At 73.0% G+C, this 56,626-nt stretch carries 55 protein-coding genes and 1 pseudogene (2 of these 56 only partly in view); 42 read left to right on the forward strand and 14 right to left on the reverse strand.

Annotation, left to right across the window (positions count from 1 at the left end; all coding sequences use genetic code 11):
* From ACFY0P_RS06870 to ACFY0P_RS06885, 4 genes are all read right to left on the reverse strand, one after another.
* Positions 1–236 carry the 5' end (the start) of an oleate hydratase gene (locus ACFY0P_RS06870; RefSeq protein WP_388908150.1) on the reverse strand. The gene continues 1,387 nt to the left of window position 1, outside the view, so 236 of the gene's 1,623 nt are visible here — the first part of the coding sequence; it begins with the start codon at positions 234–236; its stop codon lies beyond the left edge, outside the window.
* 811 nt (positions 237–1,047) lie between these two features.
* Complete coding sequence (locus ACFY0P_RS06875) at positions 1,048–1,749, reverse strand: response regulator (RefSeq protein WP_388908152.1); 702 nt, start codon at positions 1,747–1,749, stop codon at positions 1,048–1,050.
* Between the two features lie 80 nt (positions 1,750–1,829).
* A complete protein-coding gene (locus ACFY0P_RS06880) occupies positions 1,830–2,510 on the reverse strand; it encodes a CBS domain-containing protein (RefSeq protein ID WP_388908154.1) in 681 nt (226 codons plus the stop codon).
* A gap of 60 nt (positions 2,511–2,570) precedes the next feature.
* Positions 2,571–3,014, reverse strand: coding sequence for a cyclic nucleotide-binding domain-containing protein (locus ACFY0P_RS06885; protein WP_388908156.1), 444 nt, complete (start codon positions 3,012–3,014; stop codon positions 2,571–2,573).
* Between the two features lie 206 nt (positions 3,015–3,220).
* Here ACFY0P_RS06885 and ACFY0P_RS06890 point away from each other — a divergent pair, with 206 nt between their 5' ends.
* The 14 genes from ACFY0P_RS06890 to ACFY0P_RS06955 all read left to right on the forward strand — a co-directional run bounded on the left by ACFY0P_RS06890 (position 3,221) and on the right by ACFY0P_RS06955 (position 20,132).
* Positions 3,221–4,690 (forward strand): APC family permease, encoded by a 1,470-nt coding sequence (locus ACFY0P_RS06890; RefSeq protein ID WP_388908158.1) that lies wholly within the window; start codon positions 3,221–3,223, stop codon positions 4,688–4,690.
* Between the two features lie 24 nt (positions 4,691–4,714).
* A complete protein-coding gene (locus ACFY0P_RS06895) occupies positions 4,715–5,920 on the forward strand; it encodes an arginine deiminase (protein WP_388908160.1) in 1,206 nt (401 codons plus the stop codon).
* 13 nt (positions 5,921–5,933) lie between these two features.
* On the forward strand, positions 5,934–6,935 hold the full coding sequence (gene argF, locus ACFY0P_RS06900) for an ornithine carbamoyltransferase (RefSeq protein ID WP_388908162.1): 1,002 nt from the start codon (positions 5,934–5,936) through the stop codon (positions 6,933–6,935).
* Between the two features lie 3 nt (positions 6,936–6,938).
* A complete protein-coding gene (locus tag ACFY0P_RS06905) occupies positions 6,939–7,862 on the forward strand; it encodes a carbamate kinase (protein WP_388908164.1) in 924 nt (307 codons plus the stop codon).
* A 107-nt stretch (positions 7,863–7,969) separates the two neighbouring features.
* Positions 7,970–10,231, forward strand: coding sequence for a formate C-acetyltransferase (pflB, locus tag ACFY0P_RS06910; RefSeq protein WP_388908166.1), 2,262 nt, complete (start codon positions 7,970–7,972; stop codon positions 10,229–10,231).
* Positions 10,222–10,965 carry a pyruvate formate-lyase-activating protein gene (gene pflA, locus ACFY0P_RS06915; protein ID WP_388908838.1) on the forward strand — a complete coding sequence of 248 codons (744 nt, stop codon included), beginning with the start codon at positions 10,222–10,224 and terminating at the stop codon, positions 10,963–10,965. The genes pflB and pflA overlap by 10 nt, the downstream gene beginning before the upstream one ends.
* Before the next feature lie 318 nt (positions 10,966–11,283).
* Entirely contained in the window at positions 11,284–11,910 is a 627-nt protein-coding gene (locus tag ACFY0P_RS06920) for a hypothetical protein (RefSeq protein ID WP_388908168.1), read from the forward strand.
* A 175-nt stretch (positions 11,911–12,085) separates the two neighbouring features.
* Positions 12,086–12,991 carry a universal stress protein gene (locus ACFY0P_RS06925; protein WP_388908170.1) on the forward strand — a complete coding sequence of 302 codons (906 nt, stop codon included), beginning with the start codon at positions 12,086–12,088 and terminating at the stop codon, positions 12,989–12,991.
* A 22-nt stretch (positions 12,992–13,013) separates the two neighbouring features.
* On the forward strand, positions 13,014–14,036 hold the full coding sequence (locus ACFY0P_RS06930) for a zinc-dependent alcohol dehydrogenase (RefSeq protein ID WP_388908172.1): 1,023 nt from the start codon (positions 13,014–13,016) through the stop codon (positions 14,034–14,036).
* A gap of 5 nt (positions 14,037–14,041) precedes the next feature.
* Complete coding sequence (locus tag ACFY0P_RS06935) at positions 14,042–14,905, forward strand: universal stress protein (RefSeq protein WP_388908840.1); 864 nt, start codon at positions 14,042–14,044, stop codon at positions 14,903–14,905.
* Positions 14,906–14,954: 49 nt separating this feature from the next.
* The gene (gap, locus tag ACFY0P_RS06940) at positions 14,955–15,968 is read left to right on the forward strand and encodes a type I glyceraldehyde-3-phosphate dehydrogenase (protein WP_388908174.1); all 1,014 of its coding nucleotides are present in this window, start codon (positions 14,955–14,957) and stop codon (positions 15,966–15,968) included.
* Between the two features lie 207 nt (positions 15,969–16,175).
* Positions 16,176–18,875: a GNAT family N-acetyltransferase gene (locus tag ACFY0P_RS06945; protein ID WP_388908176.1), complete on the forward strand. Its 2,700-nt coding sequence runs from the start codon at positions 16,176–16,178 to the stop codon at positions 18,873–18,875.
* 20 nt (positions 18,876–18,895) lie between these two features.
* The gene (locus ACFY0P_RS06950; protein WP_388908178.1) at positions 18,896–19,621 is read left to right on the forward strand and encodes a CBS domain-containing protein; all 726 of its coding nucleotides are present in this window, start codon (positions 18,896–18,898) and stop codon (positions 19,619–19,621) included.
* Positions 19,622–19,637: 16 nt separating this feature from the next.
* Positions 19,638–20,132, forward strand: coding sequence for a flavodoxin domain-containing protein (locus tag ACFY0P_RS06955; protein WP_388908180.1), 495 nt, complete (start codon positions 19,638–19,640; stop codon positions 20,130–20,132).
* A gap of 100 nt (positions 20,133–20,232) precedes the next feature.
* Here ACFY0P_RS06955 and ACFY0P_RS06960 read toward each other — a convergent pair whose 3' ends face one another.
* Positions 20,233–20,517: a hypothetical protein gene (locus ACFY0P_RS06960; RefSeq protein ID WP_388908182.1), complete on the reverse strand. Its 285-nt coding sequence runs from the start codon at positions 20,515–20,517 to the stop codon at positions 20,233–20,235.
* A 33-nt stretch (positions 20,518–20,550) separates the two neighbouring features.
* On the opposite strand from ACFY0P_RS06960, the gene ACFY0P_RS06965 reads away from it, so the two are divergent.
* Positions 20,551–21,456 carry a universal stress protein gene (locus ACFY0P_RS06965; protein ID WP_388908184.1) on the forward strand — a complete coding sequence of 302 codons (906 nt, stop codon included), beginning with the start codon at positions 20,551–20,553 and terminating at the stop codon, positions 21,454–21,456.
* 92 nt (positions 21,457–21,548) lie between these two features.
* On the opposite strand, the gene ACFY0P_RS06970 is transcribed toward ACFY0P_RS06965, so the two are convergent.
* From ACFY0P_RS06970 to ACFY0P_RS06980, 3 genes are all read right to left on the reverse strand, one after another.
* Positions 21,549–22,199 carry a CBS domain-containing protein gene (locus ACFY0P_RS06970; RefSeq protein ID WP_388908186.1) on the reverse strand — a complete coding sequence of 217 codons (651 nt, stop codon included), beginning with the start codon at positions 22,197–22,199 and terminating at the stop codon, positions 21,549–21,551.
* 121 nt (positions 22,200–22,320) lie between these two features.
* Positions 22,321–23,007 carry a universal stress protein gene (locus ACFY0P_RS06975; protein WP_388908188.1) on the reverse strand — a complete coding sequence of 229 codons (687 nt, stop codon included), beginning with the start codon at positions 23,005–23,007 and terminating at the stop codon, positions 22,321–22,323.
* Positions 23,008–23,052: 45 nt separating this feature from the next.
* Complete coding sequence (locus ACFY0P_RS06980) at positions 23,053–23,616, reverse strand: hypothetical protein (RefSeq protein WP_388908190.1); 564 nt, start codon at positions 23,614–23,616, stop codon at positions 23,053–23,055.
* A gap of 432 nt (positions 23,617–24,048) precedes the next feature.
* Between ACFY0P_RS06980 and ACFY0P_RS06985 the strand changes: the two genes are divergently transcribed.
* The 7 genes and pseudogenes from ACFY0P_RS06985 to ACFY0P_RS07015 all read left to right on the forward strand — a co-directional run bounded on the left by ACFY0P_RS06985 (position 24,049) and on the right by ACFY0P_RS07015 (position 28,543).
* Complete coding sequence (locus ACFY0P_RS06985) at positions 24,049–25,116, forward strand: zinc-dependent alcohol dehydrogenase family protein (protein WP_388908842.1); 1,068 nt, start codon at positions 24,049–24,051, stop codon at positions 25,114–25,116.
* Positions 25,117–25,139: 23 nt separating this feature from the next.
* A complete protein-coding gene (locus ACFY0P_RS06990; protein WP_388908192.1) occupies positions 25,140–25,841 on the forward strand; it encodes a helix-turn-helix domain-containing protein in 702 nt (233 codons plus the stop codon).
* Positions 25,842–26,024: 183 nt separating this feature from the next.
* On the forward strand, positions 26,025–26,222 hold the full coding sequence (locus tag ACFY0P_RS06995) for a universal stress protein (protein WP_388908194.1): 198 nt from the start codon (positions 26,025–26,027) through the stop codon (positions 26,220–26,222).
* Positions 26,173–26,379: pseudogene (locus ACFY0P_RS07000) on the forward strand (universal stress protein); the annotation flags it as partial. The gene ACFY0P_RS06995 and the pseudogene ACFY0P_RS07000, both read left to right, overlap by 50 nt.
* Before the next feature lie 340 nt (positions 26,380–26,719).
* Positions 26,720–27,466, forward strand: a complete 747-nt coding sequence (locus tag ACFY0P_RS07005) for a CBS domain-containing protein (protein ID WP_388908196.1) — start codon at positions 26,720–26,722, stop codon at positions 27,464–27,466.
* On the forward strand, positions 27,463–28,065 hold the full coding sequence (locus ACFY0P_RS07010; protein WP_388908198.1) for a hypothetical protein: 603 nt from the start codon (positions 27,463–27,465) through the stop codon (positions 28,063–28,065). Before ACFY0P_RS07005 ends, ACFY0P_RS07010 begins: the two co-directional genes overlap by 4 nt.
* Positions 28,066–28,294: 229 nt before the next feature.
* Positions 28,295–28,543 carry an Hsp20/alpha crystallin family protein gene (locus tag ACFY0P_RS07015; RefSeq protein WP_388908200.1) on the forward strand — a complete coding sequence of 83 codons (249 nt, stop codon included), beginning with the start codon at positions 28,295–28,297 and terminating at the stop codon, positions 28,541–28,543.
* 85 nt (positions 28,544–28,628) lie between these two features.
* Here the strand turns inward: ACFY0P_RS07015 and ACFY0P_RS07020 are convergent, their stop codons facing one another.
* Positions 28,629–29,294 (reverse strand): CBS domain-containing protein, encoded by a 666-nt coding sequence (locus ACFY0P_RS07020; RefSeq protein ID WP_388908202.1) that lies wholly within the window; start codon positions 29,292–29,294, stop codon positions 28,629–28,631.
* A gap of 373 nt (positions 29,295–29,667) precedes the next feature.
* Between ACFY0P_RS07020 and ACFY0P_RS07025 the strand changes: the two genes are divergently transcribed.
* The 6 genes from ACFY0P_RS07025 (at position 29,668) to ACFY0P_RS07050 (ending at position 37,347) form a co-directional block, all read left to right on the forward strand.
* Positions 29,668–30,540, forward strand: coding sequence for a universal stress protein (locus tag ACFY0P_RS07025; RefSeq protein WP_388908204.1), 873 nt, complete (start codon positions 29,668–29,670; stop codon positions 30,538–30,540).
* A gap of 146 nt (positions 30,541–30,686) precedes the next feature.
* A complete protein-coding gene (locus ACFY0P_RS07030; RefSeq protein WP_388908206.1) occupies positions 30,687–33,065 on the forward strand; it encodes a glycoside hydrolase family 65 protein in 2,379 nt (792 codons plus the stop codon).
* 122 nt (positions 33,066–33,187) lie between these two features.
* The gene (locus ACFY0P_RS07035) at positions 33,188–34,357 is read left to right on the forward strand and encodes a sensor histidine kinase (RefSeq protein WP_388908208.1); all 1,170 of its coding nucleotides are present in this window, start codon (positions 33,188–33,190) and stop codon (positions 34,355–34,357) included.
* Complete coding sequence (locus ACFY0P_RS07040) at positions 34,354–35,013, forward strand: response regulator (protein ID WP_388908210.1); 660 nt, start codon at positions 34,354–34,356, stop codon at positions 35,011–35,013. The genes ACFY0P_RS07035 and ACFY0P_RS07040 overlap by 4 nt, the downstream gene beginning before the upstream one ends.
* Before the next feature lie 122 nt (positions 35,014–35,135).
* Positions 35,136–35,774 (forward strand): GPP34 family phosphoprotein, encoded by a 639-nt coding sequence (locus tag ACFY0P_RS07045; protein WP_388908212.1) that lies wholly within the window; start codon positions 35,136–35,138, stop codon positions 35,772–35,774.
* 22 nt (positions 35,775–35,796) lie between these two features.
* Positions 35,797–37,347: a carboxylesterase/lipase family protein gene (locus ACFY0P_RS07050; protein ID WP_388908214.1), complete on the forward strand. Its 1,551-nt coding sequence runs from the start codon at positions 35,797–35,799 to the stop codon at positions 37,345–37,347.
* 116 nt (positions 37,348–37,463) lie between these two features.
* Here ACFY0P_RS07050 and ACFY0P_RS07055 read toward each other — a convergent pair whose 3' ends face one another.
* From ACFY0P_RS07055 to ACFY0P_RS07075, 5 genes are all read right to left on the reverse strand, one after another.
* Positions 37,464–38,672 (reverse strand): ABC transporter substrate-binding protein, encoded by a 1,209-nt coding sequence (locus tag ACFY0P_RS07055; RefSeq protein WP_388908216.1) that lies wholly within the window; start codon positions 38,670–38,672, stop codon positions 37,464–37,466.
* A gap of 79 nt (positions 38,673–38,751) precedes the next feature.
* Positions 38,752–41,286: an ATP-binding cassette domain-containing protein gene (locus tag ACFY0P_RS07060; RefSeq protein WP_388908218.1), complete on the reverse strand. Its 2,535-nt coding sequence runs from the start codon at positions 41,284–41,286 to the stop codon at positions 38,752–38,754.
* A 12-nt stretch (positions 41,287–41,298) separates the two neighbouring features.
* A complete protein-coding gene (locus ACFY0P_RS07065; protein WP_388908220.1) occupies positions 41,299–42,168 on the reverse strand; it encodes a branched-chain amino acid ABC transporter permease in 870 nt (289 codons plus the stop codon).
* 165 nt (positions 42,169–42,333) lie between these two features.
* Positions 42,334–43,704, reverse strand: a complete 1,371-nt coding sequence (locus tag ACFY0P_RS07070; protein ID WP_388908222.1) for an FAD-dependent oxidoreductase — start codon at positions 43,702–43,704, stop codon at positions 42,334–42,336.
* 129 nt (positions 43,705–43,833) lie between these two features.
* Entirely contained in the window at positions 43,834–44,904 is a 1,071-nt protein-coding gene (locus ACFY0P_RS07075) for an NAD(P)-dependent alcohol dehydrogenase (RefSeq protein ID WP_388908224.1), read from the reverse strand.
* Between the two features lie 58 nt (positions 44,905–44,962).
* Here ACFY0P_RS07075 and ACFY0P_RS07080 point away from each other — a divergent pair, with 58 nt between their 5' ends.
* From ACFY0P_RS07080 to ACFY0P_RS07145, 14 genes are all read left to right on the forward strand, one after another.
* Complete coding sequence (locus ACFY0P_RS07080; protein WP_388908226.1) at positions 44,963–45,769, forward strand: SDR family NAD(P)-dependent oxidoreductase; 807 nt, start codon at positions 44,963–44,965, stop codon at positions 45,767–45,769.
* An 11-nt stretch (positions 45,770–45,780) separates the two neighbouring features.
* Positions 45,781–46,914, forward strand: a complete 1,134-nt coding sequence (locus tag ACFY0P_RS07085) for an acyl-CoA dehydrogenase family protein (protein ID WP_388908228.1) — start codon at positions 45,781–45,783, stop codon at positions 46,912–46,914.
* Positions 46,915–47,005: 91 nt separating this feature from the next.
* Positions 47,006–47,794 carry an enoyl-CoA hydratase/isomerase family protein gene (locus tag ACFY0P_RS07090; protein WP_351492692.1) on the forward strand — a complete coding sequence of 263 codons (789 nt, stop codon included), beginning with the start codon at positions 47,006–47,008 and terminating at the stop codon, positions 47,792–47,794.
* Entirely contained in the window at positions 47,779–48,150 is a 372-nt protein-coding gene (locus ACFY0P_RS07095) for a Zn-ribbon domain-containing OB-fold protein (RefSeq protein WP_388908230.1), read from the forward strand. The genes ACFY0P_RS07090 and ACFY0P_RS07095 overlap by 16 nt, the downstream gene beginning before the upstream one ends.
* Positions 48,147–49,295, forward strand: coding sequence for a thiolase family protein (locus tag ACFY0P_RS07100; RefSeq protein ID WP_388908232.1), 1,149 nt, complete (start codon positions 48,147–48,149; stop codon positions 49,293–49,295). The genes ACFY0P_RS07095 and ACFY0P_RS07100 overlap by 4 nt, the downstream gene beginning before the upstream one ends.
* Before the next feature lie 34 nt (positions 49,296–49,329).
* The gene (locus ACFY0P_RS07105) at positions 49,330–50,541 is read left to right on the forward strand and encodes an acyl-CoA dehydrogenase family protein (RefSeq protein WP_388908234.1); all 1,212 of its coding nucleotides are present in this window, start codon (positions 49,330–49,332) and stop codon (positions 50,539–50,541) included.
* Positions 50,538–51,527, forward strand: coding sequence for a phosphotransferase family protein (locus ACFY0P_RS07110; protein ID WP_388908236.1), 990 nt, complete (start codon positions 50,538–50,540; stop codon positions 51,525–51,527). Before ACFY0P_RS07105 ends, ACFY0P_RS07110 begins: the two co-directional genes overlap by 4 nt.
* Before the next feature lie 12 nt (positions 51,528–51,539).
* Positions 51,540–52,754, forward strand: coding sequence for an acyl-CoA dehydrogenase family protein (locus tag ACFY0P_RS07115; RefSeq protein ID WP_388908238.1), 1,215 nt, complete (start codon positions 51,540–51,542; stop codon positions 52,752–52,754).
* On the forward strand, positions 52,751–53,527 hold the full coding sequence (locus tag ACFY0P_RS07120; RefSeq protein WP_388908240.1) for an SDR family oxidoreductase: 777 nt from the start codon (positions 52,751–52,753) through the stop codon (positions 53,525–53,527). Before ACFY0P_RS07115 ends, ACFY0P_RS07120 begins: the two co-directional genes overlap by 4 nt.
* Complete coding sequence (locus tag ACFY0P_RS07125; protein WP_388908242.1) at positions 53,524–54,294, forward strand: SDR family NAD(P)-dependent oxidoreductase; 771 nt, start codon at positions 53,524–53,526, stop codon at positions 54,292–54,294. Before ACFY0P_RS07120 ends, ACFY0P_RS07125 begins: the two co-directional genes overlap by 4 nt.
* Positions 54,291–55,079, forward strand: coding sequence for an enoyl-CoA hydratase-related protein (locus ACFY0P_RS07130; RefSeq protein ID WP_388908244.1), 789 nt, complete (start codon positions 54,291–54,293; stop codon positions 55,077–55,079). Before ACFY0P_RS07125 ends, ACFY0P_RS07130 begins: the two co-directional genes overlap by 4 nt.
* A 116-nt stretch (positions 55,080–55,195) precedes the next feature.
* Entirely contained in the window at positions 55,196–55,822 is a 627-nt protein-coding gene (locus tag ACFY0P_RS07135; protein ID WP_293990587.1) for a TetR/AcrR family transcriptional regulator, read from the forward strand.
* A gap of 100 nt (positions 55,823–55,922) precedes the next feature.
* On the forward strand, positions 55,923–56,273 hold the full coding sequence (locus ACFY0P_RS07140; protein WP_388908246.1) for a nuclear transport factor 2 family protein: 351 nt from the start codon (positions 55,923–55,925) through the stop codon (positions 56,271–56,273).
* Positions 56,270–56,626, forward strand: partial view of a nuclear transport factor 2 family protein gene (locus ACFY0P_RS07145; RefSeq protein ID WP_388908248.1) — the 5' portion only. Its footprint extends 27 nt past the window's final position; only the first 357 of its 384 coding nucleotides appear in the window; the start codon lies at positions 56,270–56,272; its stop codon lies beyond the right edge, outside the window. The genes ACFY0P_RS07140 and ACFY0P_RS07145 overlap by 4 nt, the downstream gene beginning before the upstream one ends.

Here is a 56,626-nt window from a genome sequence, read left to right on the forward strand (position 1 = left end):
AACATGCGGCCGCCGCGCATGGTGTAGCCGGCGTCCGCCGAGCCGCCCGCGTCCAGACTGCCCCCGATGCCCATCTGCTCCTCGAAGAGATGGATGTCCGCGCCGTCGAAGCCGCCGTCGCGGATCAGGAACGCCGCCGCGGCGAGCGCCGCGATCCCGCTGCCCACCAGATATGCCTTCGCCATCAGAACACTCCTCGTCGCTCGCGTCCGTGGATCGGGAACCGCACCTCCCACGTTTTCCTGCGCGAGCGGTGTCGTCAGTGGGCCATTGGTCACCCGCCGGGCCCGGACGGCCCCGGCGGACCGGTGGGCATCACCTCAGGAGCCGCGCCACGGTGTCGGCACCGGCGGACGTGGAGACGGAAGTCCCTCCGGGCCGTTTCCGGCACGTATCACCGTCTGCGCGTGGCGAGGCCGTCCGCTCGCCGACGGGATCGGCCGATCGCGCAGATCGGGTCATTCCGGTGCCTGGAGGAGCGGCGAGGCCCGCACACCGTGCGCGGTGGCCGCCCGCAGGCCGTGTTCGGTACCGGCTGTCGCCCGCCACAGCCGGATCGGCCGAGGAGGTCGGATCCGGTCACAGGTGACGTCCGGTGCGGCAGGCCGTGCGGAAGGCGGGGAGTGGGACGCCCGTCGTGCACTCGGAGACGCGTCTTCGCGGTGGGGCGGTCGCGAGTCGGGGTGGCGCGTCGACGTGTACGACGGGCCCAGCCAGAGCGGCCGGCACCGGACCACCGAGCAGAACGCGCGGCCCGCTACCGCAGGCGGACGCGGAACTCTGGCGGAGGCGGCAGCGGCGGGGACGGCCGATCGTGCTGACCCCGTGCCCTGCAGTGCCCCGCGCTGCACGGACCGTGGGCGCCGGCGCAGTGGGACCGGGCGACCGCCGTCGCAGTGTGACCGGGCGACCGCCGTCGCAGCAGGATTGGGCGACGGCGCCCACGGTCCGTCCGACGGAGCAGCGGCGGGCTGGTGGGACGGGCCCGGGTGCCCAGGCCACCCGGGTGTGGGAGCGCGGACCCGCGGGCCCGGCCCTCCGCACGGCTCACCTCGCCGGGCGGTCCCCGGTCTCGGGCTGTTCCAGGTGGGAGGCGAGGACGGCGGCCTGGACGCGGCGCTGGACGCCCAGTTTCGCGAGGAGGCGGGAGATGTGGTTCTTGACGGTTTTCTCGGAGAGGTAGAGCTTCTTGCCGATCTCGCGGTTGGTGAGGCCGTCGCCGATGAGGGCGAGGATGTCCCGCTCGCGGGGGGAGAGACTCGCCAGCTCGGGTGGGAGGGAGGGGGTCTCGGCGGGGTCGGCGCGCAGGGAGCGCATGAGGCGGGCGGTGGTGGCGGGGTCCAGCATCGACTGGCCGGAGGCGACCGTGCGGACGGCGGAGACCAGGTCGGAGCCCTTGATCTGCTTGAGGACGTAGCCGGACGCCCCGGCCATGATCGCGTCGAGGAGGGCGTCCTCGTCGTCGAAGGAGGTGAGCATGAGGCAGGCGAGGTCGGGCATCTGGTCGCGCAGTTCGCGGCAGACGGTGATGCCGTCGCCGTCGGGCAGGCGGACGTCGAGGACGGCGACGTGCGGGCGCAGGGCGGGGCCGCGGGCGAGGGCGTGCTGGACGGTGTCGGCGTCGCCGACGACCGTGATGTCGGGTTCGGCGTCGAGGAGGTCGGTGATGCCGCGCCGGACGACCTCGTGGTCGTCCAGCAGGAACACGCGGATCGGGTCCCGTTCCGAGAAGGTGCGTGGCTCTGTCATGGACGTCCCCTTGTGGCCCCGAGTGACGGGCGGACTGCGTACCGCCCGGGACGATCATCGCCCGCCGGGGGCCGGTCGTACTAGGGCCGACCGGCCCCACTTGCCTCCTCCGGACGGTCGGCGGTCAGCTCGAATTCCACGTCCACCACTCCTTCGACGGCCCGCACCAGTCGTGCCGCGGCGGGGACGAGGGCGGTGTCCCGGATCCGGCCGACGAGCTTCACCACTCCGTCCTGGACGTCGACGCGCAGCGCGGAGGCGGGCGGCGGGAAGAGGTAGGAGACGACCTCACGCCGGACCTCCTCGGCGATCTCCTCGTCGCCGCGCAGGAAGACCTTGAGCAGGTCGGCCCGGCTGACGACGCCCTGGAGCAGACCGAGCTCGTCCACCACGGGGAGCCGCTTGACCTTGGCGTGCGCCATGGTGCGGGCGGCCTCGGCGAGGGTGGCGTCCGGGCGGGTGGTGAGCGCGGGGGAGGTCATCAGGGCTTCCGCCGTCACCGCGCCGGCCTTCGTCAGGTCGGCGATCCGGCGCAGCCGGGACCGGGGGAGGTCCAGGTCGCCGTCCCGGGCCTCCTCCGTCTGCAGGAGGTCCGCCTCGGAGACGACGCCGACGACCCGGCCCTCCCCCTCGACGACCGGCAGGGCGCTGACCTGCCAGTCCCGCATGAGCTGCACGAGCTCCTTGAAGGACGCCTGCCGTCCGACGCTGACGACGGTCTGTGTCATGACGTCGCTCACGATGTGCGGTGTGCCGTGCATGGTCACTCCCAGGAGAGCCGAAGGTGCCGGGGCAGGGAGTCAGACGCCGGCGTCGGCGCCCTACGGGGCGAACAGGTCCAGCAGCCGGGTACGGGCCGCGCGCAGGCGGTGGGCGAGCACCTGACCGACCCACTGGCTGACGGCGTTGCCCAGCGCCGGGTCGTCCTGGCACATGGACCGGACGGCGACGGCGTCGAACTCGTAGGCCCGTACCGGCGTGGTGGCCTCGGCGCCCAGGTGCCACGCATGCGGTGCGAACAGCCAGGACCAGCCGATCAGTTCGTCGTGGCCGAGGTTCTCGATGACGGCCGCCCGGCGGCCCGGGACGTGCATGTCGAGTTCGACCCGCCCGGAGCGGATGATCCAGAACCGGTCGGCGCGGGCGCCTTCCTCGAAGAGCCGCGTCCCCTGCGGGAAGGAGACCTCCCGGGCGAGGCGCATCAGCCGTTCCCGATGTTCACGGGGAAGGGCGCGCAGCATGGTGGGGGTGGGTGCGGTGATCATGGCGTACCTCCCGGGCGCGGCGTACTGACTCCTACTGCCAGCGTGCGGCGGACGTCCCGCGCCCGGCATGGGCCGAACGGTCCCGGCCGCCCGGGACCTTCAGTACGTCCCTGAGCCCGTACGGCCGCTCCCCGCACCCCGGCGTGGCACAGAACGATCGGTTCCGCACCGACCCGTCCACAGCGTCACGCACAAGGAGCACAGTCATGTCCACGACCCCGATGAGCGGGAGACGAGCCGCTCCGGTGGCGGCGGCCCTCGGGCTCCCCGCCGCCTCCGCCCTCGTGATCGGCAGCATCATCGGCACCGGCGTCTTCGCCCTGCCCTCGGCGCTCGCGCCGTACGGGCCGATCGCGCTGGTCGCGTTCGGAGTCGTCACCCTGGGCGCGCTCGCCCTGGCGCTGACCTTCGGATCGCTCGCGGGGCGGACCACCGCGAGCGGCGGGCCCTACGTCTACGCCCGCGAGGCGTTCGGCGAGTTCGCGGGGTTCCTGAACGCCTGGTCGTACTGGATCACCGCCTGGGCCGGCAACGCGGCGATCGTGGTGGCATGGGTCGGCTATGTCGAGGTGTTCGTCAACACCGGCCACAAGACGTGGCTCTCGGTACTCCTCGCCCTGACCGGCCTCTGGATCCCGGCGGCGATCAACCTCACCGGCGTAAGGAACATCGGCGCCTTCCAGGTGATCACCACCGTGCTGAAGTTCGTCCCGCTGGTCTTCATGGCCACGGTCGGGCTGTTCTTCATGGACCCGGACAACTTCGGTTCCTTCAACGCCAGCGGCCGGTCCGCGCTGGGCGCGATCTCCGCCGCCGGTGCCATCGCCCTGTTCAGCTACCTCGGTCTGGAGGCGGCCTCGGTCGTCGCCGGCCGGGTGCGGGAGCCGGGACGCAACGTGCCGCGGGCCACCGTGTACGGCACGCTCGTCTGCGCCGTCATCTACATCCTGGGCACCCTCGCGGTCTTCGGGACCGTCTCGCACGCCGGTCTCGGTTCCTCCACCGCGCCCTTCACCGACGCCGCCGACAACATCTTCGGCGGCACCTGGGCCGGTGACGTGGTCGCCGTCGCCGCGATCGTGTCCGGCATCGGCGCGCTCAACGGCTGGACGATGCTGTGCGCGGAGATGCCCTACGCCGCCGCCCGCGACGGGCTGTTCCCCACCGCCTTCGCACGGCTGCGCGGCGCGAACGGCGTGCCGGCCTTCGGGATCGTCGCCTCGACCGTGCTGGCCTCTCTGATCACCGTGTTCAGCTACACCCGCTTCGAGGACGTCTTCACGAAGATCGTGCTGCTGAGCGTGCTGACCGCGGTCATCCCGTACCTGTTCTCCGCCGCCGCCCAGCTGTACTGGCTGCTGGTGAAGGGCCGGGAGTCGCTCAGCCCGAAGCGGCTGGCCCGCGACACGACCGTCACCGTGCTGGCGCTCGCCTTCTCCTACTGGTCCATCCAGGGCAGCGGCTACCAGACCGTCTACTACGGCCTGTTCGTCGTGCTGCTCGGCGTGCCGGTCTACGTCTGGCTCAAGCGCGACCAGAGCCTGGCCGCCGCCGGCACCGGGATCCCGCGGCGCGCCCCGGAGACGGCGGTCCCCAGCCCCCGACGCTCCCGCGGACTGCGCACCAACCGCGTCGGCGGCACCCGCAGGCCGCGCCCCCTGAACCACCAGGACTGACCCGGCGCCCCCGGAAAGGCCACCATGAACACCTTCCACGTCGACTCCGAGGTCGGCCCCCTGCGCCAGGTCGTCCTGCACCGCCCCGGCCTCGAACTCTCCCGCCTCACCCCGCGCAACGTCGACGCGCTCCTCTTCGACGACATCCTGTGGGCCAAGCGGGCCCGCGAGGAGCACGACGCCTTCGCCCAGGTCCTGCGTGACCACGGCACCCGCGTCTACTACTTCGCCGACCTGCTCGCCCAGGCCCTCGACGCCGCCGGCGCCCGCGACTGGCTGCTGGACCGGGTCGTCACGCCCGCCGACGTCGGCCCGGCGCTCATCGACCCCGTCCGCGCCCTGTGCGCCGAACTCGACGGTGAGACCCTCGCCGGCTACCTCATCGGCGGCATCCTCAAGAGCGACCTGCCCCTCGCCACCCCGCACAGCCTGGTCTGGAACGCCCTGGACGCCGACGACTTCGCGCTTCCGCCGCTGCCCAACCATCTCTTCCCGCGCGACAACTCCTGCTGGATCTACGACCGGTTGTCGGTCAACCCGATGGCCAAGCCGGCCCGCCGCCGCGAGAGCCTGCACGCCGAGGCCATCTACCGCTTCCACCCGCTGTTCGCCGGCACCCCGCTGCTGGACAGTGTGGGAGGCACCCTGGAGGGCGGTGACGTGCACGTCCTCGGCAACGGGGCCGTGATGGTCGGCATGGGGGAGCGCACCACCGCCCAGGCGGTGGAGAACCTGGCGGCCCGGCTGTTCGCCGACGGCACGGCCACCCGGCTGATCGCCGTCCAACTGCCGTCCGCCCGCGCCTACATGCACCTGGACACCGTCCTGACCATGGTCGACCGCGACGCCTTCGCCATCTACCCCGGACTCGCCGACACCCTGCGCTCCTGGACGCTCACCCCCAGCGCCGAACGCGACACCGGCTTCGAGGTGACACCCGACTCCGACCTGGCGACGGCGCTCGCCGAGGCCCTCGACCTCGACAAGGTCCGCATGCTCTCCGCCCCGCAGGACGTCCGGGGCGCCGAGCGCGAACAGTGGGACGACGGCAGCAACTTCCTCGCCGTCGCGCCAGGCGTGATCGTCGGCTACGAGCGGAACGTCACCACCAACACCTATCTGCGCAAGCAGGGCATCGAGATCGTCACCATCGCCGGTGCCGAACTCGGCCGCGGGCGGGGCGGACCGCGCTGCATGAGCTGCCCGATCCAACGCGACCCGGCCAACTGACAGGACGCCCACCATGACCGTCGACCTGCGAGGCCGCTCCTATCTGAGCGAACTCGACTTCACCGCCGCCGAGATCCACCACCTCCTCACCCTCGCCGCCCACCTCAAGGCCGAGAAGCGCACCCGCACCGAGCGGCCCCGGCTGTCCGGCCGGCACCTCGCGCTGATCTTCGAGAAGACCTCCACCCGCACCCGCTGCGCCTTCGAGGTCGCGGCCGCCGACCAGGGCGCCCGCACCACCTACCTCGGTCCCGGCGACACCCACATCGGCGGCAAGGAGTCCATCGCAGACACCGCCCACGTGCTCGGCCGCATGTTCGACGCCATCGAGTACCGGGGCAGCGCCCAGTCGATCGTCACCGAACTCGCCGACCGGTCCGGAGTCCCCGTCTACAACGGCCTCACCGACACCGCCCACCCGACCCAGAGCCTGTGCGACGTCCTGACCATGCACGAGCACAGCGCCAAGCCGCTGCAGGACATCGCCTACTGCTACCTCGGCGACGCCCGCAACAACATGGGCAACTCGCTGCTGTCCATGGGCGCCCTGCTCGGCATGGACGTCCGCGTCGCCGCCCCCCGCGCGCTGTGGCCGGACGGCGGACTGGTCGCCCGGTGCCGGAAGCTCGCCGAGCGCAGCGGAGCCCGCATCACCCTCACCGAGGACGTCGAGACCGCCGTGCGCGGCGCCGACTTCCTGCACACCGACGTCTGGGTGTCGATGGGCGAGCCCGCGGCCACCTGGCGGGAGCGCATCGAGCTGCTCCTGCCCTACCAGGTCAACGACAAGACGCTGGCCGCCACCGGAAACCCGGACGTCAAGTTCATGCACTGCCTGCCGGCCCTGCACGACCGCAGCACCCACCTGGGCCGGGACCTCTACGACACCCACGGCCTGGACGGCCTGGAGGTCACCGACGAGGTCTTCTCCTCCCCGGCGTCGATCGTCTTCGACCAGGCGGAGAACCGGCTGCACACCATCAAGGCCGTGCTCGTCGCCACTCTGGAGGACTGAGCCATGCGTATCGTCGTCGCCCTCGGCGGCAACGCCCTGCTGCGCCGGGGCGACCGCCCCGAAGCGGCCGTCCAGCAGGAGAACGTCGACCGGGTCGTCACCGCCCTGGCCGCGCTCGCCCACGACCACGAACTGGTCATCACCCACGGCAACGGCCCGCAGATCGGCCTGCTCGCCATGGAGAGCGCCGCCGACCCGGCGCTGACCGTCCCCTACCCGCTCCACATGCTGGGCGCCGAGACCCAGGGCATGATCGGCGCCCTGTTGGCCCGCGCCCTGCACAACGCCCTGCCCGGGCGCCGCATCGCCACCCTGGTCACCCACACCCTGGTCCGGGCCGACGACCCGGCCTTCGCGCGGCCCACCAAGTTCGTCGGCCAGGTCTACGGCCAGGACGTCGCCAAGGCCCTCGCGCGGCACCGCGGCTGGCGCATGGGGCTGGACGGCAAGGGCTGGCGCCGCGTCGTGCCCTCCCCGTCCCCGCAGGGCATCGTCGAGACCGAGACCGTCCACGAACTCCTCAACGGCGGCACGCTGGTGATCTGCGCGGGCGGCGGAGGCATCCCCGTCACCGCCGACCGGGACTCCGGGGCCCTCACCGGCGTCGAGGCGGTCGTCGACAAGGACCTCACGGCCGCCCTGCTGGCCGAGGAGCTGAAGGCCGACTTCCTGCTCATCCTCACCGACGTGCCGTGCGTGTACGCGGGTTACGGCACCCCGGACCAGCGCCCCGTGCTCGACGCCACCCCGGCCCAGCTGCGCGACGCGGGCTTCCCCGAGGGGTCCATGGGACCCAAGGCGGAGGCGGCGGCCCGCTTCGTGGAACGGACCGGGGGACTGGCCGCCATCGGCGCCCTGGACGCGGCGTACGAGATCGTCCACGCCCGCTCGGGCACGTTGGTCCGCCCTGACCTCGACGGCAGTTGACGGGCCGTGCAGGGCCGTCCGGCCCCGCCGCCGGGGACCGGACGGCACTCCCTGCCGGCCCGGCGAGCGGCGAGCATCCCAAGTGACAGAACCGGAGAGGACCGACGATGACCGTGACCATCACAGCCGCCGACCGTCACACGACAGACGCCTGGCGGGGCTTCGCAGGCACCCGCTGGCGCGGGCAGATCGACGTACGGGACTTCATCCAGGCCAACTACACACCGTACGAGGGCGGCCCGGAGTTCCTGAGCGGTCCCACCGACCGCACCCGCGCGGTCTGGGCGAAGGTCAGCTCGCTGTTCCCGGAGGAGCGCCGCCGGGGCATCCTCGACGTCGACACCGCCACCCCGTCCACGATCACCTCGCACGCGCCCGGCTACATCGACCGCGACCGCGAACTGATCGTCGGCCTCCAGACGGAGACCCCGCTCAAGCGCGCGATCATGCCCAACGGCGGCTTGCGGATGGTGGAGAACGGGCTGCGCGCGTACGGCTACGAGCCCGACCCGTTCGTGACCCGGGTCTTCGGGACCTACCGCAAGACACACAACGACGGGGTCTTCGACGCCTACACCCCGGAGATGCGTGCCGCCCGCAAGGCAGGCGTCATCACCGGGCTGCCCGACGCCTACGGGCGCGGCCGGATCATCGGCGACTACCGGCGCGTGGCGCTCTACGGCACGGACCGGCTGATCGAGGCCAAGAAGGCCGAGCGGGCCAAGCTCGACGCCTGCGGGTCCGGCACCGAGGTGATCCGTGACCGGGAGGAACTCGCCGAGCAGATCCGTGCGCTGGGTGAACTGACGCAGATGGCGGCGACCTACGGCTGTGACGTGTCCCGGCCCGCCGCCACCGCCCACGAGGCCGTCCAGTGGCTCTACCTCGGCTATCTGGCCGCCGTGAAGGAGCAGAACGGCGCCGCGATGTCACTCGGCCGCACCTCCACCTTCCTCGACGTCTACCTCCAGCGGGACCTGGCGGACGGCGTCCTCGACGAGACCCGCGCCCAGGAACTGATCGACGACTTCGTGATCAAGCTGCGGATCGTTCGGTTCCTGCGCACCCCCGAGTACGACGCGCTGTTCTCCGGCGACCCGACCTGGGTCACGGAGTCGATCGGCGGCATGGGCGCCGACGGCCGCACCCTGGTCACCCGCACCTCCTTCCGGTTCCTGCAGACCCTGTACAACCTCGGCCCCGCCCCCGAACCCAACCTGACCGTGCTGTGGTCGCCCCGACTGCCCGCCGGGTTCAAGGAGTTCTGCGCCCGGGTCTCCATCGACACCAGCGCCGTCCAGTACGAGTCCGACGAGCTGATCCGCCCGCGCACCGGCGACGACACCGCGATCGCCTGCTGCGTGTCGGCGATGCAGGTCGGCCGGCAGATGCAGTTCTTCGGCGCCCGGGTCAACCTCGCCAAGGCCCTGCTGTACGCGATCAACGGCGGCCGCGACGAGATGACCGGCGAACAGGTCGCTCCCGCCGCGCCTCCGCTGACCGGGGAGTACCTCGGCTACGAGGAACTGTCGGCGGCCTACGACCACGTCCTGGACTGGCTGGCCCGGACGTACGTCAACGCGCTCAACGTCATCCACTACATGCACGACAAGTACGCCTACGAACGCGTCGAGATGGCCCTGCACGACTACCCTGTGCACCGCTTCATGGCGTGCGGCATCGCCGGCCTCTCGGTCGCCGCCGACAGCCTGTCCGCCGTCAGGTACGCCCGGGTGAAGGTGTTCCGGGACGCCACCGGCCTGGCCGTCGACTTCCGTACCGAGGGTGACTTCCCCGCGTACGGCAACAACGACGACCGCGCCGACGACATCGCCGTCGGCCTGGTGGAGTCCTTCATGGCGAAGGTGCGCCAGTACCCCACCTACCGGAACGCCGAGCACACCCAGTCGGTCCTCACCATCACCTCGAACGTCGTCTACGGCAAGCACACCGGCAACACCCCCGACGGCCGCCACGCGGGACAGCCCTTCGCCCCCGGCGCCAACCCGATGAACGGGCGGGACCGCCACGGCGTCGCCGCCTCCGCGCTCTCGGTGGCCAAACTGCCCTACGAGCAGGCCCGGGACGGCATCTCCCTGACCACGACGATCACGCCCGAGGGCCTGGGGCACAACCCGGCCGAGCGCGCGGGCCACCTGGTCGGCATCCTCGACGCGTACACGGCGGCCGGCGGCTTCCACATGAACGTCAACGTCCTGGACCGCGCCACCCTCGAGGACGCCATGGAGCACCCGGAGAACCACCCGGACCTGACCATCCGGGTCTCCGGATACGCCGTCAACTTCGTCCGCCTGACCCGCGAGCAGCAACTCGACGTGATCAGCCGTACCTTCCACGGATCGCTGTGAGCCCCGTGCGGCACGGCCGGATCCACTCCTGGGACCTGTCCACCGGCGTGGACGGTCCCGGGACCCGGTTCGTCCTCTTCTTCAGCGGCTGCCCGCTGCGCTGCCTGTACTGCGCCAACCCGGACACCTGGCACATGCGCGACGGCAAGGAGACGACCGTCGACGAGGTGATGGCGCAGATCGAGAAGTACCGCGCCTTCGTGACCACGGCCGGGGGCGGCGTCACCCTCACCGGCGGCGAACCACTCCTCCAGCCGGCCTTCGCGGGCGCGGTGCTGCGCCGCTGCAAGGAGGCCGGCCTGCACACCGCCCTCGACACCTCCGGCTTCCTCGGCGCCCGCGCCACCGGCGAGCTCCTCGCCGACACCGACCTGGTCCTGCTGGACATCAAGTCCTTCGACGTCCCCGCCTACCGCGCCCTCACCGGCGGCGAACTCACCCCCACCCTGAACTTCGCCACCCGCCTCGACCGCCTCGGCGTCCCGATGTGGATCCGCTACGTCCTGGTCCCCGGCTGGACCGACGCCCCGGAGCCCGTCGACGGCCTGGCCCGGTTCGTCGCGGGACTCGACTCGGTCGACCGGGTGGACGTCCTGCCGTTCCACAGGCTCGGCGCCACGAAGTACGCGGACCTGGGGATTCCCTTCCCCCTGCGGGACACCCCGACTCCGACGCAGGATGCGGTCGACCGGGTACGGAAGCAGTTCCGCGCGTACGGCCTGATGGCCTACTGAACAGGAGTGAAGCGATCGATCAGGCGCACACACTCGCGCAGCGTCTAACAGGCCGTCAGGTCGGCGCCGGCCGCCCGGCGATGGGTGTCCAGATCCGTGCGGGTCCGATCGCGGGCGACGAAAGCATGGCGGGTTCCCTTCCGTCCGGTCCGATCAATCCGGCGGGGCCCGCACCCCAACGGCCCCCGGAGACAGGGCCGTTCAGCCCTGCCGGGACAGACCTTCGGCATCAGGCGGGTGTGGTCTCACGAGACGAGAGTGAGGGGTGTCGGACAACGAGCGAACCGTCTTCCCGCCCTCCCCGAAGGGACCATCACCATGGCTGTGCACGAGCACCCTCACCGGACTTCCGGATTCCGTGTTTCGTACCGCAGGAACCGGACCGGCTCCACGTCGGAGCTCGCCGTGTCGGCGGTCAGCGACACGACCACCGTGGGGGCTTACGTCCTCGCCTCCCTGCGTCTGCTCACCGGCTTCGTCTTCCTGTGGGCGTTCCTCGACAAGACCTTCGGCTTCGGCTACGCCACCCTCTCCGGCAAGGGCTGGATCGACGGCGGTTCACCGACCAAGGGTTTCCTCAGCTCCGTGGCGGCCGGCCCGCTGGAGTCCACCTTCCACTCCTGGGCCGGGGACGCCTGGGCCGACTGGCTGTTCATGCTCGGCCTCCTCGGCGTCGGCCTGGCCCTGACCGCGGGCGTCGCGCTGCGCCTCGCCGCCGTCGCCGGCACCGCGATGATGGCGCTGATGTGGATGGCCGAGTGGCCGCCCGCCCGGCACCTCTCGGACGGATCGCCGAGCATGTCCAGCAACCCGTTCGCCGACTACCACCTCGTCTACGCCGTGGTTCTGATCGCCCTCGCCGCCACGGCCGCCGGTGACGCCCTCGGTCTGGGGCGGCTGTGGGCCCGGCTGCCCTTCGTCCGCACGAACGGATGGCTGCGCTGAACGTCCGCCGGGTCGCGGGACCGACATCGGGCCCGCCGCCCGGAGCCGGGCAGGGGGTCGAACGTCCCCGGTCCGGGACCTGTGGCCCCTGCCCCCGGAAGTCCCCCGACACGACGCTGGAACCGGATCCGCCGACGGAACACGGCCGGATCCTTCGCGCCAGGAGGTGCACATCATGACCCGCACTGTCACCGCAGGTCTCGACGGCTCGGCCGAGAGCCGGGCGGCAGCAGAATGGGCGGCCCGCGAGGCTAAGCTGCGCGGTCTGCCGTTGAGGATCGTCCACGTCTGGGAGCCGGTCCCCGACCCCATGGCACAGGCCCCGCTGCTCGGCCCCGAGACCCACCAGCACTGGACCGAGAGAATTCCGCGGGAGGTCGCGGAGGGACTGCGGCTGCGGCACCCGGGTGTCGAGGTGCTCGGCGAGCAGGTGTCCGGCAGCCCCGGCGAGGTCCTTGCCGAGGCGTCGAAGAGTGCCGCTCTGCTCGCCCTCGGCTCCCGGGCCCTCGGCGGTGTCGGCGGCTTCCTCGTGGGCTCCGTCGGCCTGAGCGTCGTGGCGCACGCCGAGAACCCGGTGGTGCTGGTACGGGCGGGGGAGCAGGCCGCCGACGAGCACGAGGCCGACCCGGCGGGCATTCCGTCCGCCGCCACACCCTTCCGGCCCGTCGTCCTCGGCCTCGACACCGACCACCCGGACGCGACGCTGATCGAGTTCGCCTTCGACGCCGCCCTGCGCCGCGCCACCTCGCTGCGGGTCGTGCACGCCTGGTTCCCGCCCCCGTACTACGCGTACGGGATGCCCGTGAACCCGCCCCTGCACGAGGCCCTGGCCCTGGAACAGTCCCGGGGGCTCGCCGAGGTGCTGAGTCCCTGGCGGCAGAAGTACCCGGATGTGGAGACCGCCGAGGAGTCCCGCTACGGCAGCGCCGCCGAGCTCCTCGTCGAGGCATCCCGGGAGGCCTCACTGGTCGTCGTCGGGCGGCGGATCCGCCGCGGCGCCCTCGGCGCCCACATCGGCCATGTCACCCACGCCGTCCTGCACCACTCCACCGCCCCCGTCGCCGTCGTAGCCCACGGCTGACCCACTCAAGAGGAGAAGCACCATGAAGGCAGCGGTCGTACGAGCCTTCGGCGAGCCCCTGGTCATCGAGGAGCGCCCCGACCCCGAGCCCGGCCCCGGCCAGGTCCGGATCCGGGTCGAGGCCTCCGGGCTGTGCCACACCGACATCCACGCCGCGCACGGCGACTGGCCTGTCAAGCCGAACCCGCCGTTCGTGCCCGGACACGAGGGCGTCGGCGTCGTCGAGGAACTCGGCGCGGGCGTCACCCACCTGAGCCTCGGCCAGCGGGTCGCCGTGCCCTGGCTGGGCAAGGCGTGCGGGCGGTGCGAGCACTGCCTGTCCGGCTGGGAGACCCTGTGCGAGCAGCAGGTCAACACCGGCTACGGCTGCGACGGCGGGTACGCCGAGAAGATGCTGGCCTGGGCCGACTTCGCCCAGCCCGTGCCCGAGGGGGTCACCCCCTTCGACGCCGCCCCGCTGACCTGTGCCGGCGTCACCACGTACAAGGCGCTCAAGGTCGCGGGCGTACGGCCCACCCAGCTCGTCGCGGTCTCCGGAGTCGGCGGACTCGGGCACCTCGCCCTGCAGTACGCGAAGATCGCCGGCGCCCAGGTGGCCGCCATCGACGTCACCGACGACAAGCTCGAACTCGCCGCCGAACTCGGCGCCGACCTCGTCATCGACGCCCGCAAGGACGACGTCGGCGAGGTGCTCAAGCGGCACGGCGGAGCGCACGCGGCGATCGCGCTCGCCGTGAACGACGCCGCCTTCGAGGCCGTCAACTCCGGTCTGAGGCGCGGCGGCAAGCTGGTGATGGTGGCGCTGCCCGCGCACGGCACGGTCCGGGTCCCGATCTTCGACACCGTGCTGAACGGCACGAGCGTGATCGGCTCGATCGTCGGCACCCGGCAGGACCTCGCCGAGGTGTTCCGGCTGCACGCGGCAGGCCGGACCAGGGTGGTCCACGAGACCCGTCCGCTGGCCACCGTCAACGAGTCGATCGAGGACGTGCTGCGCGGCCAGGTCAAGGCCCGGATCGTGTTCGACATGGGTGCGGGGCGGTGAACACCGTGGACCTGCCGGTCGTGGTCGGGGTCGACGGCTCCGAGTCCAGCCTGCGGGCCGTCGACTGGGCGGCCGACGAGGCCGTCCTGCGCGGGGCGCCGCTCCGCCTGGTGTACGCCTCGCTGTGGGAGCGGTACGAGGGCGAGTCGCTCGCCGAGGACCTCGTCACCCGGCCGTCCGAACAGCTGATGGCCGAGGACGTCGTCGACATGGCCGCCCAGCGGGCGCACCGTCGGCAGCCCGGCCTGAAAGTCACCACCGACGTCCTGCCCGAGGAACCCGAGTACGCGCTGGTGCACGAGAGCCGCGAGGCCGCCGCACTGGTGCTGGGCTCCCGGGGACGCAGCGGCTTCGTCGAGACGCTGCTCGGCTCGGTCGGCCTGACCGCCGCCGCGCACGCCCACTGCCCGGTGATCGTGCTCCGTGGCAGCCACGACAACCAGGTCCGCACCGGGGCCGGCGCCCGGATCGTGCTCGGCGTCGGAGGGAGGGAGGCCGTGGACTTCGCCGTCCGGGAGGCCGAGTTGCGGGGCGCCGTGATCGACGCCGTACGGGCCTGGCGGGCCCCGGCGCACGAGACCACCGACCACCCGTTGCTCTCCGGGGAACCTGCCCGGCTGCACGAGCAGCAGGCCTCGGACACCTTGGAGGAGGCGCTGTGCGACGTACCCGAGAAGGTGCGCGTGCACCGGCAGACCGTCGAGGGCCCCGCCCGCCAGGTGCTGCTGGCCGCCTCCCGCACCGCCGACCTGCTGGTGGTCGGTGCCCGGCGCAACACCGGGCACCTCGGGCTCCAACTCGGCCGCGTGGCCCACGGAGTCCTGCACCACGCGGCGTGCCCGGTCGCCGTCGTACCCGAGCGGACGTGAGCGCGGAGACCGGCCCGAACCCACCTGCTCCCGAAAGGAGTTCGTCACCATGACCGTACGCGTGGGCATCAACGGATTCGGCCGGATCGGCCGAACCTACCTGCGGGCGGCCCTCGACCGCGCAGAGGCGGGCACGCAGGACGTCGAGGTCGTCGCGATCAACGACATCACCTCGCCCGCCACGCTCGCTCATCTGCTGGAGTACGACTCGACGTTCGGGCACATCGGACGCGAGGTCATCCATGACGACAGCTCGATCACCGTCGACGGCCGCCGTATCGCCGTCTCGGCGGAACGCGATCCGGCGGTCCTGCACTGGTCGGACTACGGCGCCGACATCGTCATCGAGTCCACCGGCCGCTTCCGGGACCGCGACGCGGCCGCCCTGCACCTGAAGGCGGGCGCGCACACGGTGCTGCTGTCGGCACCGGGCAAGAACGCGGACGCCACCATCGTCATGGGCGTCAACGACCAGACCTACGACCGGCACCGGCACCGGATCGTCTCGGCCGCCTCCTGCACCACCAACTGCGTCGCCCCGATGGTGAAGGTCCTCGACGAGGCCTTCGGCATCGAACGCGGGGTGATGACCACCATCCACGGCTACACCAACGACCAGTCCCTTCTGGACGGCCCGCACAAGGACCTGCGCCGGGCCCGCTCGGCCGCCCTGAGCATCATCCCGACCAGTACCGGTGCCGCCCGCGCGGTGGGCCTGGTGGTGCCGGAGCTGGCCGGGGCGCTGGACGGGATCGCGGTCCGCGTGCCGGTGGAGGACGGGTCGCTCACCGACCTCGCCGTGGTGCTCGGCCGCGAGGCGAGCCCGGACGACATCAACGCCGCGTTCGAGGCGGCGGCCGAGGGCGTGCTCCACGGCATCCTGCGGGTGTCGAAGGCCCCGATCGTCTCCCGGGACGTCATCGGCGACCCCTCCTCGTGCGTCTTCGACCCCGCCCTGACCCAGGCCAACGGCACCCTGGCCAAGGTCTTCGGCTGGTACGACAACGAGTGGGGCTACACCAACCGGCTCCTCGACCTCACCGCCCTGGTCGCCGAGGACTGACCCGAGCGCTCGCAACCGCCTCGCCCTGCCCTCGTCGGCCGACCGGACTCCGGTCACCGGCGAGGGCAGCGGCGTTCGTCGGCCACGGTCCCGACCGGTCGGGCTGATCAGGGCCGATCGGCCCCCACCTCGCCCCGGACAGCCCATGGGGCCCGAGCCCACCGCGCCAGATGCTCGTAGTGCCAACCGGTTTGGAGGAGAACCGCGATGACCGACTTCCTGCTCGAACGATCCCCCGCCCACGCGTTGCTCGCGGACGGGACCACCGTGTGCATCCGGTCCGTGACCCCCGGCGACCGCGACCGGCTGAAGGGGTTCTACGACGAGATGTCCGCGGAGAACCTCCGCCTGAGGTTCTTCTCGGTGAGCCGGCGCTCGGCCGCGATGGCCGCCGACCGGGCGTGTGCCCCGGCCCGCCCCGGTTACCGGGCGCTGCTGGCCGAGACGCGAGGCCGGGTGCTCGGCCTCGCCGAGTACGACACCGGGGAGGACGGCAGGGAATCGGCTGAGATCTCCATCGCCGTGGCCGACGGACTGCATCACCGCGGGGTCGGCACCCTCCTCGTCGAGCACCTGGTCTCGGCGGCCCGCGGCGACGGCGTCACCACCTTCACGGCCGACGCGCTCAGCGAGAACCGCGAGGTGCTCCGGCTCTTCGCCGACCTCGGCCTGCGCACGACCCGCCGCTTCGAGGGCACCGAGACGCGCTGCACCATCCACCTCGACGAGGACGACGCGTACCTCTCGGCCGTCGAGTCCCGGGGCCGCTCCGCCGACGTGGCGAGCCTGACGCCGCTGCTGTGCCCGGAGGCGGTCGCCGTCGTCGGGGCCGGACGCAAACCGGGCTCGGTCGGCCGGGCGATCCTCCACCACATCCACACCGGCGGCTACACCCGCCGCCTCTTCGCCGTGAACCCCAGCGTGACCTCGGTCCTCGGGGTGCCCTGCTACCCGTCCGTCGGCGCCCTGCCCAGGACCCCGGACCTGGTGGTCGTGGCGGTGCCCGCGGCGGCGGTCCCGGTGACCGCGGAGGAGTGCGGCAAGGCCGGCGTCAGCGCCCTCCTCGTCGTCACCTCGGGCCTCGACCCCGAGCAGGCACAGGCACTTCGCACCGCATGCCGCACCTACGGCATGCGACTCGTCGGCCCCAACTGCCTGGGCATCTCCCACACGGACCCCCGCCTGCGCCTCGACGCCACCTTCGCCGACGGCCACCCCCGCCCCGGCAGCGCGGGCGTCGCCGTCCAGTCCGGAGGCATCGGCATCGCCCTGCTGGACGGCCTGTCCCGGCTCGGCATCGGCGTGTCCTCCTTCGTCTCGCTCGGCGACAAGTACGACGTCAGCGGCAACGACATGCTCCAGTGGTGGGAGACCGACGGCCGCACCGACCTCGCCCTGCTCCACCTGGAGTCGTTCGGCAACCCCCGTGCGTTCTCCCGTACCGCGCGCCGGGTGGCCCGCCGGATGCCGGTGCTGACCGTCGACGCCGGCCGGTCCACGGCCGGCCGCCGGGCCGCCGCCTCGCACACCGCGGCCGCCGCCACCCCCACCATGACCCGCAGGGCCCTGTTCACCCAGGCCGGCATCACCGCCACCAGCTCGGTCGGCGAACTCCTCGAAACGGCAGCGCTGCTCTACTCCCAGACACTGCCGGAGGGCAACCGCGTCGCCGTCGTCACCAACGCGGGCGGCGCCGGGGTCCTGGCCGCCGACGCCTGCGCCGAGGCGGGATTGGACCTGCCGACGTTCACCCCGGCGATCACCGGCGCACTGCTCGCCGTGCTGCCCGACGGCGCGGCCGTCGGCAACCCGGTCGACGCCACCGCCGCCGTGACCGAGGAACAGCTCACGGACTGCGTCGACGCGCTCCTGGAGTACCCGGGCGTCGACGCCGTCCTGGTGGCCCTGGTCCCGACCGCCCTCGCCACCGCGACCGGCGACCACCTGATACACGCCCTGACCGGGGCGCCCGGCCGCAGGCCCAAGCCGGTCCTCGCCGTATGTCTGGAGCAGGACCTGCCGGTGAAGCTGCTCCCCGCCGCCGACGAGGGCGGCACCATTCCGTCCTACGCCGAACCGCAGGCGGCGGCACGCGCGTTGACCCACGCGGCCGACCGCGCGGCCTGGCTGGCCCGCCCGGCCGGCACCGTACCGGCCCTCGACGACGTCGACACCGGGCGCGCACACACCATCGCGGACGCCTACCTGGCCGCGCACCCGGACGGCGGCTGGCTCGACCCGCGCACCTGCGCCGACCTCCTCGCCTGCTACGGCATCCCGCAGATCCCGTGGGCCTGGGCCGAGACCGAGGACGACGCCGTCCGCGCCGCCGACCGGCTGCGGGGTGCCGACGGCCGGGTGGTCATGAAGGCCCACTGGCCGGGTCTCGTGCACAAGAGCGAGGAACGGGCGGTCCACCTCGACCTGCGCGGCGAGCCACAGGTCCGGGCCGCCTTCCGGGACCTGGAGACCCGATTCGGCGACCTGATGACCGGCGTGGTCGTCCAGTCGCTCGCCCGGCGCGGCACCGAGCTGTTCGCCGGGGTGGTCCAGGACGAGGTGTTCGGCCCGCTGGTGCTGTTCGGGCTCGGCGGCACGGCCACCGAGGTACTCGCCGACCACGCCGCCCGGCTCGCACCGCTCACCGACCACGACGTGCACGACCTGATCACGTCCCCGCGCTGCGCACCCCTGCTGTTCGGCACCCGCGGCAACGGACCCGTCGACCTGGAAGCCCTGGAGCAACTGCTCCAGCGGCTGTCCCGGATGGCGGCGGACCTGCCGCAGCTCGCCGAGGCCGACTTCAACCCCGTCCTGGCCACACCGGGCGGCGTCACCGTGCTCGACGCACGGGTACGACTGCTGCCGCGCCGGCCTCAGGACCCCTATCTGCGCCGGCTCCGCTGAGGGCCGGGGAGGGAACCGAGATGAGGCACAACAAGGTGGGCTCCGTGATGACCACCGACGTCGTCCACGCCGCCTACAGCACGCCGTTCAAGGAGGTCGCGCGGCTCCTGGCCGACCACCGGATCAGCGGGCTGCCGGTGATCGACGACGACGACAAGGTCATCGGGGTCATCTCCGAGACGGACCTGATGGCCCGCCAGGCCACCGCCCCGGGCCCCTACGGGAAGCACCGCGCACCGCTCGACCAGCTGACACGCGGCGCCAGGAAGCAGGCGGCCAAGGCGCAGGCGCGCACCGCCGGAGACCTGATGTCGGACCCGCCGGTCACCGTGCACGCCGAGAACACCATCGTCGAGGCGGCCCGCACCATGGCCGAACGCCGGGTGGAGCGACTCCCCGTCCTGGACGAGGAGGACCGGCTGGTCGGCATCGTCACCCGGCGCGACCTGCTCCAGGTGTTCCTGCGCCCCGACGACGAGATCCGCGCCGAGGTCATCGACGAGGTCCTCGTCCACGCCCTGTGGCTGCCGCCGCACAACGTCGAGGTGGCCGTGACGGAGGGCGTCGTCACGCTCACCGGCCACATGGAGCGCAAGGCCGAGACCGAGATCGCCGTCTCCATGACCCGCCAGATCGACGGGGTGGTCGACGTGGTCGACCACCTGACCTACCGCCTGGACGACGCCCGCATCCGCGAGGAGCAGGCGCTGCACGGCGCAGCCGACGACCGGCTGCGCGGACTGTGAGAGGAGGGCCGTCCCCATGACCGGCACTGTGTTGGTCACCTACGGCACCAAGAACGGATCGACGGCGCACATCGCCGAATCGATCGCCGACGCCCTGCGCGAGAAGGGACTGACCGTCGAGACGATGCGAGCCGCGTCCGTGCCCTTCGTGAGCCGGTACGACGCGGTCGTGGTCGGCGGCGGCCTGTACGCCGGCCGCTGGCACAAGGACGCCCGGACGTTCGTCCGCCGGCACCGCAGGGATCTCGCCGAGCGGCCCGTGTGGTTCTTCAGCAGCGGCCCGCTCGACACCTCGGCCTCCGAGCGGGAGCTCCCGCCCGTGCACGGGGTGCGCCGTGCGATGCGGGACCTGCACGCCCGGGGCCACGCCACCTTCGGGGGCTGCCTCGAAGAGGACGCCGACGGGTGGCCGGCCCGGAGGATCGTGCGCTCAGGGAAGGGCGGGGACTTCCGGGACTTCGATGCCGTGCAGGTGTGGGCTGCCGGGATCGCCGCGGAGCTGAAGACCTGACCGTGTTCGCCGCGCCCGGGCCCGGCCGTAGCCGGGGACCGCGCACTCCTCGGAAGCGGGTCTCACCGGGTTGTCCTGGCGGGACCCGCGCGGCGGTCGGCTACTGGTCCGCCGCTGTGATGCGACGGCCGGTGAGGCTGCGGGGCCGGATCGACACCCACATCGCGCGCTCGTCGCCCGCCCACGGTGTGGTGTGAGCGCGTTCCACGAGTCCGCGGACCACCTCGGGCCGGGTCACGATGCTCGCGTGCCCGACGGCGAGCACATGGTCCGGGTCGTCGTCGGCGGCAGGCGCGGCAGCCTTGGGCCCTGCCGACGCATGCGGGGGCCGGTCGGTCCCCCAGAGGGACGTGCGGCCCCTACCGGGCCAGGAGCGTGCCGCCACGCTGGAAGGGAACACTCCCCGGAGGTGGAGACCATGTTCCGAACCGTCACCGTAGGCCTCGACGGGTCGCCCGAGAGCCGGGCCGCCGCCGAGTGGGCGGCGCGCGAAGCCCAGCTGCGAGCCCTGCCGCTGAAGATCGTGCACGTCGCGGAGCCTGCCCCCGTACCCGTGGCACAGGCTCCGCTGGTGGGTCCCGAGACGCATCAGCACTGGACCCGGCAGATGCCGCGCGAGTCCGCGGAAGGCCTTCGTCTGCGGCATCCAGGCCTCGAGGTGCACACCGAGCAACTGACCGGGACCGTGGCCGAGGCCCTGTGCGAGGCCGCGGAGTTCGCCGATCTCCTCGTGCTGGGCTCCCGGGGTTTCGGCGCCATCGGCGGCTTCGTGGTCGGCTCGGTGAGCCTGTCCGTCGTGGCCCGCGTGGAACGCCCCGTGGTGCTGGTGCGCGGGGGCGAGCAGGCCGCGGACGAGCACAGGATGGATCCGGCGGGCGTGCCGTCCGCCGCCACACCGTTCCGGCCGGTCGTGCTCGGTCTCGATGTCGGTCACCCGGACCACACGCTGCTGGAGTTCGCCTTCGACGCCGCGGCCCGCCGTCGATCACCTCTGCGCGTGGTGCACGCCTGGCCGGAGACGGCCACGTCCCACTACCGCTTCCCCGGCGACGCGGAACTCCAGGACGACCTCGAGCGGAGCCACCGGACCGCCCTGGCCGAGGCGCTGCGCCCCTGGCGGCAGAAGTTCCCGGGCGTCGACGTGATCGAGGCGAGCCGCTGCGGCAGCGCCGCGCAGGTCGTCGTCAACGGGGCCCGCGACGCGTCCCTCGCCGTTGTCGGACGGCGCATCCGCACCGGTTCCCTCGGCACCCACATCGGCCACGTCACCCATGCCGTCCTGCACCACGTCGGTGCACCTGTCGCCGTAGTGGCGCACGGCTGAAACGGGGGCGCCGCGGAACAGCCCGCGTCCGCGCACGGCTCCGTGCGTGCTGTGCGGGGCAGGTGCCCGGTGTCCTCCCGGCGCGGTCACCGTCACGTGTCCGCCGCCGTGAGCCGGCAGTCCACGCCCACCACGCCCTCCACCCCTCGGACAAGGCGCACCGCCAGCGGGATCCGGGTGCCGTCGGTGACCCGCCCGGTCAGGGTGGCGACGCCCTCGGTGACCATGATGTGCACCGGCTCGACCGGAGCCGGGAACAGGGGGTCGACGACCTCGCGCCGGATCTCGTCGGCGAGGTCGTTGTCGGGGCGGAGAAACACCTTGAGCAGATCCCCGCGGCTGACGACCCCTTCCAGGACGCCCTCGGCATCGACGACGGGCAGCCGTTTCACGTGCCGCAGCGCCATGATCCGGGCGGCTTCCGGAAGCGTGGCGTCGGCATGGACGGTCACGGCCGGAGCACTCATCAGCTCCTCCGCGCGCACCGCCCCGGCCTTGGCCAGGTCGGACAGCCGGCGCAGCCGGGTGAACCCGTCCGGATCGCTGTCCCGGAACTCCTCCTTGGGCAGCAGATCGGCCTCGGAGACGACCCCGACCACCCGCCCGTCACCCTCCAGCACGGGCAGGGCGCTGATCCTCCCTTCGTCCATGCGCTCCACGACGTCCTTGAACAGGGCCTCGCGGCCCACCGCGATGACGGCACGCGTCATCACGTCGCCTACCTGGTGCGGGCTGCCGGTCATGGCGTCCTCCTCACAGCTGCGGGGAGCCAGGGCTCGAAGGAGACCTCACGGGCCTGCTACCAGCGTGAGCGTGTCCACGCTCCCGCACTACCGGTCGGCCGGCGGTGGCAGGGCGCCCGGGTCAGGACGGTACGACCGCCACGGCGCACGTGGCGCGCCGCAGCAGGGCCCGAGCGGCCTCCTGCCAGGCGGTGGCTCCGGGGGCGCGGGGGACCACGACCAGTGCGGCGCGTTCGGAGCAGTGGAGCAGTGCCTCGGTGGGGCTGAACAACCGGACGTCCTGTAGTACCGGGACGTCGGGGAACTTCTCGCGCCACGGGCACAGGGCGTCGCCCAGCAACTGGACCTCGTGGTCCTCCCAGGTGGCGCGATCGCCCTCCGGCACGCCGAAGGGCCGGTAGGCGGCTCCCGCGGGCAGCGCCCAGGCGTGCACGGCGTGCAGGCGTATGCCTCGGAGCCGGGCGCTCTCGAAGGCGAAGCCGAGGGCTGCGTCGGAGGGCTCACGGGCGTCGACGCCGAGGGTGACTCCGGTCCGGTGGCGGGAGGTCGCGAGCCGGTCCGGGACGAGGACGACCGGGTCGTGGGCGGCGCGGACGAGCGTGGCCGACAGGGAGCCGGAACGCAGCGGTGGGGCATCGTCGTCCCCGCTCACGCCGCAGACGATCACCGAAGCCCTGCCGGGTTCCCGCAGCGGGTCGTGCGGCATACGCAGCACCACACCCCGCATCTCGGCCTCGCGGGCTGCCCAGTCGGCCGCGGCCCGGCCGGGCGTCGACGTGCCGCTGCGGGCAAGGATCACGGGTTCCATCGCCGTTCGCCTTCCGAGTAGGCGGGGTTCGAGGGGGGCTCGACGTCAGCCGGTCTTGTGACCCCAGCGAGGTCCGACGGTGGTCCACTCGCGGCCCCATGCGTCGAGCCGCCGCTGCTCCAGCCGCCACCGGGCGACCGCTCCGGCCCCGATGACCGCTCCGGCCAGCGCGCAGCCGGCCGCCGTCCCCAGGACACCGGCCTCGAGGGCGGCCGCGCCGGCGCTCGGCGGCCTGGTGGCCGGACGGCCCTGGCGGTCCTGCCAGACCACGACGCGGGAACCGGCTTTGGTGCCCGTGTCCACGAGAGTCCGGCCGCTCCGCGTGGAACCGTCGGGTGCGGTCCAGGTCACGGTGCCCGGCATGCGCTCGCTCTCGGCGCCGAGCCCGGAAGCGCTCTGCGGGACGTCGGCGAGAAGCACGGCCCGGACGGGCTCGCGTTCCTCCCGCTGCCGAGCGAACACGTCGTCCGCGGCCCGGGCGGCCAGCAGCCCGGCGACGGTTCCGCCCACCGCGACGAGTGCCCATACGGCCAGGACGACCCAGGCCTCGACGACATCGTCGCGGCGTCGCAGCGGGTTGCTCCGCCACCGCCACAGCAGCTTCCTCACGCGCCGCGTCCTGTGCATCGGTCCGCACCTCCTCCTGGTCGTGGCTCCTGGTCGTGCTGACGTTCCCGACGGTGGCAGCCCGCCGACCGCCGGGGCATGGGCCGACCAGGGACCGCCGTAGGGCTGCTCGGGGGCCAACTCGACCGAGCGCATGGGCCGTTCAGCCCTCACCGGGAGAGGTGCACGCGACCGCGGCGGGAGCAGGTCCAGGGGAGCCCCGGCAGGCGAGAGCCTGGGGAGGCCGCGAAGCAGCCCGAAGGCGTCGCCCGGATCCGTGCATGAGGGCCGGACGGCCCAAGCGGACCCGTCCCGGACAGGACAGGCTGGATCCGTGGGGCGATACCGGCGATGTTCCGACGTCCGGCCCGGCACCCGCTGCCGGCGTCCGCCGACCCCGTGCCCCGCAACGGACCAAGGACGGTGAGCCACCCCATGAAGGCCTTCGTCTTCCACGGCCCCGGGCAGTCCGCCTGGGAAGAGGTCCCCGATCCCGCCGTCAAGGAGCCCACCGACGCCGTCGTGCGCGTGGACGGCGTCACGATCTGCGGGACGGACCTGCACATCCTCAAGGGCGACGTCCCCGAGGTGCAGCCGGGCACGGTCCTCGGCCACGAGGCCGTCGGCGAGATCGTCGAGGTCGGCGGCGATGTACGGACCGTACGGCCGGGAGACCGCGTGCTGGTCTCCTGCATCAGCTCCTGCGGGCGCTGCTCCTACTGCCGGGAAGGGATGTACGGCCAGTGCCGCGGCGGCGGAGGCTGGATCCTCGGCCATCTGATCGACGGCACGCAGGCCGAGTACGTCCGCGTCCCCTTCGCGGACCTCTCCGTCCACGCCCTGCCCAGCACGGTCGACAGCAAGGACGCCGTGCTGCTCGCGGACATCTTCCCGACCGCCTACGAGGTCGGCGTGCTGAACGGCCGGGTGCGCCCCGGCGACACCGTGGCCGTGGTCGGCGCGGGACCGATCGGCCTCGCGGCGATCACCACGGCACGGCTGTTCGCTCCCGAGCGGATCGTGGCGGTGGACCTGGCCCCCGCCCGGCTGGAAGCGGCCAAGCGCCTGGGCGCGGACGCCGTCGCGGACGCTCGGGAGGCCCCCGAGCAGCTGATCGCAGACCTCACCGACGGGCTCGGCGCGGACGTCGTCATGGAGGCCGTCGGCGTACCGGAGACCTTCGAGCTGTGCACCCGCATGGTCCGGCCCGGCGGGCGCGTCGCCAACATCGGCGTGCACGGCAAGCCGGCCACGCTGCACCTCGAAGACCTGTGGATCAAGAACGTGACCATCACCACGGGCCTGGTGGACACCCACTCCACGCCCACCCTGCTGCGGATGGCCGCCGCGGGCCGGCTGCCCACCGCGCAGCTGGTCACCCACACCTTCCCGCTGGACCACATGGCCGAGGCGTACGAGGTCTTCGGCCGGGCCGCCGACACCGGCGCGCTCAAGGTCGTGCTCGGCGGGGAGCAGCACGAGGTCGCCGTCCGCGGGACCTGATCGACGAGAGGACGTGACCGGTCATGGCCGAACAGGTACGGCCGCACACGGCAGAGGGACCGCCGCTGGGAGATCTGGGGCGCCGCGTGGCGGCCCGCCGCAAGGAGCTCGGCCTCACCCGCGAGCAGACGGCCGAACGGTCCGGCATCGCGGCCGGCTACCTGCGATACCTGGAGGAACACCCCGAGGCCGCGCCGGGCACGGGCGCCCTGCTGAGGCTCGCCGACGTCCTGCACACCACCGTGTCGCACCTCACCGGAGGTGATCTCGAAGCCCCGCCCGGACCCGGCCGGGCGGGATACCGCCCCGAGTTCACCGAGCTGAGCCCGACCGAATGCAGGGCCTTGCTCGGCTCGCACGGCGTCGGACGCCTCGGCGTCGACGCCGCCTCGGGTCCGGTCATCCTGCCGGTCAACTACAGCGTCGTCGACGGTGCGATCGTCTTCCGGACCGCGGACGAGACGACACCGTCCTTGGCCCCGGGCCGTCAGGTGGCCTTCGAGGTCGACCGCATCGACGACGCCTTCGGCGAGGGCTGGAGCGTGCTGGTGCGCGGACCGGCGAGCCGGGTGACCGAGGCGGAGGAGGTGCGCCGGCTCACCGTGTCGGCCCACAGCACTCCGTGGGCGGGCGGCGACCGCGACCTGTGGGTGCGGATCGAGCCCCGCTCCGTCACCGGGCGCCGTATCACGGTCGGATCCGGATCGGGCCACGCGCAGGAATAGCCACGCACCCGGGCCGTGGGCTGACCGGTGGACGGCCCGAGTACGGCCCGGATGCCGTCTCCTGAACCATCGTCACCGACGACACCAGGGACTTACGGGCCCACCCGGAGGACCTGTGGGCACTCCTGTCGCGCGCCGCACTCGACCAGAGTGGAGCACACCCCTGCAACAGGAGGTCTCCTCATGACGCGTGTCGTCGCCGTGGGCCTGGACGGCTCGCCGGAAAGCCTCGCGGCAGCCGACTGGGCCGCTCGTGAGTCCCTGATGTGCGATCTTCCTCTGCGACTGGTGCAGGTCGGCGACCCACAGCCGCACGACTACGTGTTCTTCGCGGGCGAACCGCCCGGGCGTCGAGGTGACCGAGGAGGCGGTCGTGGGTGACGCCGGCGCCCATCTGGCGGACGTATCGCACGGGGCCTCCCTGGTGGTCGTCGGCCGTCGGATCCGCCGGGCCGCGCTCGGCCCGCACCTCGGCCCGGCCACCCGGGCGGTGCTGCGCCGTGCTGCCGCACCGATCGCGGTCGTACCGCACGACTGACCGGTGGGACGAGCGGGGCGACACCCCCGGGGACCGATGCCCCTCTCGCGCCTCCCCGCCTGCTGCCGGGCCGGTCGGGCACCGGCAGCCCGACCATGGTCGGCCACGGTCGCCGGACAGGGTGCGCCGCTGCCGCACGACGATCTTGAAGGGCTCGTCCAGGTCGTCCACGGTGTGTGGCGGGTGCCGGTGGGGGAGCCGGCAACAGGCTGAACCTGTCCTCGCGTCCCGGCTCGGGAAGTCCAGGACCGGGAAGTGGACCGTTCGGCACATGCCTTCCGGGAGCGGATGGGCGATTCTGAGGGTGTCGGACCACGGCAGCCGAACCCTGGAGGTCGCCATGACCGGCACTCCACACGTCGTGAGCGACGTGATGACGCACACCGTGCTCGCCCTGCGCCACGGCGCGGCCTTCAAGGACATCGTGAAGGCCCTGCAGCAGTGGCAGGTGAGCGCGGCTCCCGTCCTGGACGACCACGGACGTGTCGTCGGCGTCGTCTCGGAGGCCGATCTCCTGCGCCGGGAGGAGGCCCGCACCGGCGTCCCGGTCGGTTACGGCCAGGTCCGGTCCGGGTCCGATCTCGCCGAGGCCGCATCGGTCACCGCTGCGGCGCTGATGACCACTCCGGCCGTCACCGTCCGCCCCGAGGCCCCGCTGCCCGAGGCCGCGCGCACGATGGCCCGGCACGGCGTCAAACGGCTTCCGGTGGTCGACTCGGACGGACTGCTGCAGGGTGTCGTCAGCCGGGCCGACCTGCTGAAGGTCTTCCTGCGGGACGACGAGGACATCGCCGAGGAGATCCGGCGCGCGATCCTCCCGCACCTCTTCCCCGACTCGGCCGAGCCGGTGCGCGTGCGGGTCCGCGACGGCGTCGTCACCCTCACCGGCCGCGTTCCGGACACCGCGCTGGTCCCGGTGGCCGCCGGGTGGGTGCGGGGTGTCGACGGCGTGGTCGCCGTGGACTGCGAGCTGGCGGGCCCGCCCCGCCGTCCGGACCTCGACCCTGATCTTCCCGACGCCGAGCACACCCCGCCCGGCTGGGGCCGTACGTCCCGGGCGGCCCCGGAAGAAGGAGGCGGACCATGACCGGCACGAGTCCCGGACGTGTGACCGGCGGACCGTTCTGGCGCTGGCGGCGCAATCCACTGCGGCGCCCCAGCGACGTGGTCGAGGCCTGGGTCGTGCTCGCCGTCTGGGCGGTGACCGTCGTCGGCGGGCTGCTCGCCGGATGGGCGGCCGGCGCGGCTGTGGACCACATGTTCGCCGAGCGGCGTGCCGCCCTCCACGTGGTGTCCGCCGAACTCACCGAGAACGCCGCGAACGGCGCACCCGTCGCGGCCGGTTACGACGTGGCGAAGGTGTGGGTCACGGTGCGCTGGACGACCACGGACGGCTCCGTGCACACCGGCCTGGCCAAGGCCGTCCCCACCGCCACCGCCGGCAGTCGGCTCCAGGTCTGGGTGGATCGTGGTGAACGGGTGGCCGCTCCACCGACGAGCCGCAGCGAGGCGACCCTCGACGCCGTCGCGGCCGCCGCCCTCGTGGCTCCGCTCGCCGCCACCGCGGCGTGGGGCGCCGGATGGGCCCTCCGCAGCCGGCTGATGCGGCGCCGCCTCGCCGAATGGGACGCGGAATGGCGGCGGATCGGACCCCAGTGGCGGAACTTCAGCGGGGGCAAGGGATGACCTCGGGAGAGGGCCGACCGGAGCCAGGACAGGGCCGGTCGGCCCACGGCGGTGCCAACGCCCTGGCGCCAGGCTGGAGATGAGAATCCGAAAGGAGGGAAGCACAGGAGCGGCATGATCGAGCGGCTGCGCGGCTGCGCGGCCGGCCGGTGCTGCCCGAGGACCTGTTCGGCTGGGCCGAGTCCGGCCTCCCCGGTCTGCCCGGGGCCCGGGTCTGCACGGCATCCGTGTGGAGGAGGAACCGAAGGACGGTGGCCATGTCCTGCGGTCCGAGCGCGCCGAGGAGACCCAGGAGAAGCACCGTGCCGAATTCCGCTACGGCACCTTCGCCCGGTCTGTCCGGCTGCCCGCCGGAGCGAAGGGCCACGAGGCGGCCGCGGAGTACAAGGACGGCGTGCTCACAGGCACAGTCACAGTCCCGGTCCCGGTCCCGGAGGAGAAGACGGGAACCAGGACCATTCCGGTGCGGACCGGCTGAGCCTCGGGGGGAGGCCGTCGATCCCACATCAGGTGTGCGCGGCCGGTGACCACCGGCCGCGCACACCGCCGTGTGCCCGGACCCGTCATCGCGAGTCGCTCCGCGCGGAAGCCGGGACCAGGCAGCAGTGGACGTCGACCACACCCTCGACGGCGCGGGCGAGCCGCTCGGCCACCGCGGCCAGGCCGTTGTCGGCGACCCACCCGGTGAGGGTGACGACGCCTTCGGCGACCTCGACCTGGATGTGGTCGGCGGAGAGCGGGAAGAGACGGTCGACGACCTCGTGCCGTACCTCCTCGGCGAGCTCCTCGTCGCCGCAGAGGAAGACCTTCAGCAGGTCGGAACGGCTGACGACACCCTGCAGCAGTCCGTCCGAGTCGACCACCGGAAGCCGTTTGACCCTGTGCCGGGCCAGGATGCGCGCCGCCTGGCCGAGCGTGGCGCTCGGGTGCACGGTCACGGCGGGCGTGCTCATCAGCTCCCCGGCGGTCACCGCGCCGGCCTTCGCCAGGTCGTCGAGGCGCTGCCGCTGGGTGAACCGGTCCGGGTCGCTGCCCCGGAACTCCTCCTTCGGGAGCAGATCGGCCTCGGAGACGACACCGATCACCCGGCCCTCGCCCTCCAGCACGGGCAGGGCGCTGACCCTCCACTCCTCCATCAGGGTGACGACGTCCTTGAACGGGGCGTCGCGGCCGATCGCGGCGACGGTGCGGGTCATCACGTCGCTCACGGTGTGCGGTTTGCCGGGCATGGTCTCCTCCTCGGAAGGACGGGCGGGGCCGAGGGGGCCCTGGAGGACGCACGGGGCTGAGGGGGCCCTGATCCCAGGGTGTGCGCGGCCGGACCAGGCCGCCACGGGCCGCCCGGACCCGGCAGGGGGTCGTTCGGCCTCGGATGCCGATCCACGGCGGGAAGGCCGTTCCGCCCTCCCCGGTGACGACAGTGGGTACGAGTCCCACCCCGGAGCTCCGGGGACACGTCTCCGCCCTGCCGGCGCAGACAGGGGCTGACCGGGTACCCGGACGGGCCGAGTGGCCCCTCCGACGCCTCGCCGGAAGGTGGCACGGTGACATCGGAGCCCCCTGCTGCACGACGTGGCAGTCCGACGAGAGGCGGTGGGGACGATGACGCTTCCCCTGGTCGTAGGCGTCGACGGATCGGACGGAAGTCTGCTCGCGGTCGACTGGGCGGCGGACGAGGCCGCCCGCCACGACCTTCCGCTGCGGCTGGTGTACGCCTCCCGCTGGGAGCGCTACGAGGCCGGAGTGCCGTCGGACGGGACGGAACGCCCTCCGGAGCGCGTGCTGGCCGAACACATCGTCGCCTCCGCGGTCGAGCGCGCCGCGCAGCGCGGCCCGGATGTGAAGGTCACCGCCGACATCCTCCCCGACGACCCGGTGCGTGCCCTCCTGCACGAGGGCGACGACGCGCACGCCCTGGTCACCGGGTCGCGTGGCCGGGGTGAGCTGACCGGGCTGCTCCTCGGGTCGGTCGGCCTGGCCGTGGCGGCCAAGGCACGCTGCCCGGTCGTCGTGGTCCGGGGCGACAGGATCGGCCTGGCCGGGGGCCATGAGCGGATCCTGCTGGGCGCCGGGGAGCCCGTCACCGCGGGTGAGGCGGTACGGTTCGCCTTCCGTGAGGCCGCGGCCCGCGCATGCGTCCTGTACGTCGTCCGGGCCTGGCGTTGCCCCGCCCACGAGATCGCCGACCACGCGTCGCTCGGGGAGCGGGCCCGCCGGCAGGAGGGAAAGGCGTCGGCGCTGCTCGACACGCTGCTCGGCGAGGCCGCGGCCGCCCGTCCGGAGGTCAGGGTCCGCAGCGTCACGGCGGAGGGACCGGCCCACCGGATCCTCGTGGACCGCTCGGCAGCCGCCGACCTGGTCGTCGTGGGAGCCAGGCGCCGGCAAGGACACGCCGGTCTTCAGCTCGGCCGGGTGGCCCACACCCTGCTGCACCATGCGAAGTGCCCGGTGGCGATCGTGCCGCAGACGGTGTGATCGTCGCACTCGCCGTGCGGGCGTGGTCCCGGGTGAGCCGCTCGGCCGACGCCCGCAGCGCAGGGGGCTCGCCACGGCCGTTCGGCCGCAACAGGTGATCGCCCACGTGCGGCGGGGCGTCGGCCACGTGCGTGGAGGGAACCGAAGTGAGCGGCTGGACCTGGGAGTACGACGGTTACCTGCCCGCCGACGAGCGGCTGCGCGAGTCGCTGTGCACGCTGGGCAACGGCTACTTCGCCACCCGCGGCGCCCTGCCGGAGTGCCCGGCCGACGACGTGCACTACCCCGGGACCTACGCGGCCGGCTGCTACAACCGGCTCACCTCGGAGGTGGCGGGACACCGGGTCGAGAACGAGGACCTGGTCAACCTGCCGAACTGGCTGCCGCTCCGGTTCCGGCTGCCGGGCGGCGACTGGCTCACCCCGGACACCGCCCCGGTGCTCGACCACCGGCAGGTCCTGCGCCTCGCCACGGGCCTCCTGGAACGCCGGACCCGCTTTGCCCTCGGCAACGGCGGAGTGCTCTACGTCCGCCAGCAGCGCGTCGTCCATATGGCCGACCCGCATCTGGCCGCCCTGCGCACCGAGTTCACCGCGGAGGGCTACGCCGGGGACCTCGAGGTCGAGGCCGCGCTCGACGGCGGCGTCAGCAACGCCGGGGTGGCGCGCTACCGAGATCTCGACGGCCGTCATCTGACTCACGTGCACGGCGGAGTGGCCGCCCCGGACACGGTGTGGTTGCGCTGCCGTACCAGCACCTCCCGCATCCGTATCGGCATGGCGGCCCGGCTGGTGGCCGACGCGCCGATCACCGAGACGGCCTCCGCACCGCTTCGAGCCGTGCAGCGCCTGCTGCTCCGGCTCACACCAGGACGTACCGTCGTCGTCGACAAGACCGCGGCCGTCCACACCTCCCGCGACTCCGCGATCGGGGACCCTCTGCGGGCCGCTGTCGACCGCGTCGGCGCCGCACCCGGCTTCGACGCTCTCCTCGACTCGCACCGGACGGCGTGGGAACACCTCTGGCGGCGAGCCGAGCTGGATGTCCCGGGCCGGGCCGGACGGATTCTGCGGCTGCACCTCTTCCACGTGCTGCAGACCCTGTCCCCGCACACCGCGGACCTGGACGTGGGAGTGCCGGCCCGAGGACTGCACGGGGAGGCGTACCGCGGGCACGTCTTCTGGGATGAACTGTTCGTGCTGCCCTTCCTCAACCTGCACTTCCCGGAGGTCTCCCGCGCCCTGCTCCGCTACCGGTACCGGCGACTGGAGCAGGCGTGCGCGGCCGCCCGGGCGCTCGGCCGACGCGGTGCGCTGTACCCCTGGCAGAGCGGCAGCGACGGCCGGGAGGAGTCCCAGGAGCTGCACCTCAACCCCCGCTCGGGGCGCTGGCTCCCGGACCACTCGCGACTCCAGCGGCATGCCGGATCGGCGGTCGCGTACAACGTGTGGCAGTACTGCGAGGCCAGTGGCGACACCGGCTTCCGGGACGGCGAGGGCGCCGAGACGCTCCTGCAGATCGCCCGTTTCTGGGCGGACTCGGCCACCTGGGACGACCGGCTCGGCCGGCACCGCATCCTGGGCGTGATGGGCCCCGACGAGTACCACGACGCCTACCCGGACGCCCCGCGACCCGGCCTCGACGACAACGCCTACACCAACGTCACCGCCGCCTGGGTGCTCACCCGTGCCCTGGAGCTGCTGCGCGTGCTGCCCGAGCCCCGGCGCCGTGAACTGGCCGACCGCACCGGCCTGGACGCCGGCGAGCTCGCACACTGGGAGGACGTGTCGCGCACCCTCCACGTGCCCTTCCACGACGGCGTGATCAGCCAGTTCGAGGGCTACGGCGACCTCGCCGAACTCGACTGGGGCGGCTACCGCGAGCGCTACGACGACATCCGCCGCCTCGACCGGATCCTGGAGGCCGAGGGCGACACCGTCAACCGCTACAAGGCCTCCAAACAGGCAGACGTCCTGATGCTCGGCTACCTCTTCTCACCGGCCGAACTCCGGTCACTGTTCGAGCGGTTGGGCTACGCACTGGACGACGGGAGCTGGGCCCGCACGGTCGACTACTACCTGCGCCGCACCAGCCACGGCTCCACCCTCAGCGGCCTCGTCCACGGCTGGGTCCTGGCCCGTGCCCGGCGCGCGGACGCCTGGACGTTCGTCCAGGAGGCCCTGCGGGGCGACATCGCCGACGTCCAGGGCGGCACCACCGGAGAGGGGATCCACCTCGGCGCGATGGCGGGCACCCTCGACCTCGTCCAGCGCGGGCTGACCGGGCTGGAGACCCGCGACGGAGCACTCTGGCTCGACCCGGTGCCGCTGCCGGAGCTGTCGTCGTACACGGTGTCCCTCCGCTACCGGGGGCACTGGGGCGTACGGCTGCGCCTGGCACGGGGACGGCTGGAGATGCTGGTACCTCCCTCGGACCGTTCGCCGATCGACATCCGGCTACCGGACCGCGCGGTCCGCGTGGAGCCGGGGGACACCTGCCGGCTGGTGCTCCCGGACGGGACCTGAGGAGACTGGGCGTCGCACGGCTCCGAGCGGAGCGGCACGCGGCGTGGGTGCCCGACGGCCCCCCTCGTGCAGGGGGCGGTCTTCCGAGTGGCTCCACCCCTGCCGCTGGATAGGGTCGGGGTGTGGACCGCAGCAGCAGGCAGCCGGACGAGGCGCTCGCCGGGGAAGCGGGGGACCGGCCGTCGCCCCGGGCGGCCCGGGCCCTGTGGTGGGGATCGGCCGGTCTGGTGCTCGCCGTCCTCGGCACCTCGGTGCTCGTCGCCGGCACGGAACACGCCCGACGGCTGCCCGCGGCCGTGGCCCTGGTCCTGGTCCTGGTCTGCGCACTGAGGTGGGCGGCACGCGCCCCGGCCGTCGTACTGGCCGTGACCGCGGCGGCGGGGCTCGCGGTGTGGGCGCTGCTGCCGACGGTGACCCTGACCGGGGCCCTGCTCGCCGCGCAGGTCGCGTTGTGCGTGCTGTCGGCGACCGGACCGCGGCGGGTGTCGGTGGGGGCGCTCGCGGCGATGTGCCTGCCGGCGCCGCTCGCTTTCGGGGCGGGCGGCCCCGCGGGGCCGGCGGTCTATCTGCTGACGCTGGTGCTGGCGTGGACGGCGGGGCAGTGGCGCAGGGCGCAGCGGGCCCGGACGAGGTCGGAGACGCGCCGGGCCGTCGTGGAGGAGCGGGCACGGATCGCCCGCGAGGTGCACGACGTCGTGGCGCACACCCTCTCGGTGATGGTCATCCAGGCGGGTGCCGCGGACGACGTGTTCACCCAGCGGCCCGAACAGGCCCGGCAGGCGCTGCGGGCCATCGAGTCGGGTGCCCGGTCGGCGCTCGGCGAACTGCGCCTGCTGCTGCGGGCGTTCGCGCCCGACGCAGCAGAGGAGGGGACCGGGGAGCTGCGGCGGCCGGGGCCCTCGCTGACGCGTCTGGACGAGCTGGCCGACACCGTGCGGGCGACCGGGCTGACCGTGCGCGTGGACCGCGACGGCACCACCGACGGACTGCCGGCCACGGTGGACGCGGCGGCGTACCGAATCGTCCAGGAGGCCCTGACCAATACCCTGCGCCACGCGGCCGGCGCCGACGAGGTGAGCGTGCGGGTACGGGTGGAGGGGAAGTGTGTGAAGGTCACCGTGATCGACAACGGCCGTACGGCGCAAGGGCGTTCGGGAGCGGCGGGCGCGGGGCGCGGGCTGGTGGGGATGCGGGAGCGGGCGCGGCTCGTGGGCGGCAGCCTGCGTGCGGGCCCGCTGCCCGGCGGCGGGTTCGAGGTGGCGGCGCGGCTGCCGGTGGAGCGTGTGCCATGACGTTGCGCGTGGTCCTGGCCGACGACCAGGCCCTGGTCCGTACCGGATTCCGCATGATCATCGACGCCCGGGACGACCTGGAGGTGGTCGGCGAGGCGTCCGACGGCAGCGAGGCGGTGCGGCTGACGCGGGAGCTGGCACCCGACGTGGTGCTGATGGACGTACGCATGCCCGTCATGGACGGCATCGAGGCGACCCGGCGGATCGTGGCGGACGGCAGCCGGGCCCGGGTGCTCGTGCTGACCACCTGGGACGTGGACGCGCACGTGGTCGCCGCGCTGCGGGCCGGAGCCAGCGGTTTCCTGCTGAAGGACATCCGCGCCCCCGAACTCGCCGACGCGATCCGCGTCACCGCGCGCGGTGACGCGCTGCTGGCGCCGACCGCGCTGAGCCGCGTCCTCGACCGGTTCCTGCGCACCACGCCCGACCCGGCGCCGCCGCCCTCCCTGCGGAACCTGTCCGGCCGCGAGCGGGAGGTGCTCACCCTGATCGGGCAGGCACTGTCGAACGCGGAGATCGCCGAGCGGCTGCGCCTGTCGGAGGCCACCGTCAAGAACCATGTCACCGCGGTGCTGCGCAAACTGGGCCTGCGCGACCGCGTCCAGGCCGTCGTCGCGGCCTACGACCACGGCCTCGTACGACCGCGCCGCCCCTGACGGCACCGGCACCGGCCCTCCTCCCCAGGGAGGAGACCGGGCCGCGGTCCTCCCGTGCTCCCAGTGGCGGGCCGTTCCCGTGGCCGATCCGCGGCCCGGGTGCCCGGCCATAGCGTCGAGACGTGACCGACGACCTGGCCTGCCTCATGTATCTGCTCGCCCACGACGACGTGGCCGAAGGCCCGTACGACCGCTCCCGGACCGAGCTGCTGCTCCGTGCCGCCGCCCTGGCCGACCTCGCGCTGCGCGGCCGGCTGACGGAGGACGGCGGCACCGTCACCGTGTCCGGCACGGAACCGACCGGCGACCCCGTCCTGGACGGCGTGCTGCGCGACGCCGCCGGCGGCCACGGCTGGAAACAGCTCGTGCGCCGCCACCGCAGGCGGACCCTGACGGAGGTCGAGGACCGGCTCGCCGCGGCGGGACTCCTCACCCTGCGGGCGCCCCGCTTCCGCTTCGGCACCCGGCGGTCGACCGTGACGGACCACGCCGTGTCCGCGGCCCTCCGCGCCAGGGTGTCCGCGGCGCTGCACGGGGACGGCCCCGTGCGGGAGGTCCCCGCCGCCGACGCCGTGCTGCTCGCGTTGGCCACGGCAGGCCGGGTCCGCACCGTCGTGTCCCGGCAGGACCAGAAGACCCACCGGGCCCGTATCGACGCCTGCACAAGGCGCCTCGGCGTCCTGGCGCCCGGCCTGGAGCACGCCGTACGCGCCCTGCCGACGACCATGATCGCCGCGCAGGGCGGCATGGGCGGCGGCTGACCGCGAGGGGGAGACCACGACCATGCACCGCACCTTGACCATCCTGGCCTGCGCCCTGACCGCCGTGCTCGCGACGGCCTGGTCCGCGGCGCCACCCACCCGCCCCGCCGTCGCCACGACGGTGCACACCCGTGACGGCCTGGTGCGGGGAACCGCACACGACGGCTACCGCACCTTCGAGGGCATCCCGTACGCGGCACCGCCGGTCGGCGCGCTGCGCTGGGCGCCGCCGCGGCCCGCGGCCGCCTGGTCGGGGGTACGGGACGGGACCCGGGCCGCCAGCGCCTGCCCGCAGCCGGCCGGCGAGGTGCCCGGCGGCAGCACCGACGAGGACTGCCTCCGGCTGAACGTCACGGCACCCGACGGCGCTGGACCGGCGCGCCCCCGGCCCGTGATCGTGTGGCTGCACGGCGGCGGATTCACCACTGGGGCGGGCAGTTCGTACGACGCCCACCGCATGGCCACCCGGGGCGACGTCGTGGTCGTCACCGTCAACTACCGCCTGGGAGCTCTCGGTTTCCTCGCGCACGCGGGGCTGCCCGGCTCCGGCACCTTCGGCCTGGCCGACCAGCAGGCGGCCCTGCGCTGGGTCCGCGCCGGCATCCGTGCCTTCGGCGGCGACCCGCACGACGTGACGCTGGCCGGCGAGTCGGCGGGCGGTTACAGCGTCTGTGCCCAACTCGCCTCACCCGCCGCGGCCGGGCTCTTCGACCGGGCGATCATCGAGAGCGGACCGTGCACCGGCGGTCCCGACCGCCCCTTCGCACCGTCCTCCGTCCCCCTGCCCACGGCACGCGGCGCGGGTGCGGACCTCGCGGCGAGGGTGGGCTGCGGCTCCTCCCGCGACGTCCTCGCCTGTCTGCGGCGCGTCGACGTCTCCCGACTGCTCGCCGCCCAGGACACGGATCAACAGCCCGCCTACGACACCCCGTTGCTGCCCGGCGATCCCGCTGCGGCGATCGCCGCCGGCCGCTTCCACCATGTCCCCGTGCTCATCGGGAACAACCACGACGAGGGCAACGGCTGGGCCGCCGGCATCGTGCAGGCCGGCCACCCCGCCACCCCCGCCACCTGGCCCGACGTCGTGGCCGCCTTCTTCCCCTCGCCGGGGCAGGCGCAGGCGATCGTCCGCGAGTACCCGGTGCACCGCACCGACGGCGGCCCGGTGTTCGGCGCGGTCATCGGCGACGCGAACTTCGCCTGCCCGACGGCGCGCACCGGCGGCCTGCTCGCGGCCCGGGTACCGGTCTGGCGTTACGAGTTCGCCGACGAGCACGCTCCGCCTCTCACCCCGGGCACACCGCCGTTCCCGCTCGGCGCGCCGCACGCCAGTGAACTGCCCTATCTGTTCGACCTGGGTGGCCGCCCCCGCGAGCTGACCGCGGCACAGCACCGGCTGGCCGACACGATGATCGACTACTGGGCCCGCTTCGCCCGGACCGGCGACCCGAACGGCCCGTCGTCGCCGACCTGGTCCCGGCAGACCGTGCTGTCCCTGGCACCGGACCACATCGTCCCGACCCGGACGGTGCGGTCCCGCCATCACTGCGGGTTCTGGAACGGGCTCGGGTAACCGTGTCGCAGAGCATCCGGGTGTCCCGGCGGGCGGACCGAGGAGGTGCGCCCGCCTTGTCGTTGCCACCCGAGGCCTCCCGAGGAGAGCGGAACCACGTCCGCCGGGGCAGGCGATCAGTCGCGGGCGGGGGGAGTGTAGAAGTCGCCCACGGATGTCCAGACGCCGTTCTTGACCACCACCTTCTGCACGCTGCGGGTACCCAGGTGGTTGCTCGCGCTGAAGTTCATGACCGGCGACACCCCCGGGTCGACCTTGGCCGCCTTCTGGTACGCGGCGGTGAGGGACTGGGACGTGACGGGTCCCTTGACGGTCTCGGCGATCTCGGCGAACACCTTGGCGTTGCTCCAGCCCCACAGGGCGAGGAAGCCCGCGGTCTGGCCGGGCTCGTACTTGGCCATCGCGGTCCGGAACTCCTTCACCGCGGGGTCGTCGTCCGACGGCGCCTTGACCAGCTGGACGGCCTTGAGACCCTCGGCGGCGTCCTTGGCCAGGGCGATCGTCGACTCGGCGGCCACCGGGGCGTAGGCGTAGGTGGGCAGGGAGAGGCCCTGCAGCTTGGCCTCCTTGAGGAAGGCGGCCGCCTCGGGCGAGGTGAGGATCAGGATGACCGCCTGCGGCTTCGCCGACTTCACCTTGCTGATCACCGGTGTGTAGTCGGTGGTCTGGTACTTGACCGGCAGCCGCTCGACCTGGACCGAGGGGTCCACCTTCTTCGCGACGGGCTCCACCTGCTCGGCCACGTTCACGAACGCGGCCGGGTCGCTGTGCACGACGAGGATCTTCTTCGCGCCGTCCTGCACCGCCCACGCGGCGACCGCGGCGGCCTGGTCCTCGTAGAGGGTCTGGGTGCCGAACAGGCCGGCGCGCGGCGGCTTGTACCAGTTCTCGGCTCCGCCCACCTCGTTGAGGACCGGCACCTTGGACTGGCTGAGGACGAAGGGGAAGGCCGCCTCCGCCTGCGAGGTGCCGTTCGCGTTGACGATCGCCACGACCTTGTCCTGACCGACCAGTTCACGCGCGATCTGCACGGTCTGCTGCGGATCGGCGGCGTTGTCCTTGACGGTCCACTCGACCTTGCGGCCGTTGACGCCGCCTTGGGCGTTGAGCATCTTGAAGTAGGCGTCGGCGCCCACCTTCTCGGCCACACCGTACGTGGCGGTGGAGCCCGTGAGGGGCAGCCACGCGCCGATGTGGATCTCGGAGGAGTTGCTGCCTGCCGACGCCGAGTCCTGACCGGCACACGCGCTTGCGGTCAGTGCCAGCACGGCGAGAACGGCTGTCGCTCCCGCCGCACGGCGGGATCTGCTGATTGTCCGGAACACGGTCCACCTCGTTCACAACGGTCACAACGGGTACAAGGGACGCAACGGCTGCAAGGGACGCGACGGTCGCAACGGGATTTCACTTCGCAGGGGAGGTCCGGGCGGTCACCGCCGCGGTCGTGGTGGGCACCGGGCCGCCGCTGAAGTACGCCGATTCGGCCAGGGCCGCGAACTCCGGGTCGTCCGGCCGCCCTTGAGCGGCGACGACGCCCTCGTGCAGGACGGCCACCTCGTGGCAGACGGACAGGGCCCGGCTCAGCGACTGCTCCAGCAGCACCACCGTCAGGCCGTCGTGAGTCAGCCCGATCAGCCGGTCGTAGACCTCGTCCACCAGGGCGGGGGCCAGTCCGAGGGCCGGTTCGTCGACGATCAGGACGTCCGGCCGGACGATCAGCGCGCGGGCGATGGCGAGCATCTGCTGTTCGCCGCCCGACAACCCGGCGGCCGGGGCGGACATCCGGTCCCGCAGCCGGGCCGGCAGCCACTGGACGGTCTCCTCCAGCCGTTCGCGCAACTCCGCGCCGGTGATGCCGGCCGCGTACGCCGCGACCTCCAGGTTCTCGCGCAGCGACAGGGTCTTGAACAGCCCGCGGCCCTCGGGAGCCAGACTCGTGCGGACGGCACTGCCCGACTCCCGTACGCCGTGGGCGGGCCGGAGCGAGCCGTGCAGGATGCCCGCGAGGGTGCTCTTGCCCGCGCCGTTGGTCCCCGCGACACCGAGCACGCTTCCCTCGCGGACGTCGAGGTCGACGTCCCGCAGGGCGACCACGCCGCCGTACGCGTGACCTGTCCCGCGCAGCCGGATCAGGCTCCGTTCGCCCACGGTGTCGGGCAGTTGGGCCCGGTTGCCCACCGTTCCCAGGTAGGACGACCGCACCTTCGGGTCCTGGAGCACGGTGTCCGGGGTGCCGTCGCCGACGGTGCGGCCGAAGTCGAAGGCGAGCACCCGGTGGGCGACGGAGAAGAGGTCGTCGAGGACGTGGTCGATGACGACCACGGCGGTGCCCTCGGCGTTGAGCCGCCTGATGTGCCGGGCCAGCAACTCCCGTTCGCCCGTGTCGAGGCCGCCGAAGGGTTCGTCCAGGATCAGCAGCCGCGGCCGCTCGGCCATCGCCCGCGCGAGGTCGAGGCGCTTCTGCAGGCCGAAGGGGAGCTCCGCGGGTCGACGGTCCGCCACGTCCGCGAGGCCCACGGAGTGCAGCAGCCGGGCGACGGCGTCCCGGTCGCGGGCCGTGATGCGGCGGCGGGTGCACAACACGTTCTCGGCGACGGTGAGTTCGGAGAACACCTCGGCGTGCTGGAAGGTGCGGCCGATCCCCAGCCGCCGGCGCGCGGTCGCCCTTGCCGGCAGCAGCGGCCGGCCCGCGAAGTCGGCGGTCCCGCTGACGCGGCCGTTGCCGGTCAGCCCGGACAGCACGTTCAGCAACGTCGTCTTTCCGGCCCCGTTGGGCCCGATGACGGCCAGGATCTCGTCCTGCCGCACGGACAGCGAGGCGTCCTCCAGGGCCTTGAGTCCGCCGTACGCGACGGACACGTGCTCCAGGCGGAGGAGGCCGGGGGCTTTGCTGCCCGCCTCCGACGGGCGGCCGGGGGACGGGAGCGGCGCGGAAGGCTCGGGGGAGGGCGGTCGCCCGGTCTCCGGCCGTCGCCGTACGCGCCGCAGGATGCCCCGCGCGGGCGCGGCGAGGGACGGTACGACTCCTGCGGGCAGGAAGAGGAGGATCGCGATCAGGACGATGCCCTGCGCCACCGGCTGGGGCATCCCCACGGCGGACGAGAGCGAGGGGCTCCAGGTCAGGTAGATGCCGCCGGCCACGGCGCCGAGGGCCGAGCCGACCCCGCCGAGTACGCACGCCGCGATCAGGGAGATGCCGAAGGCGAGCGAGAACGGGTCCGGGCTGACGAATCCGGTGATCAGGCCGAGCAGCACGCCCGCGAAGCTCGTGCACGCGCCGCTCACCGCGAACGACAGCGACGACTGGGCCTCCGGCGCGATACCGACCGTACGGGCGGCCATCGGATGCGACTTGGCGGCCACCAGCCGCATGCGCAGCGCCGAGGCGCGGGCGGGTACGGCGAGGGCCAGGACCACGGCCGCGGCGCCCACCGCGAGGTACTGGGCCTCGGTGCCACCGCCCAGGAACGTGCCGAGGCCCAGGGCGCTGCGCAACTGGAGCACCGGTACTCCCTGGTCGCCCCCGGTCACACTGCTCCACCGGTTGACCAGTTCCAGGGTCACCGTGGTGAAGGCGAGGGTCAGCAGGGCGATGTAGAGCACCGAGAACCGGGCGCCGGCGTACCCGAGAAAGGCGCCCAGGGCGGTACCGACGGCGACCGCCCCCAGGACCACCGCCTCCAGCGCCCAGCCGTGTGCGCTGCCGTACGCCGCGAAGTAGGCGCCGATGGCGAAGAACGCGGGGTGGCCCACCGACCAGATGCCGGACCACCCGGCGAGCAGGCCGACCGACAGGACCACGATCGTGTACACGGCGGCCAGCGCCACCGAGTACATCTGGTAGGCCGGGATCGCGCCGGCCGCCATGAACACCATGAGCACCGCGCCGGCGGCCGGTCCCAGGGCGGCCCTCGCCAGGACGGAACGGTTGAAGACCATGGATGCGACCCCTCAGACGCGCTGGAAGGTGCGGGTGCCGAACAGGCCCTGGGGGCGGATCAGCAGCACCAGCACGGTGAACGAGAACACGAACGTGTCGCGGAACCCGGCGGAGACGTAGTTCGCCGCCAGGTTGTCCAGGACACCGATGGCCAGCCCGCCGACGACCGCGCCGTACATGCTGGTCAGACCGCCCAGGAAGATCCCGGCGAAGGCCCGGAACAGCGGTGCGGTGAGCGCCGTGGTGGCAAGGCCCGAGCGCGGCGCGTACAGGCACGCGGCCAGTGCGGCGAGTCCGAGGCCGAGGGCCCACGAGATCCGGGCGAGACGCTGGGCGCCGAGGCCGACGACCCGGGCCGTGTCGGCCGACTCGGCCACGGCCCGCATGGCCGAGCCGAGCGTGGTGCGCGAGAACAGGTGGCCCACCAGCCCCATCGCCACCGCGGCGACACCGATCGTCACCAGACTCTGCACCGGCAGCGCCGCGCCCGACCAGCGCACCGTGCCGTCCACCAGGTTGGGGAAGTCCCTGGGCTGTTCGCCCCAGACCGACCCGGCCAGGTTCTCGGCGATCAGCGAGACTCCCATGGTCACGACCAGTGCGGAGAACAGCTGTCCCTGGCCCAGCGGCCGGATCACGGTCTCGCGGACCAGCAGGCCCGCCGCGACGGTGACGACGACGGCGGCGAGGAGGCCGAGCACCGTCGCCACGCCGCGGTCGTGGAGCGAGACCGCCACGTACAGGCCCAGGGTCGCGAGCGACGCCATCGCGAAGTTCACGACGTCCGTGGCCCGGTAGATGATGACCAGCCCGAGGCCCATGAGGCCGTACACGGCTCCACTCGCCACACCGCTGACCAGGACAAGCAGGAACTGACTCACAGTCCCTCCCTCGGGGAAGAGCGCGTTTCACGCCACGCGTGCGGGAAGTACGGGCATCGCGGGGAGCGCCGAATCAAAGTGAACTCACTTCAGTAAGCTAGGCACTGCGATGCCGGGCGGGCAAGACTCGTGCACGGGATTTGTGCGTGCCGTCCCGGGGCGGTCTCAGCGATCGTCGGCCGTGGGCTTCCCGGCCAGCGCGGTACGGGCCGCCGCCAGCCCGAAGACCAGGGCGGGGGCGAGGCCGCCCGCGTAGGCGCGCCGGTACAGCCCGCCCGCGTCCGCGCCGGCCGCGAGCAGTCCGGGGACCGGCCGGCATCCGTCGGCGCCCGCGTCTCCGGGCCCGGACAGGACGCGGGCCGCCGAGTCGATCAGCAGCCCCCCGAAGGTGAACGTGACCGCCGGGGCGACCTCGATGACGTAGAACGGCGGCTCGTCCAGGGGGCGGGAGTCCAGCAGGCGCCCGGGTGCCGGGACGCCGCCCGATGCCGCGGTGGCGTTGAACTCCTTGACGCGGTCGCGGATCACGGCGCCGGGATAGCCCCACTCCTCGGGCATCGACGCGAAGTCCTCCAGGTCGTCCGCCACCGCGCAACGGGCACCGGCGCGATGGCACAGCTGGAACTTGTCGACGCCCGGGATGCCCTCCACGTACGAGGCGCTGATCCACTCCCGGTGCACGCGCGCGTCGGCGACCAGCAGACCGCGGGCCTGCGGCCGGTCCAGCAGGGCCATGGCCGTGAGATGGTCGCCGACCGTCTCGTCGGCGAAGCGCTCACCCGTGGTGTCGAAGAGCAGGGCGTGTTCGCTGTAGTAGAGCGCGAGGTCGACGAAGCGTGCCGGGTCGGCCAGGGAGACGCCGGCCGGCATCAGGTGGCCGTAGAATCCGGCGTCCTTCCTGCCGAACCCGGCACCCACGGCCCGGCCGAGCGCGAGCCCGTCGCCGCGGCTGTGCGGGTTGGCCCGCAGCCCGACGTCCGCGGCCTGCGGGTGGAGGTGCCGGGCGCGCAGCTCGGGATCGCCCTGGAAGCCGCCGGTCGCGAGCAGGGTCCAGGTTGCCTCGATCCGGCGCGCCGAACCGTCCGGCATGAGGCACTCGGCCCCCGTCACCCGGCCGTTCGCCGTCCGGAGGGTGCGGGTCCAGGTGCCGGTCAGCACCTCCTGCCCCCGGTCCCTGAGGAGTCGTTCGCAGGTGTCGAGGTAGTGGTTGGTGTCGACCTGATGCCCGCGGCCGAAGCCGAGGACGGGCACCGGCGGCCTGCATTCCACGCCGAGCGACCGGACCCAGGCCACCGCGTCGGCGAATCCGCCGACCAGGGCCGCGGCCAGCTCCGGGTCGCCCTCCGGATTGACCCGGCGCAACTCCTCGACGGTGGTGGCGGTCCAGAGGAAACCGGCGAAGCGGGCGGAGCCGCCGGTGCGGTCCGCCTTCTCCACCAGCACCACCGAACCGCCCTCGGCCGCCACCCGGGCGGCGGCCGAGAGTCCGGCCATGCCGCCGCCTATCACCAGCAGATCCACTGTGTCGGTGCCCATGGGCAGTCCACCGCCTTTGCGTCACTGAGTGAGGTCTGACGCTAATTGAACTCACTTCTGTAGTCGAGAGGCCGGCGTGGGCCCGCTGCGGCGGTACGGTTTCGGCCGGGCCGGAACCCAGGCGGGGAATCAGTCGGGAACGAGGACGGCGCGCCCGCGCACGGCGCCCGCGCGCAGCCTGTCGAACGCCTCCAGGGCGCTCGACAGGGCGTGCCGTTCGACCTCCACGCGCAGGGACCCCTCGCGGGCCAGGGCGACGACCCGTTCGAGTTCGGGCACGGTTCCCCAGAAGGGCAGCGAGATCCGCGTTCCGGGAGGGAGCGCCCCGGGCTTGCGGACCGTCAGTTCGCCGCCCCCGCTGCCGACCACGACCAGCTCCCCGCCCGCCCGCAGTACGGCGACGGCGAGCTCCAGACTGGAGCGGCTGCCGACGAAGTCGAGCACGGCCACCGCTCCGGCCCCGCCCGTCCTGGCCCGCAGGACCTGGGCGGTGTCGGGCCGCAGCAGCGTCGCGAAGTGCGCGCCGCAGGCGTCGGCCAGGGCAAGCGCCTCCTCCCGCACGTCCACCGCCAGCACCCGCACAGCCGTCGTCGCCCGCAGGATCTGGACCGCGAGGTGCCCCAGCCCGCCGACGCCGAGGACGACGACGGCGCTCGCGCCGTCGTCGAGCGGGCGGCCCACGCCGGTGACGGCGTGGTAGGCGGTGAGCCCGGCGTCGGTCAGTGGCGCCGCCTGGGCCGCGTCCAGGTCGCCCACCGGGACGAGCAACCGCCCGGACGGGACGAGGAGCGTGTCGGCCATACCGCCGTCGCGGCCCAGTCCCGCCCCGGTGCCGGTGAGCGCCTGGTCGAGAGCCGTTCGCCGGTCGCAGTAATTCTCGGCGCCCGAGGCGCAGTTCCCGCACCGCCCGCAGCCCCACGGCCCGTACACGACCACGCGCTCGCCGACCGCCGGACCCACGGCCCGCGGGCCCCGCGCCGCCACCCGGCCGGCGACCTCGTGGCCGAGGGTGAACGGAGTCCGGTAGGGGAGACCGCCCGGCGTGCTGTCGACCACATGGAGGTCCGACCGGCACAGCCCGGCCGCCTCGACCCGCACCAGTACTTCCTCGCCCGTGGGCACCGGCCGCGGCAGTTCGGTGAGGACGGGCGGCCCGCCCCAGCGTGTCAGCCGCACCGCTCTTGTTCTGCCTGTTGACATGGCTGAGACGGTAACAAAAATGAAGTCAGTTCAGTAGATGGACGGAGAGGTGGCCGCTATGGGTGACGAACGCGGTGACGGGAGGACGGGACGCTTCGGCGGACGCGTCGCTCTGGTCACCGGTGCGGGTTCCGGCATCGGGGCTGCGGCCGCCCGGCGGCTCGCCGGGCAGGGCGCCGAGGTCTTCGTGGCCGACGTCGACGGCGCCGCGGTCGAGACCGTGACCAAGGAACTGCCCGGCGCCCACGCGCTGACCATGGACGTCGCGGACCCCGCACAGGTCGACCGGGCGTTCGCGGAAGCGGCCGGAGCGCACGGACGCCTGGACGTGGTGGTGCACGCGGCCGGTGTCGACGACCCCGGAGCGAAGGAGTGGATCGCCGAGGCGCTGCTCGACGGCCGGCCGCCCGAGGTGACCACCAGGCTGGGCGACGACGCGTGGCGGCGGGTGCTGCGGGTCAACCTCGACGGCACCTTCCACGTGCTGCGCGCCGCACTGCGGGTCATGGTGCCCCGCGGATCCGGTGCGGTCGTCACCGTCGGGTCCTCCTCGGCCTTCGACACCCTGGCCGGCTATCCGCACTACGCGGCGTCGAAGGCCGGCGCGCACGCGCTGAGCCAGGCGGTCGCCAAGGAGGCGATCGCGTTCGGCGTCCGCGTCAACACGGTGGCGCCGGGGCCGACGGAGACGGGCATGGCGGCGCGCACGCCCGCGGCGCTTCGGCGCGGCCTCGCCGACCCGCGGGTGCGGCCGTACGCCACGCCTGAGGAGATCGCCGACATCGCCCTGTTCCTGGCGAGTGAGGACGCGGCGAATCTCGTGGGCGCGGTTCTGCTGGCCAACGGTGGACGGTTCACGGTGTGAGGGAGGTTCGGATGGACCGGCTCGATGTCGATCCCACGCTGCTGCTGGAGACCGAGGAGCAGCGCCAGCTGCGAGCGGTGCTACGGGATGTGCTCACCGATTCCTGCGGGCCCGAGCAGGTCCGCGAACAGGCCGCGGGCCCGCGCGGATTCGACCGGGCGCTGTGGGACCGGCTCGCTGGCGAGATCGGCGTGCACGGCCTCGCCGTTCCCGAGGCGTACGGCGGCGCCGGGTACACCTTCGCCGAGCTCGCCGTCGCCCTGGAGGAGACGGGGCGCGTGCTGTGTCCCGCACCGCTGCTGCCGACCGTCGTGCTGGCCGGGGAGGCCTTGCTGGCCAGCGGAGACCGGCGTGCCTGCGAACGCTGGCTGCCGGGCATCGCCTCCGGAGCCCGCACGGCCACCGTCGCGGGGGTCCTGCAGCCGGGCCGGGTCACGGCCGAGCGTGGCCCCGACGGCTGGGTGCTGCGCGGCGAGGCGGACTTCGTGCCCGACGGTGAGGGCGCCGATCTGCTGCTGATCGCCGCCCGTGCCCCGGACGGGGAGCGGCTGTTCGCCTGCGTTCCCGACGCCGCGACCTGCCGTCGCAGGGCTCGGCGCGTCCTCGACTCCACCCGGCGCCAGGCGCAGGTCCGCTTCACGGGAGCCGCGGCCGATCCGGTCGGTGAGCCGGGGCAGGCTCCGGCGGTCGCAGCCGCCGTGCTGGACGCCGGGCGGGTGGCGCTGGCCGTCGAACATGTGGGAGGCAGCGCGCACGCGCTGGACGCGACCCTGGAGTACGTGTCCCACCGAACTCAGTTCGGTAGGGTGATCGGATCCTTCCAGGCGATCAAGCACCGGCTGGCCGATCTCCTCGTCGCGGTCGAGGGCGCCCGCTCGGCCTCGTCGTACGCGCGTGCCTGCCTGGCTGTGCGACGGCCGGAGCTGCCCGTCGCCGCGAGCGCCGCGGCGGTCGCCTGTACCGGCGCGTATCGTCTGGCCACCACCGAATACGTCCAGCTCCACGGCGGAATCGGCTTCACCTGGGAGCATCCGGCCCACCTCTATGTGCGCCGCGCCAGGGCCGACGAGGCGCTGTTCGGCACGGGTGACGACCATGCTCTGCGCCTGGCCGGACTGCTCGGCCTCACCGGCCGCGACGGCTGACCGCCCGTCGGCGACCCGTCTTCCCGACCATTGACAGGGGCATCCACCGCCCCCAGAATCGAACTCAATTCAGTTCAGTTTGGAGGGGCTCATGGCAGTCGAAGACGAGATCCAGTTCGAGCGGGACGGGCAGGTGGCGCGGGTCTGGCTGAACCGCCCGCACAAGAAGAACTGCGTGACCGTGCCGATCCTCAACCGCCTCGACGAGATCATCACCGAGGTCGACGCGGACCCCGAACTGCGCGTGCTGGTGCTGCGCGGGCGCGGCAACACCTTCTGCTCCGGGTTCGACCTGGACAGCCTCAAGGCCGACTTCGTCGGCCGGTCCAACGCCATCGACGTCGCCGTGCTGTCGGCCAAGGTCTGCGACCGGCTGTACTCGATGAAGACCCCGTCGATCGCCGTCCTCGAAGGGCACGTCACGGCCGGCGGCTTCGAGCTGATGATCTCCTGCGACTTCGCGATCGCCGCGGACGACGCCCTGATCGGGGACTTCCACATCCGCCGTGCCCTGTTCGGCGGAGCGGGTCCGATCTACCGGGTGCCGCGCATGATCGGCGTCCGCAAGACCAAGGAGCTCATGCTCACCGGCAAGCTGCTCACCGGGGTCGAGGCCGCCGAGTTCGGGCTGATCAATTCCTCGGCGCCCGCGGACAAACTCGACGCCACCGTCGAGGAGTTCGCCGACCAGCTCGTCGACAAGAGCCCGTTCACCATGTGGATCACCAAGATGACCATCGACCGGAGTCTCGACGCGGACATCCAGTCCCTGATGGTCATGGAACACCTCGCGGTCGGCGTGATGCTCAACTCCGAGGACGCGGCGGAGGGCGTGGCGGCCTTCCTGGAGAAGCGGGAACCGCAGTGGAAGGGCCGCTGAGCCCCGCGGCGGAGACCGGGAGCCGGCTGCGCGGCTCCCGGTGCGCCGAGTGCGCGGTGGCCGCCTACCCGGCCCGCCCCGGGTGTCCCCGCTGCGGGGGACCGGCCGAGCCGGTCGTGCTCTCCGCCACGGGCACGCTGTGGACCTGGACCGTGCAGCGGTACGCGCCCAAGTCGCCGCCGTACGTCCCGCCCGCCGCCGGGTTCACGCCGTTCGCCGTCGGATACGTCGAACTCCCCGAAGGCGTACGGGTGCTGGCCGCCCTCGACATCGCGCCCGAGGACGCGGAGATCGGCATGCCGGTCACCGTCACGGCGGGGGACGGGGTGCCGAGGGCCGCGGGAGCCGTCGTATGAACGGCGAGGACGTGTTCGTCTGCGGTGCCGGGATCACCTCCTTCGCCCGGACGGAGGCGAGCGGCCGGGATCTGGCCGTGCGGGCCGTACGCGCCGCTCTCCAGGACGCCGGACTTCCGTGGTCGCGGGTGCGAGCCGCGTACGGCGGCAGCGATGGGGCCGGCAACGCCGACACACTGGTCTCCGAACTCGGCCTGACCGGCGTCCCGTTCACCAACGTCCGCAACGGCTGCGCCACCGGCGGCAGCGCGCTGGTGGCGGCGGTCAACGCCATCCGGTCGGGGGCGGCGGACGTCGCCCTCGCCGTCGGCTTCGACAAACACCCGCGCGGCGCCTTCGACCCACGGCCCGCGGACTGGGGGCTCGACGAGGCCTACGGCCGCGACGGGCTGATGGTCACCACCCAGTTCTTCGCGATGAAGATCCAGCGGTACATGCACGACCACGGCATCACTCCCCGCACCCTCGCCCTGGTCGCCCAGAAGGCGTACGCCAACGGCGCCCTCAACCCCCACGCCTGGCGGCGCAAGCCGCTCGACGCCGACGAGATCCTCGCGTCCGGCATGGTCAGCGACCCGCTGACCCGGTACATGTTCTGCTCACCCGGTCAGGGCGCGGTCGCCCTGCTCCTGTGCGGCCGCGCCGTGGCCCGAGGGCTCGGCGGTGCACCGGTCAGGCTCCGGGCGGCCGTCGTTCGGACCCGCAGGTTCGGCTCCTTCGAGGTGTTCAGCCCCTGGGCACCGCCCGGGACCCCGACCAGCGTGAGCGCGGACGCCGCCCAACAGGCCTTCGAGGAAGCAGGGTTGGGCCCCGGGGACATCGACGTGTGCCAGCTCCAGGACACCGAGAGCGGCGCCGAGGTGATGCACCTGGCCGAGTGCGGCTTCTGCGCACACGGCGAACAGGAGTCGCTCATCCCCTTCGGTGCGACCGGGATCGGCGGCTCGCTGCCGGTCAACACCGACGGCGGCTGCATCGCCAACGGCGAACCCATCGGCGCCTCCGGGCTGCGCCAGGTCCACGAGGTCGTCCAGCAGTTGCGCGGCCGGGCCGGCGAGCACCAGGTGCCGGGTGATCCGGCGGCCGGCTTCACCCATGTGTACGGGGCGCCGGGCGTCAGCGCCTGCACCGTGCTGACCCGCTGAGCGCGTCGAGGAGAAGAAGGGAGGTCGGAGGACCATGAGCGGCATTCCCGAGCCGGCGGAGTTCCGCGCCCAGGCCCGGAACTGGCTGACCGGCGTGGCGAAAGAGCGCGCCGCGCACCAGGACCGGGGCCGCGGCGACGACTCGGTGGCGGTCTTCGAGAACTGGACCGAAGCGGAAGAGCGCGCCCACACCGACCTGACACGGCGGTGGGAGCGCACCCGGTACGACCAGGGCTGGGGCGCCCTCGACTGGCCCTTGGTCTACGGGGGCCGCGAACTGCCCTCGTACTATGAGCAGTTGTACCGAGCCGAAGAGGCGGCCTTCGACGTCCCGCGGCGCACCGAGGTCTTCCCGGTCACCCGGCAACTCGTCGCCCCCGCCGTCCGCGTCTGGGGCACGGACGAACAGAAGCGGCGCTGGCTGCGCCCCATGCTCCGCACCGACGAACTGGCCTGCCAGCTCTTCTCGGAGACCGAGGCCGGATCCGACCTGGCCGGCGTCCGCACCCGGGCCGTACGGGAGGGCGACGGCTGGGTGGTGCGCGGCCACAAGGTCTGGACGTCCGGCGCGCGCGTCGCCACCTGGGGCGTCGCCGTGTGCCGCACCGACGCGGACGCCCCCAAGCACGCGGGCATCACGGTCCTCCTGGTCCGGATGGACGCGCCGGGCGTGACCGTACGACCCATCCGGCAGATGACCGGCGGCTCCAGCTTCAACGAGGTCTACCTGGACGACGTCTTCGTGCCCGACACCGACCGGCTCGGCCCGGTCGGCGAGGGCTGGCGGGTCACCCTCACCGTGCTCGCCGCCGAACGCCTCGACTCCGGCGGCCTCGGCCTGGACAACGCCGAGCGCGCCCTGGACCTCGCCCGGCAGCTGCCCCGCCCGCTCACCGGCGGAGAGCGGCTGCAGGCGGCCGACCTGTACGTCCGCGGCCTCGTCCAACGGCTCACCGGGCTGCGGGTGACGGCAGCCCTTGCCGCGGGCCGCCCACCGGGCGCCGAGGCATCGGTCGGCAAGCTCCACGCCACCGCGACCATGCGCGCCACCACGGATCTCGTCCAGCAGCTCCTCGGACCCCGGCTGGCCGCCGACACGGGGGAGTGGGGCACCTTCGCCTGGACCGAGCACCTGCTCGGCGCCCCCGGCTACCGCATCGCCGGCGGCAGCGACGAGATCCAGCGCAACATCCTGGCCGAGCGCGTGCTCCGGCTGCCGAAAGAGCCGAAGGGGACAGGGAGTTGAGTACGACGACCGAAGTGGCCGAACTCGGACGGCGGGTCCGTGAACGGCTCGCAGCCCGGCACCCGCACGAGCCGCCGGGCGACCTGCGCACGCTACCCGGCGGGCACTCGGGCCTCACCTACTCGGTCACGGCGGGAGAGGTGCCGTACGTCGTGAAGGCGGTGCCACCGGGACAGCGCGCCGTCGGCCGCAACGACGTGCTGCGGCAGGCCCGGATCCTGCGCGCGCTCGCCGGGTCGCCGGTGCCCGTCCCGGCCGTCGTGGCCGTGGACGAGTCCGAACCCGCCTGGTTCGCGATGGAGTTCGTGGAGGGCGAGGCCGTCGAGCCGGTCCTCGACGAGCACCGCCTGGCTCCCGGACTGTGCCGGACCCGCATGCTGGCCCTGGCCGGCGTGCTGCGGGACCTGCACGCAACGGCGGGTCCCGGGGCTGCCGAACCGCTCGACGCGGCAGGAGAGCTGGAGCGGTGGAGCCGGACCATGCGAGCGGTTCCGGACTCACTGCGCCCCGGTTCCGAGGACGTCCTGCGCGCCCTGGCCGCGGGCGTCCCCGACAGCACGGCCGCCACCCTGACCCACGGCGACTTCCGCCTAGGCAACGTCCTGTGCCGCGGCGAGCGGCCGGCGGCCGTCGTCGACTGGGAGATCTGGGGGTACGGCGATCCCCGCATCGACCTCGCGTGGTTCCTGCTCTTCACCGACCACCGCGACTTCCCTCACCTCGGCCGCGCGGTCCCCGGTCTGCCCACCGAGGAAGAGCTGCTCACCGCCTACCTCGACGGCCGTCCCGAACCTCCCGCCCTCGACTGGTTCCGGGCCCTGGCCCGCACCAAGATGGCCGCGATCATGGGGCACAACCTGCGCAGGCACCGCGAGGGCAAGCACCACGACCCCGACCAGGAGCGGCTGCCCCCGACCATCGCGGCGATGATCCGCACGGCCGCCGACATCCTCGCCGGAAGCCCCCGGCGACCCCGACGGCCTTGAAGGAGCCACCCCATGGATTTCGGACTCTCGCCCAAGGCCGACGAACTCCGTTCCCGTATGGCCGCGTTCATGGCGGAGTACGTCCTGCCCGCCGAACCCGTCTACGACCGCCAGCTCGCCGGGGCGGAGGACCCGCACCAGCTCCCGCCGATCATGCGGGAGTTGCAGGAGAAGGCGCGCGCCGAGGGCCTGTGGAATCTCTTCCTCGCCCACGGAGACTGGGGCGCCGGCCTCACCAACCTCGAATACGCCCCGCTCGCCGAGCTGGCCGGCCGCTCCGTCATCGGCCCCGAGGTGTTCAACTGCTCGGCCCCCGACACCGGCAACATGGAACTGCTCGCCCTCTTCGGCACCCCTGAGCAGCAGGACCGCTGGCTGCGCCCGCTGCTGGCCGCCCGGATCCGCTCCTGTTTCGCCATGACCGAGCCCGAGGTGGCCAGTTCCGACGCACGCAACATCCGAACCCGGATCACCCGGGACGGCGACGCGTACGTCGTCGACGGCCACAAGTGGTACACCTCCGGGATCCTCGATCCGGACTGCGCGCTGATCATCCTGATGGGGGTCTCGGATCCCGGGGCACCCGCCTACCGTCAGCAGAGCATGCTCCTGATCCCGCGCGACACCCCGGGCATCACCGTCCTGCGCGATCTGCCGATGTTCGGCTACACCGACCGCTGCGGACACGGCGACGTGCTCTTCGAGAACGTGCGGGTGCCGGTCTCCGCGCTGCTCGGTGGCGAGGGCGAGGGGTTCGCGCTGGCCCAGGGACGGCTGGGGCCCGGCCGGATGCACTACGCCATGCGGGCGGTCGGATTCGCCGAACGAGCCCTGGAGCTGATGTGCCGCCGGGCCCTGAGCCGTACCGCCTTCGGCGGCCCGCTCGCCGAACAGGGTGTCGTGCGTGAGTGGATCGCCCGCAGCCGGATCGAGATCGAGCAACTGCGCCTGCTGGTCCTCAAGTCGGCGTGGCTGATGGACACCTCGGGCAACGAGGCCGCGCGTACCGAGGTCGCCGCGATCAAGGTGGCCGCGCTGGAGGTGGCCCACCGGGTCGTCGACCGGGCGGTCCAGGCGCACGGGGCGGCCGGGGTCAGCGACGACACGGTCCTGGCCCGCCTCTACGCCATCACCCGGGCGCTGCGGATCGCGGACGGCCCGGACGAGGTGCACCTGCGCACCGTGGCCCGGCGTGAACTGGCCAGGTATCCCGAGGAGTCGGCATGAGCGTGCAAGCACTGGACGGACGGGTGGCCGTGATCACCGGCGGCTCCCGGGGGATCGGGCTCGGCATCGCCAAGGCGTACCGGGAGGCGGGTGCCCATGTGGTGATCGCCGCCCGCAAGCCGGACGGACTGGCCGCCGCCCGCGCGGAGTTGCTGCGGGTCAAGGGCGACGGCGAGGTGCACGAGGTGGTCGCCCACGCGGGCCGGCCGGAGGACGCCGAGCGGTGCGTCGAGGAGACCACGGGCCGGTTCGGGCGGCTCGACGTGCTGGTCAACAACGCGGCCACGAACCCCTACATGGGCCCCCTCCTCGACCTCGACCCGCCACGCGCCCAGAAGACCGTGGAGGTCAATCAGTACGGCATGGTCGTCTGGACCCGGCACGCCTGGCAGGCATGGATGCGCGAGCACGGGGGAGCCGTCGTCAACATCGCCTCCGTCGGCGGGCTGGTCGTCGATCCGCACATCGGCTGGTACAACGCCACCAAGGCGGCGATGCTCCACCTGACCCGGCAGCTCGCCTACGAACTCGGGCCGCACGCCAGGGTCAACGCGATCGCGCCCGGCCTGATCAAGACCGAACTGGCGCGGGCCGTGTGGGAGCCGAGGGAGCCGATCCTCACCGCCAAGCTGCCCCTGCGCAGGCTGGGAACGGTCGAGGACGTGGCGAACGCGGCCCTGTTCCTCGCGTCCGGCGCCTCGTCCTGGATGACGGGCCAGACGCTCGTCCTGGACGGCGGGGCGACCGCGCTGCCGATCGGGGTGGACGGGTGAGCACCACGGCCGCGGACCTGTTCTCGCTCGAAGGCCGGACGGCCGTGGTCACCGGGGCCTCGTCGGGGCTGGGCGCACGCTTCGCCACGGTGCTGGCCGCCGCCGGGGCCACGGTGTTCGCGGCGGCCCGGCGACCGGACCGGCTGAAGGAACTGGCCGACGGCGACCCGCGCATCCACCCGGTCGTCTGCGATGTGACGAGGGAGGCGGACCGCGTCCGGCTGGCGGAGACCGCCTTCGAGCACGGCGGCCGGCTCGACGTCCTGGTCAACAACGCGGGGGCACCCGGCGCCGTACGCGCACAGGACGAGAGCCCCGGCGATTTCGCGGGCGTCCTGGCCGTCAACCTCGTGGCACCGTTCCACCTCGCCCGGCTGCTCGCCGAGGCACGGAGCGACCATGGTCGTACGAGATCGGTCGTCAACGTCTCCTCCGTCCTCGGACTGGTCTCCGGTGCCCCGCTCGGCGGGGCCGCCTACGCCGCCTCCAAGGCGGGGCTCCTCGGGCTGACGCGCGAGCTGGCCGGGCAGTGGGGAGGGGTCGGGGTGCGGGTGAACGCCCTCGCACCCGGATGGTTCCGCTCCGAGATGACCGACGGACTGTTCGCCGACGAGCGCTCCCGGCGCTGGGTGGAGCGCGGCACGATGCTCGGGCGCGGCGGCGCACCGGGCGAGCTCGACGGCGCGCTGCTCTACCTGGCCTCGGACGCGTCCTCGTACTGCACCGGCCAGGTGCTCACCGTGGACGGGGGGTGGACGGCGCGATGAGGGTCACTGTCGAGATCGACGACGACGGGGTGGCTCGCGTCGGGATGTGCCGGGGCTCGGGCAACGCGATCGACCTCGCGATGGCCCAGGGACTGCTGGAGGCGGCACAGGAGTGCGAGGCGGCCCGGGTGCGGGCGGTGCTGCTCACCGGACGTGGGCCCTCGTTCTGTGTGGGCGGCGACCTGAAGGAGTTCGGTGCCCTGCCTGTGGAACGGCTGGCCGGACACCTCACCGACGTCACCGACGCACTGCACCGGGCGCTGCGGATCCTCGCCGGCCTCGACGCGCCGCTGGTGGCGGCCGTGCAGGGGGCCGTAGCCGGGGCCGGACTCGGGCTGGCCATGGCCGCCGACCTCGGGTTCGCCGCCGCGGATGCCCACTTCACGGCGGCGTACACCGCGATCGGGTACACGCCGGACGCCGGGGTGAGCTGGCTGCTGCCCCGGCTCGTCGGCCCCAAGCGGGCGCTGGACCTGCTGCTGACCAACCGAAGGGTGCCGGCCGCGGAGGCGCTGGAGATCGGGCTCGTCAGCAGGGTCGTCGCGCCGGAGCGGCTCCGGGAGGAAGCAGAGGGCGCCGCGCGGACCCTGGCGCGTGGGGCCACCGAGGCACACGGCGTCACTCGGCGGCTGGTCGCCGGTGCGTTCTCGGCCGGGCTGGACGAGCAGCTCGACGCGGAGGCCCGCCGGCTGGCCGTGGCCGCCGTGTCGGGGGAGGGGCGGGAGGGTCTGGCCGCGTTTCGCGTCCAGCGGCGGCCGGACTTCTCGCGTGCGGCGGCGCGGTGACGGGCGGGGCCGTCCGCGGCCCCGCGTCCCGTCGATTCGAAGCCGACCTGAACTTGGGTCTACTCTCGGACGACCGGACGGTGATCGGAACCGGCCGTGGAGCAGAGGGAGAGGCGATGGCAAGGGCGCGGATCGTGGATCCGGAGGAGGGGCCCAGGTCGAAGCGGGCGGCCATCCTGGTGGCCGCGGTGGAGCGGTTCGGCGAGGACGGCTACGAGAGCACCAAGTGGTCCGAGGTCGCCGACCGGGTCGGCATCGGGCAGACGGCGCTCTACCACTACTTCGAGTCCAAGGCCCACTGCCTGCTCACCATCATGCGCCTGGAGCTCCAGCGCTCCCACGACCAGTTCGTCGAGGCCACGAAGGACGTGACGGAGCCGGTCGAGGAAGTGCGCGCGGCAGTACGCTCCGCCTTCGCGGTCACCGAGCAGGAGATCCGCCAGATGCGCATCCTGCAGGCCAACATGTCGTTGCTGGCCAACCCGCGCAAGTCCAAGCGGGAGGAGACCGAGCGGGTCGCGGCCCGCCAGCTGGTGCAGATGGTCGAGCGGGACTGGACGAACCTGCTGATGCGGGGCATGTCCAAGGGCGCCTTCCCGCTGCGTGACGCCCACACCCTCGGCCTGGCCGTGCTCGGCATGATCGTCAGCGTGTGGCGCTGGTACCGGCCGACCGGGGCCATCCCGCTCTCCGAGATCAGCGAGATGATCGAGGGATGCGTGGTGCGCATGGTCGCCGAATAACTTCCCGCTCGGTCCCGCCTCTTGCCTGGGCGGTCGTCCTGGGATCAAACTGAACTGAACTCAGGTTGCGGCAAGGTGGGCGTTGGGAGAGCGATCGGCAATGGTGCTTCGCGAATACATGGCCCGTATGGACGGCCAGGATCCGGAGAAGGCCCTGGAGTTGGTGGAGCCCGGATTCCGTTTCCTCATCGCCCTGCCCGGCGGTGAGCGCAGCGGGTCCTCGCGCGACGAGTTCGCCGCGTACATAGCCGGGCGCCGGGCCGTGGACCGTACCCATGAGATCAAGAGGTACGCGGTCGACGGCGACGTCGAGACCGCGTACGGCTTCGTCGTCGAGAAGGGGGTGACCACGGGGGCGTTCCTCTCCGCCGTACAGGTCTCGCCCGCCGGGCTGATGGCCCGCTACCAGTCCTTCTTCACCCCCGACTTCGACCTGGTGGACCGGCCGTGACCGCCCCGGCCGCGCAGTCCACCGCAGCGTTCCTGACCCGCTGGTTCGCCATCCTCGACAGTGCGGACGCGGACCGCATCCTGGACCTGATCAGCGACGACTTCTCGTTCTCCATCCTCTTCTCGACCGGGGGCGGCGGCGCGGCCGACTTCCACGGCGGCCGGGCCGAGATGGTGGGCTACCTCGCCCAGCGCGAGGTGGGCGTGCGCACCCACCACCTGCTCACGGCGGGCACCGTCGGCCGCGACGAGCTGTTCCTCGGCGAGGTGCGGCGCTCGGGGGTGCCGGAGGCGACCTTCGTGGCCGGCGCACGGCTGGACGAGACCGGCCGGCTGCGGCGGCTGATGATCGGG

The organism is Streptomyces sp. NPDC001714, from assembly GCF_042892755.1.
Classification (GTDB): domain Bacteria; phylum Actinomycetota; class Actinomycetes; order Streptomycetales; family Streptomycetaceae; genus Streptomyces.

Coding starts and splice junctions, on each gene's coding strand:
- ACFY0P_RS06985 (WP_388908842.1), top strand. CDS start 24,049: ATGAAGGCCTTCGTCTTCCACGGCCCCGGGCAGTCCGCCTGGGAAGAG.
- ACFY0P_RS06950 (WP_388908178.1), top strand. CDS start 18,896: ATGAGGCACAACAAGGTGGGCTCCGTGATGACCACCGACGTCGTCCAC.
- ACFY0P_RS07050 (WP_388908214.1), top strand. CDS start 35,797: ATGCACCGCACCTTGACCATCCTGGCCTGCGCCCTGACCGCCGTGCTC.
- ACFY0P_RS07120 (WP_388908240.1), top strand. CDS start 52,751: ATGAGCGTGCAAGCACTGGACGGACGGGTGGCCGTGATCACCGGCGGC.
- ACFY0P_RS06895 (WP_388908160.1), top strand. CDS start 4,715: ATGAACACCTTCCACGTCGACTCCGAGGTCGGCCCCCTGCGCCAGGTC.
- ACFY0P_RS07130 (WP_388908244.1), top strand. CDS start 54,291: ATGAGGGTCACTGTCGAGATCGACGACGACGGGGTGGCTCGCGTCGGG.
- ACFY0P_RS07025 (WP_388908204.1), top strand. CDS start 29,668: ATGACGCTTCCCCTGGTCGTAGGCGTCGACGGATCGGACGGAAGTCTG.
- ACFY0P_RS07040 (WP_388908210.1), top strand. CDS start 34,354: ATGACGTTGCGCGTGGTCCTGGCCGACGACCAGGCCCTGGTCCGTACC.
- ACFY0P_RS06975 (WP_388908188.1), bottom strand. CDS start 23,007: ATGGAACCCGTGATCCTTGCCCGCAGCGGCACGTCGACGCCCGGCCGG.
- ACFY0P_RS07010 (WP_388908198.1), top strand. CDS start 27,463: ATGACCGGCACGAGTCCCGGACGTGTGACCGGCGGACCGTTCTGGCGC.
- ACFY0P_RS07005 (WP_388908196.1), top strand. CDS start 26,720: ATGACCGGCACTCCACACGTCGTGAGCGACGTGATGACGCACACCGTG.
- ACFY0P_RS07075 (WP_388908224.1), bottom strand. CDS start 44,904: ATGTCAACAGGCAGAACAAGAGCGGTGCGGCTGACACGCTGGGGCGGG.
- ACFY0P_RS07115 (WP_388908238.1), top strand. CDS start 51,540: ATGGATTTCGGACTCTCGCCCAAGGCCGACGAACTCCGTTCCCGTATG.
- ACFY0P_RS07085 (WP_388908228.1), top strand. CDS start 45,781: ATGGACCGGCTCGATGTCGATCCCACGCTGCTGCTGGAGACCGAGGAG.
- ACFY0P_RS06875 (WP_388908152.1), bottom strand. CDS start 1,749: ATGACAGAGCCACGCACCTTCTCGGAACGGGACCCGATCCGCGTGTTC.
- ACFY0P_RS06885 (WP_388908156.1), bottom strand. CDS start 3,014: ATGATCACCGCACCCACCCCCACCATGCTGCGCGCCCTTCCCCGTGAA.
- ACFY0P_RS07020 (WP_388908202.1), bottom strand. CDS start 29,294: ATGCCCGGCAAACCGCACACCGTGAGCGACGTGATGACCCGCACCGTC.
- pflB (WP_388908166.1), top strand. CDS start 7,970: ATGACCGTGACCATCACAGCCGCCGACCGTCACACGACAGACGCCTGG.
- ACFY0P_RS07070 (WP_388908222.1), bottom strand. CDS start 43,704: ATGGGCACCGACACAGTGGATCTGCTGGTGATAGGCGGCGGCATGGCC.
- ACFY0P_RS06880 (WP_388908154.1), bottom strand. CDS start 2,510: ATGCACGGCACACCGCACATCGTGAGCGACGTCATGACACAGACCGTC.
- ACFY0P_RS06995 (WP_388908194.1), top strand. CDS start 26,025: ATGACGCGTGTCGTCGCCGTGGGCCTGGACGGCTCGCCGGAAAGCCTC.
- argF (WP_388908162.1), top strand. CDS start 5,934: ATGACCGTCGACCTGCGAGGCCGCTCCTATCTGAGCGAACTCGACTTC.
- ACFY0P_RS06925 (WP_388908170.1), top strand. CDS start 12,086: ATGACCCGCACTGTCACCGCAGGTCTCGACGGCTCGGCCGAGAGCCGG.
- ACFY0P_RS07135 (WP_293990587.1), top strand. CDS start 55,196: ATGGCAAGGGCGCGGATCGTGGATCCGGAGGAGGGGCCCAGGTCGAAG.
- ACFY0P_RS06970 (WP_388908186.1), bottom strand. CDS start 22,199: ATGACCGGCAGCCCGCACCAGGTAGGCGACGTGATGACGCGTGCCGTC.
- gap (WP_388908174.1), top strand. CDS start 14,955: ATGACCGTACGCGTGGGCATCAACGGATTCGGCCGGATCGGCCGAACC.
- ACFY0P_RS07060 (WP_388908218.1), bottom strand. CDS start 41,286: ATGGTCTTCAACCGTTCCGTCCTGGCGAGGGCCGCCCTGGGACCGGCC.
- ACFY0P_RS06890 (WP_388908158.1), top strand. CDS start 3,221: ATGTCCACGACCCCGATGAGCGGGAGACGAGCCGCTCCGGTGGCGGCG.
- ACFY0P_RS07080 (WP_388908226.1), top strand. CDS start 44,963: ATGGGTGACGAACGCGGTGACGGGAGGACGGGACGCTTCGGCGGACGC.
- ACFY0P_RS06955 (WP_388908180.1), top strand. CDS start 19,638: ATGACCGGCACTGTGTTGGTCACCTACGGCACCAAGAACGGATCGACG.
- ACFY0P_RS06965 (WP_388908184.1), top strand. CDS start 20,551: ATGTTCCGAACCGTCACCGTAGGCCTCGACGGGTCGCCCGAGAGCCGG.
- ACFY0P_RS07140 (WP_388908246.1), top strand. CDS start 55,923: ATGGTGCTTCGCGAATACATGGCCCGTATGGACGGCCAGGATCCGGAG.
- ACFY0P_RS06905 (WP_388908164.1), top strand. CDS start 6,939: ATGCGTATCGTCGTCGCCCTCGGCGGCAACGCCCTGCTGCGCCGGGGC.
- ACFY0P_RS06990 (WP_388908192.1), top strand. CDS start 25,140: ATGGCCGAACAGGTACGGCCGCACACGGCAGAGGGACCGCCGCTGGGA.
- ACFY0P_RS07105 (WP_388908234.1), top strand. CDS start 49,330: ATGAGCGGCATTCCCGAGCCGGCGGAGTTCCGCGCCCAGGCCCGGAAC.
- ACFY0P_RS06930 (WP_388908172.1), top strand. CDS start 13,014: ATGAAGGCAGCGGTCGTACGAGCCTTCGGCGAGCCCCTGGTCATCGAG.
- ACFY0P_RS07100 (WP_388908232.1), top strand. CDS start 48,147: ATGAACGGCGAGGACGTGTTCGTCTGCGGTGCCGGGATCACCTCCTTC.
- ACFY0P_RS06920 (WP_388908168.1), top strand. CDS start 11,284: ATGGCTGTGCACGAGCACCCTCACCGGACTTCCGGATTCCGTGTTTCG.
- ACFY0P_RS06945 (WP_388908176.1), top strand. CDS start 16,176: ATGACCGACTTCCTGCTCGAACGATCCCCCGCCCACGCGTTGCTCGCG.
- ACFY0P_RS07090 (WP_351492692.1), top strand. CDS start 47,006: ATGGCAGTCGAAGACGAGATCCAGTTCGAGCGGGACGGGCAGGTGGCG.